This is a genomic window from Evansella vedderi (assembly GCF_030813435.1).
Classification (GTDB): Bacteria; Bacillota; Bacilli; order Bacillales; family Salisediminibacteriaceae; genus Evansella; species Evansella vedderi.
Map to the genome: position 1 here is coordinate 1 of NZ_JAUSUG010000030.1, position 57,671 is coordinate 57,671.

General features: G+C 37.1%; 48 protein-coding genes and 5 tRNA genes (1 of these 53 running past the window's edge). 41 read left to right on the plus strand and 12 right to left on the minus strand.

Going from position 1 to position 57,671, the window contains the following annotated elements:
* Positions 1-439: 439 nt before the first annotated feature.
* Positions 440-1,510, minus strand: coding sequence for an HD-GYP domain-containing protein (locus J2S74_RS24460; protein WP_307331459.1), 1,071 nt, complete (start codon positions 1,508-1,510; stop codon positions 440-442).
* A gap of 347 nt (positions 1,511-1,857) precedes the next feature.
* Between J2S74_RS24460 and J2S74_RS24465 the strand changes: the two genes are divergently transcribed.
* The gene (locus tag J2S74_RS24465) at positions 1,858-3,219 is read left to right on the plus strand and encodes an IS4 family transposase (protein WP_307331462.1); all 1,362 of its coding nucleotides are present in this window, start codon (positions 1,858-1,860) and stop codon (positions 3,217-3,219) included.
* Positions 3,220-3,342: 123 nt separating this feature from the next.
* On the opposite strand, the gene gyrA is transcribed toward J2S74_RS24465, so the two are convergent.
* The 7 genes from gyrA to dnaA form a co-directional block, all read right to left on the minus strand.
* A complete protein-coding gene (gene gyrA / locus J2S74_RS24470; protein WP_307331465.1) occupies positions 3,343-5,877 on the minus strand; it encodes a DNA gyrase subunit A in 2,535 nt (844 codons plus the stop codon).
* Positions 5,878-6,283: 406 nt separating this feature from the next.
* Positions 6,284-8,197 carry a DNA topoisomerase (ATP-hydrolyzing) subunit B gene (gyrB, locus tag J2S74_RS24475; protein WP_307331468.1) on the minus strand — a complete coding sequence of 638 codons (1,914 nt, stop codon included), beginning with the start codon at positions 8,195-8,197 and terminating at the stop codon, positions 6,284-6,286.
* 517 nt (positions 8,198-8,714) lie between these two features.
* Positions 8,715-8,981: an extracellular matrix regulator RemB gene (gene remB, locus J2S74_RS24480; RefSeq protein WP_307331471.1), complete on the minus strand. Its 267-nt coding sequence runs from the start codon at positions 8,979-8,981 to the stop codon at positions 8,715-8,717.
* A 10-nt stretch (positions 8,982-8,991) separates the two neighbouring features.
* Complete coding sequence (gene recF / locus J2S74_RS24485; RefSeq protein WP_307331473.1) at positions 8,992-10,110, minus strand: DNA replication/repair protein RecF; 1,119 nt, start codon at positions 10,108-10,110, stop codon at positions 8,992-8,994.
* 15 nt (positions 10,111-10,125) lie between these two features.
* Positions 10,126-10,356, minus strand: coding sequence for a S4 domain-containing protein YaaA (yaaA, locus tag J2S74_RS24490; protein ID WP_370876070.1), 231 nt, complete (start codon positions 10,354-10,356; stop codon positions 10,126-10,128).
* A gap of 246 nt (positions 10,357-10,602) precedes the next feature.
* Positions 10,603-11,745: a DNA polymerase III subunit beta gene (gene dnaN / locus J2S74_RS24495; protein WP_307331587.1), complete on the minus strand. Its 1,143-nt coding sequence runs from the start codon at positions 11,743-11,745 to the stop codon at positions 10,603-10,605.
* Positions 11,746-11,969: 224 nt separating this feature from the next.
* The gene (gene dnaA / locus J2S74_RS24500; protein WP_307331478.1) at positions 11,970-13,328 is read right to left on the minus strand and encodes a chromosomal replication initiator protein DnaA; all 1,359 of its coding nucleotides are present in this window, start codon (positions 13,326-13,328) and stop codon (positions 11,970-11,972) included.
* Positions 13,329-14,180: 852 nt separating this feature from the next.
* Here dnaA and rpmH point away from each other — a divergent pair.
* The 13 genes from rpmH (at position 14,181) to J2S74_RS24565 (ending at position 26,829) form a co-directional block, all read left to right on the plus strand.
* Positions 14,181-14,318, plus strand: coding sequence for a 50S ribosomal protein L34 (gene rpmH, locus J2S74_RS24505; protein ID WP_096186090.1), 138 nt, complete (start codon positions 14,181-14,183; stop codon positions 14,316-14,318).
* Between the two features lie 245 nt (positions 14,319-14,563).
* Complete coding sequence (gene rnpA / locus J2S74_RS24510) at positions 14,564-14,935, plus strand: ribonuclease P protein component (protein WP_307331484.1); 372 nt, start codon at positions 14,564-14,566, stop codon at positions 14,933-14,935.
* A complete protein-coding gene (yidD, locus tag J2S74_RS24515; RefSeq protein WP_307331486.1) occupies positions 14,932-15,177 on the plus strand; it encodes a membrane protein insertion efficiency factor YidD in 246 nt (81 codons plus the stop codon). Before rnpA ends, yidD begins: the two co-directional genes overlap by 4 nt.
* A gap of 91 nt (positions 15,178-15,268) precedes the next feature.
* Positions 15,269-16,066, plus strand: coding sequence for a YidC family membrane integrase SpoIIIJ (gene spoIIIJ, locus J2S74_RS24520; RefSeq protein ID WP_307331489.1), 798 nt, complete (start codon positions 15,269-15,271; stop codon positions 16,064-16,066).
* Entirely contained in the window at positions 16,066-16,683 is a 618-nt protein-coding gene (gene jag / locus J2S74_RS24525; RefSeq protein WP_307331492.1) for an RNA-binding cell elongation regulator Jag/EloR, read from the plus strand. Before spoIIIJ ends, jag begins: the two co-directional genes overlap by 1 nt.
* Before the next feature lie 918 nt (positions 16,684-17,601).
* Positions 17,602-18,978: a tRNA uridine-5-carboxymethylaminomethyl(34) synthesis GTPase MnmE gene (mnmE, locus tag J2S74_RS24530; RefSeq protein WP_307331494.1), complete on the plus strand. Its 1,377-nt coding sequence runs from the start codon at positions 17,602-17,604 to the stop codon at positions 18,976-18,978.
* Between the two features lie 84 nt (positions 18,979-19,062).
* A complete protein-coding gene (gene mnmG / locus J2S74_RS24535; RefSeq protein WP_307331497.1) occupies positions 19,063-20,958 on the plus strand; it encodes a tRNA uridine-5-carboxymethylaminomethyl(34) synthesis enzyme MnmG in 1,896 nt (631 codons plus the stop codon).
* 35 nt (positions 20,959-20,993) lie between these two features.
* Complete coding sequence (gene rsmG / locus J2S74_RS24540; RefSeq protein WP_307331500.1) at positions 20,994-21,707, plus strand: 16S rRNA (guanine(527)-N(7))-methyltransferase RsmG; 714 nt, start codon at positions 20,994-20,996, stop codon at positions 21,705-21,707.
* 293 nt (positions 21,708-22,000) lie between these two features.
* Complete coding sequence (noc, locus tag J2S74_RS24545; RefSeq protein WP_307331502.1) at positions 22,001-22,849, plus strand: nucleoid occlusion protein; 849 nt, start codon at positions 22,001-22,003, stop codon at positions 22,847-22,849.
* Positions 22,850-23,092: 243 nt separating this feature from the next.
* Positions 23,093-23,854, plus strand: a complete 762-nt coding sequence (locus tag J2S74_RS24550; protein ID WP_307331506.1) for a ParA family protein — start codon at positions 23,093-23,095, stop codon at positions 23,852-23,854.
* Positions 23,847-24,695, plus strand: coding sequence for a ParB/RepB/Spo0J family partition protein (locus J2S74_RS24555; protein ID WP_307331508.1), 849 nt, complete (start codon positions 23,847-23,849; stop codon positions 24,693-24,695). The genes J2S74_RS24550 and J2S74_RS24555 overlap by 8 nt, the downstream gene beginning before the upstream one ends.
* A gap of 258 nt (positions 24,696-24,953) precedes the next feature.
* Positions 24,954-26,108: an aminotransferase class V-fold PLP-dependent enzyme gene (locus tag J2S74_RS24560; RefSeq protein ID WP_307331510.1), complete on the plus strand. Its 1,155-nt coding sequence runs from the start codon at positions 24,954-24,956 to the stop codon at positions 26,106-26,108.
* Positions 26,109-26,121: 13 nt separating this feature from the next.
* On the plus strand, positions 26,122-26,829 hold the full coding sequence (locus J2S74_RS24565; RefSeq protein ID WP_307331514.1) for a DUF554 domain-containing protein: 708 nt from the start codon (positions 26,122-26,124) through the stop codon (positions 26,827-26,829).
* A 406-nt stretch (positions 26,830-27,235) separates the two neighbouring features.
* Here J2S74_RS24565 and yyaC read toward each other — a convergent pair whose 3' ends face one another.
* The gene (yyaC, locus tag J2S74_RS24570; RefSeq protein WP_307331518.1) at positions 27,236-27,856 is read right to left on the minus strand and encodes a spore protease YyaC; all 621 of its coding nucleotides are present in this window, start codon (positions 27,854-27,856) and stop codon (positions 27,236-27,238) included.
* A gap of 91 nt (positions 27,857-27,947) precedes the next feature.
* Here yyaC and J2S74_RS24575 point away from each other — a divergent pair, with 91 nt between their 5' ends.
* The 26 genes from J2S74_RS24575 to rlmH all read left to right on the plus strand — a co-directional run bounded on the left by J2S74_RS24575 (position 27,948) and on the right by rlmH (position 52,303).
* The gene (locus J2S74_RS24575) at positions 27,948-28,979 is read left to right on the plus strand and encodes a YkvI family membrane protein (RefSeq protein WP_307331520.1); all 1,032 of its coding nucleotides are present in this window, start codon (positions 27,948-27,950) and stop codon (positions 28,977-28,979) included.
* 74 nt (positions 28,980-29,053) lie between these two features.
* Positions 29,054-29,248: a DUF951 domain-containing protein gene (locus J2S74_RS24580; RefSeq protein ID WP_307331523.1), complete on the plus strand. Its 195-nt coding sequence runs from the start codon at positions 29,054-29,056 to the stop codon at positions 29,246-29,248.
* On the plus strand, positions 29,241-31,259 hold the full coding sequence (locus tag J2S74_RS24585; RefSeq protein WP_307331525.1) for a molybdopterin-dependent oxidoreductase: 2,019 nt from the start codon (positions 29,241-29,243) through the stop codon (positions 31,257-31,259). The genes J2S74_RS24580 and J2S74_RS24585 overlap by 8 nt, the downstream gene beginning before the upstream one ends.
* 320 nt (positions 31,260-31,579) lie before the next feature.
* Positions 31,580-32,680 (plus strand): redox-regulated ATPase YchF, encoded by a 1,101-nt coding sequence (gene ychF, locus J2S74_RS24590; RefSeq protein WP_307331527.1) that lies wholly within the window; start codon positions 31,580-31,582, stop codon positions 32,678-32,680.
* 436 nt (positions 32,681-33,116) lie between these two features.
* Positions 33,117-33,404, plus strand: a complete 288-nt coding sequence (gene rpsF / locus J2S74_RS24595; RefSeq protein WP_307331531.1) for a 30S ribosomal protein S6 — start codon at positions 33,117-33,119, stop codon at positions 33,402-33,404.
* Positions 33,405-33,460: 56 nt separating this feature from the next.
* Positions 33,461-34,018, plus strand: a complete 558-nt coding sequence (gene ssb, locus J2S74_RS24600) for a single-stranded DNA-binding protein (RefSeq protein ID WP_307331534.1) — start codon at positions 33,461-33,463, stop codon at positions 34,016-34,018.
* Positions 34,019-34,073: 55 nt separating this feature from the next.
* Positions 34,074-34,301 carry a 30S ribosomal protein S18 gene (rpsR, locus tag J2S74_RS24605; RefSeq protein ID WP_307331536.1) on the plus strand — a complete coding sequence of 76 codons (228 nt, stop codon included), beginning with the start codon at positions 34,074-34,076 and terminating at the stop codon, positions 34,299-34,301.
* Between the two features lie 323 nt (positions 34,302-34,624).
* Positions 34,625-35,563: a YybS family protein gene (locus J2S74_RS24610; RefSeq protein ID WP_307331538.1), complete on the plus strand. Its 939-nt coding sequence runs from the start codon at positions 34,625-34,627 to the stop codon at positions 35,561-35,563.
* Positions 35,564-35,575: 12 nt separating this feature from the next.
* Positions 35,576-37,546, plus strand: a complete 1,971-nt coding sequence (locus J2S74_RS24615; protein WP_307331540.1) for a DHH family phosphoesterase — start codon at positions 35,576-35,578, stop codon at positions 37,544-37,546.
* On the plus strand, positions 37,543-37,986 hold the full coding sequence (gene rplI, locus J2S74_RS24620; RefSeq protein ID WP_307331543.1) for a 50S ribosomal protein L9: 444 nt from the start codon (positions 37,543-37,545) through the stop codon (positions 37,984-37,986). Before J2S74_RS24615 ends, rplI begins: the two co-directional genes overlap by 4 nt.
* Positions 37,987-38,014: 28 nt before the next feature.
* Entirely contained in the window at positions 38,015-39,373 is a 1,359-nt protein-coding gene (gene dnaB, locus J2S74_RS24625) for a replicative DNA helicase (RefSeq protein ID WP_307331546.1), read from the plus strand.
* 356 nt (positions 39,374-39,729) lie between these two features.
* Positions 39,730-41,016 carry an adenylosuccinate synthase gene (locus J2S74_RS24630; RefSeq protein WP_307331549.1) on the plus strand — a complete coding sequence of 429 codons (1,287 nt, stop codon included), beginning with the start codon at positions 39,730-39,732 and terminating at the stop codon, positions 41,014-41,016.
* Between the two features lie 398 nt (positions 41,017-41,414).
* Positions 41,415-41,489 (plus strand) — tRNA-Glu (locus J2S74_RS24635).
* Between the two features lie 89 nt (positions 41,490-41,578).
* Positions 41,579-41,655, plus strand: a tRNA-Met gene (locus tag J2S74_RS24640).
* Between the two features lie 123 nt (positions 41,656-41,778).
* Positions 41,779-41,854, plus strand: a tRNA-Asp gene (locus J2S74_RS24645).
* Positions 41,855-41,872: 18 nt separating this feature from the next.
* Positions 41,873-41,948, plus strand: a tRNA-Phe gene (locus tag J2S74_RS24650).
* 14 nt (positions 41,949-41,962) lie between these two features.
* A tRNA-Thr gene (locus J2S74_RS24655) sits at positions 41,963-42,038 on the plus strand.
* A gap of 499 nt (positions 42,039-42,537) precedes the next feature.
* A complete protein-coding gene (locus tag J2S74_RS24660) occupies positions 42,538-44,025 on the plus strand; it encodes a LysM peptidoglycan-binding domain-containing M23 family metallopeptidase (RefSeq protein WP_307331552.1) in 1,488 nt (495 codons plus the stop codon).
* A gap of 154 nt (positions 44,026-44,179) precedes the next feature.
* Positions 44,180-44,887, plus strand: a complete 708-nt coding sequence (gene yycF, locus J2S74_RS24665; RefSeq protein ID WP_307331554.1) for a response regulator YycF — start codon at positions 44,180-44,182, stop codon at positions 44,885-44,887.
* A 1-nt stretch (position 44,888) separates the two neighbouring features.
* Complete coding sequence (walK, locus tag J2S74_RS24670) at positions 44,889-46,706, plus strand: cell wall metabolism sensor histidine kinase WalK (protein WP_307331556.1); 1,818 nt, start codon at positions 44,889-44,891, stop codon at positions 46,704-46,706.
* Positions 46,703-48,058: a YycH family regulatory protein gene (locus tag J2S74_RS24675; RefSeq protein ID WP_307331559.1), complete on the plus strand. Its 1,356-nt coding sequence runs from the start codon at positions 46,703-46,705 to the stop codon at positions 48,056-48,058. The genes walK and J2S74_RS24675 overlap by 4 nt, the downstream gene beginning before the upstream one ends.
* 77 nt (positions 48,059-48,135) lie before the next feature.
* Positions 48,136-48,840 (plus strand): two-component system regulatory protein YycI, encoded by a 705-nt coding sequence (yycI, locus tag J2S74_RS24680; protein ID WP_307331562.1) that lies wholly within the window; start codon positions 48,136-48,138, stop codon positions 48,838-48,840.
* Positions 48,841-48,857: 17 nt separating this feature from the next.
* Positions 48,858-49,652, plus strand: coding sequence for an MBL fold metallo-hydrolase (locus J2S74_RS24685; RefSeq protein ID WP_307331564.1), 795 nt, complete (start codon positions 48,858-48,860; stop codon positions 49,650-49,652).
* Between the two features lie 194 nt (positions 49,653-49,846).
* Complete coding sequence (locus J2S74_RS24690) at positions 49,847-51,064, plus strand: S1C family serine protease (RefSeq protein WP_307331567.1); 1,218 nt, start codon at positions 49,847-49,849, stop codon at positions 51,062-51,064.
* 533 nt (positions 51,065-51,597) lie between these two features.
* Entirely contained in the window at positions 51,598-51,756 is a 159-nt protein-coding gene (locus J2S74_RS24695; protein ID WP_307331570.1) for a CxxH/CxxC protein, read from the plus strand.
* Between the two features lie 67 nt (positions 51,757-51,823).
* On the plus strand, positions 51,824-52,303 hold the full coding sequence (gene rlmH / locus J2S74_RS24700) for a 23S rRNA (pseudouridine(1915)-N(3))-methyltransferase RlmH (protein ID WP_307331572.1): 480 nt from the start codon (positions 51,824-51,826) through the stop codon (positions 52,301-52,303).
* 246 nt (positions 52,304-52,549) lie between these two features.
* Here the strand turns inward: rlmH and J2S74_RS24705 are convergent, their stop codons facing one another.
* The 3 genes from J2S74_RS24705 to J2S74_RS24715 all read right to left on the minus strand — a co-directional run bounded on the left by J2S74_RS24705 (position 52,550) and on the right by J2S74_RS24715 (position 55,588).
* The gene (locus J2S74_RS24705; RefSeq protein ID WP_307331574.1) at positions 52,550-52,993 is read right to left on the minus strand and encodes a GNAT family N-acetyltransferase; all 444 of its coding nucleotides are present in this window, start codon (positions 52,991-52,993) and stop codon (positions 52,550-52,552) included.
* Positions 52,994-53,220: 227 nt separating this feature from the next.
* Complete coding sequence (nspC, locus tag J2S74_RS24710; protein WP_307331576.1) at positions 53,221-54,348, minus strand: carboxynorspermidine decarboxylase; 1,128 nt, start codon at positions 54,346-54,348, stop codon at positions 53,221-53,223.
* Position 54,349: 1 nt separating this feature from the next.
* On the minus strand, positions 54,350-55,588 hold the full coding sequence (locus tag J2S74_RS24715) for a saccharopine dehydrogenase family protein (protein ID WP_307331580.1): 1,239 nt from the start codon (positions 55,586-55,588) through the stop codon (positions 54,350-54,352).
* A gap of 788 nt (positions 55,589-56,376) precedes the next feature.
* Between J2S74_RS24715 and J2S74_RS24720 the strand changes: the two genes are divergently transcribed.
* On the plus strand, positions 56,377-57,671 hold the 5' portion of the coding sequence (locus J2S74_RS24720) for a site-specific DNA-methyltransferase (protein ID WP_307331582.1). It continues 628 nt past the right edge of the window; 1,295 of the gene's 1,923 nt are visible here — the first part of the coding sequence; it begins with the start codon at positions 56,377-56,379; its stop codon lies off the right edge, out of view.

Consider the following 57,671-nt stretch of genomic DNA (forward strand, 5'->3'; position numbering starts at 1 on the left):
GCCAGGATCAAACTCTCCAATAAAGTGTTGAGCTTGATGTTCTGACATCAAAACCAGTTAAACTGGCTAATTTAAAAATTCATTGACGGGATATTTGATCGGTCGTATAAATACGACTTTTATATCCCACTTCGCTTGGCTTTTTGTTTAGTTTTCAAAGGTCAAACTTCTTTTTTGCGACAACTCTTATATTATATCAAGTTTAACGATTGTTTGTCAATAACTTTTTTAACTTTCTTGAGTTGTTTTGTCGTTTTTTTTAGCGACAAGTGTTATCTTACCACCTAAGATCAATTCAGTCAACATTATTTTTTAAAAAAATAATAATTGATTTTGATCTGTTGATGGGGTCGAATTAATACTATATCATTGAAACTAATTCTTTTCTACTGTTAAAAATTTGAAATTCCATTCTTTCATTTTCTTAACTTTCCCTATCCTAAAACACTTCTTCAATAAATACCTCTGGATGACTCGTTAAATTAAACATTTTGTCGTTTTCAACATTTATCATTGGTCTTGTTGGCTCATTTTCATTTATAAAAATTACTTCCCCTACTAAGCCATTATTTAAACGTACTTTTTTCCCAATCGTTAAGTTTAGCATCATATTGATAAAGGAACTTAATACAATATGATCAATTTTTCCAAACTGATCTTTCTTTAAAGATTCGATTACCTTATACGGTGACTGCTTTGCTCTATAGTGTCTTTCGGAGGTCATAGCATGGTAGATATCGCATATTATAATTATTTTTGCAAATAGGTGCATCTTCTTCCCTTTTATCTTCATAGGATACCCGCTTCCATTTTCCCTCTCATGGTGTTGAATAACTCCTAATAAAGCACCCTTAGAAAATCCAGGAACATCCTCTAACATTTTGTAACTTAATAGTGGATGATTTTTCACCTCTTCATATTCATCAATAGATAATGGAGCTTTTTTTTCAAAAACATTAAAGGCTAATTTAGCCATACCACAATCGGCCAAAAGCCCCGATAAACCTAGTTGAATTATCTCTCCATTGGAAAGCCCTATTTTCTTGCCTAAGGATGAGCTCAATATGCTAACTGCTAAAGAATGAAAGTAAATGTAGTCATTTTTTGTGCCATAGTGATGTAATTGTAATAAATCTTCTTTACTAGGATTTGTCTCATAAAGTGGTAAAAAGATTTTTCTTACGGTATAGGCATCAACTTTGGCACCACCTTGCCAATGGGTAAATAGCTTCTTATATTGCTGTACAGCAAAAAGGAATTGATCTATGAAATTATTTTTCTTATCTATCTTATCTAGATTCTCCTCTTTCAAAGTATCCTGTGGCTTATATGCTGTTCCATCAACAAGCTTTAATTCTACTAGAACATCAGAAACAAGAAACTTCTTTAAGATATTTATATGTTCATCGCTTAATACTGTTTTCTTTTTTATAATAGGTGAAGTTGTACGAATATAGACATCATCAGATAAAATAACTCCTGGAACTAAATACTCAGTTTTCACTTTCATTTTGACCCCTCCTTTTATCACAGCCCATTTAATAGGGAGCCTATCTTGATTAATTTATAATTAGATTTTAAACTAAAATTATTTATTTTTGTCATTAATATAAAATTTATTTTGAAAAATATTGTAATACCCCTTAATTAAAGACCTGCCGATTTAAATTGGCAGGTCTTTAATAATAACTCAACTTTCGCACATAGAAAAAGTTGATAGTATTAATTGGCTCTAAAGCTAGAAGTCGTTCAAGTATGGTCATTGACAGGAAAATTATGCATGAAAAAACACCCCATCGTTTGGTATAGTTGATTTGACTAGAATCACACATACCATACAGAAGAGGTGTCTCCTATATGATAGCGAATAATGACCAAAATAAGCAACTACCAAATGAACTTAAATCGACCTTTAAAGAATTACATGTATTAAAACACCTTCGAAAAGCTGGCATTACAAAGTCCTTTGGCTTTTCTTGTTCTTACCTATTTCAATTAATTTTTTGTTTAATCTTTGAAAACAAGAACTGGTTTCGAACTTTAGAAAGTATCAAATCTACCGATTTACCAGCAAAAGATACCGTTTATCGTTTCTTGAATCAATCTACTTTTTCGTGGAGACGTTTCTTAACGTTCCTTAGTGCTCACACGATTGGAAAAGTTACAAAACTTACGGATCACAATCGCCCTAAAGTATTGGTTTTAGACGATTCTTCCTATAACCGAAATCGTAGTAAGTCAGTAGAATTACTAGCACGTTGTTTTGATCATGCTTCTCAAAAAATCTGCTTTTATAAAGGTTTTCGTATGCTTACTCTTGGATGGACAGATGGTGCAACCTTTATTCCAGTTGATTTTTCGTTATTAAGTTCTACGAAAAGTCGAATTAACGGAATATCAACGAAAGTTGATAAGCGTAGTTGCGGCTACAAACGACGAATTGAAGCTCTACAAACTGCACCTGAGCAAATACCTGATATGATCCAACGCGCTATGAATGCTGGAATAGATGCCTCCTACGTATTAATGGATACATGGTTTACCTACCAACCATTAATTAAAGACATAAAAGAACAAGGTCTTGATGTCATTGGTATGGTGAAGAATCTAAAACAACGCTACCTTGTAAATGGCAAACGAGTGAGTCTGAAAGAACTCTATTGTCTAGCTACACCTGTCGAAGGGAAGAAGGGATTACTTCGTTCCATTCATACTACTCAAGCTAATGATGTTCCTGTCAAAGTTATCTTTGTTCGTAATCGCAATAAAAAAAGCGAGTGGTTAGCCATTTTAAGTACAGATTGCACATTGAGTGATCAAGACATCATCCGTATATACGGAATGCGTTGGGACATTGAGGTTTTCTTTAAAACCACTAAGTCCTTATTAAAACTCCAGAAGGAGTTTCAAAGTCGTTCATACGACTCCTTAATTAGTCATACAACCATTGTCTTCGCACGATACATTGTGCTATCTTGGCAAAACCGCTGCAGTACGGACCAAAGAACATTAGGTGGCATGCTTTATGAGCTTTGTGATGAAATCAGTGAGCTCGATTGGGCTATTGCATTACAGCAATTAATCGAGCTTCTTGAAGATACCCTAAAAGCGACTAATAAAAAAATACAAAAGTTAATCAAAAGTCAATTACAACAATGGATCGCAGGCTTACCTAATTATATCAAGGCATACCTGCCTATTTCAGTCTGCGAAAGTTGAGTAATAATATGAATTTTATTTTAGGTTCAGCGGGTTGCCCTATCTCCTCCGTTTATTGGACTTCCCTTATTCAAAAAAAAGCTGCCTAAGTATTTTACCTAGACAGCATAAATAGTTAGGGGACTATTCCTCTTCTCCCTCTACTTCTTCAACATTATTCGTTTCTTCATTGTCAACTGCTTCTTCTGAAGATTCTTCCTCAGTGTTTTCCATATCATCCATTACTTCATCGTCCTCGTCAATATTTACCCGGGCAACCGTAGAGACCTTTTCTTCCTCAGCTACACGGATAAGACGAACACCTTGCGTATTACGGCCCGTTACGGAGATCTCATTAACATGCATTCGAATGATAACACCCGAGTTAGTAATTATCATTAAATCATGATCATCAGAGACCACCTTAAGGGACACTAAATCCCCATTTTTATCGGTAATATTACATGTTTTTATCCCTTTACCACCACGTGTTTGAATTCGATAATCCTCCACTGGCGTACGCTTACCAAAGCCTTTTTCCGTAACGATCAGCACTTGTTGATTTTCCTCAATTATATCCATCCCAACAACCTGGTCATCCTCTTGTAACGTTACACCCTTAACACCTGTTGCTGTACGTCCCATTAAGCGGACATCCGTTTCATGGAAACGAATGGACATACCTTTTCGCGTACCAGCAATGATCTCTTTAGATCCATCTGTTAAACGGACACCATGAAGCTCATCTCCCTCACGAAGATTAATAGCAAATAGTCCACCCTTACGAATATTAGAGAATGCCACTAACTGAGTACGTTTCGCTACACCATCCTTCGTCATAAAGAAGAGATAGCGATCCTCATCAAATTCTTGAATTGGGATTACGGTACTAATGTACTCATCCTTATCAATTTGCAACAGGTTAATGATTGGGATTCCCTTTGCCGTTCTGCTAAAGGAAGGAATTTCATATCCCTTTAGGCGATATACCTTTCCTTTGTTAGAGAAGAATAAGAGATGATCATGTGAGTTGGTAATAAATAGATGTTGAACAAAATCATCATCATGGGTACCCATTCCTTGAACTCCACGGCCACCACGTTTTTGACTACGGTACGTTGAAAGTGGAATTCGCTTAATGTAGCCATTATGGGATAGGGTAATAACAACGTTTTGACGTGGAATGAGATCTTCATCCTCTAAACTATCTTCTCCAAGGGTAATCGTTGTTCTTCTTTCATCGTTAAAGCGTTCTTTAATTTCTATTAATTCTTCACGAATGATTTCAAGAACCTTCTCATCGTCTGCCAAGATAGCTTTCAACTCTTTGATTTTCTCAACAAGCTCTTGATATTCCGATTCGATTTTGTCCCGCTCCAAGCCTGTTAAGCGTTGGAGACGCATATCTAAAATAGCTTGTGCTTGATCGTGACTTAGGTTAAATTGCTCCATTAACCCTTGTCTTGCGATATCTGTTGTTTCAGAGCCCCGGATCAAGGCAATAATTTCATCAATGTGGTCTAAAGCAATACGCAGACCTTCTAATATATGAGCGCGAGCTTCTGCTTTTTTCAATTCGAAAGCAGTTCTACGACGTATAACCACACGTTGATGCTCTAGGTAATGATAGAGTACTTCCTTAAGTGAAAGTATTTTAGGCTGTCCACCCACAAGGGCCAGCATATTAATACCAAAGCTCGTTTGTAGTGCCGTTTGTTTATATAAGTTGTTTAATAAGACATTGGCATTAACATCCCGTCTTAATTCAATAACGATTCGCATACCGTTTCTATCTGATTCATCGCGAAGATCTGTAATTCCATCTAGCTTCTTTTCCCTTACTAGCTCCGCAATTTTCTCGATTAATCGTGCCTTATTTACTTGGTATGGAATTTCATTAACAATAATGCGCGGTTTGCCGTTATTATCTTCAATTTCAGCTTTTGCACGGATTGTAATGGAGCCTTTCCCAGTTTCGTATGCACGTCGAATACCTGAGATACCTACAATTTCAGCACCGGTAGGGAAGTCAGGTCCGGGAATATATTCCATCAATTCTGAACTTGTTATATTAGGATTCTCACTGAGTGCTAGTACCCCATCAATAACTTCACCTAATTGATGTGGAGGTATGTTGGTAGCCATACCAACAGCAATACCAGAAGTACCATTCACTAGTAAATTAGGAAAACGTGCTGGAAGGACAATAGGTTCTGATTCTGAACCATCATAGTTTTCCTGATAATCGATCGTATCTTTATTAATATCACGGACAAGCTCCATCGATATTTTTGACATTCTAGCTTCTGTATATCGCATTGCTGCAGCTGCATCACCATCGATAGAACCAAAGTTACCATGACCGTCAACGAGCATATAACGATAACTGAAATCTTGTGCCATACGAACCATTGTTTCATATACAGCCGAGTCACCATGAGGATGATACTTACCGATAACTTCCCCAACGATACGGGCAGACTTTTTATACGCCTTATCAGAAGTCATTCCTAATTCATTCATCGCATATAAAATACGGCGGTGAACAGGCTTTAAACCATCTCTCACATCAGGAAGGGCACGACTTACGATAACACTCATAGCGTAATCCATAAAGGATGATTTCATTTCCTGACTAATATTTATTTCTTTCACTCTTGATTGGTCTTGTTCAGACATTCCTTGTACCTCCGTTCACCTAATTCAAACAGATTACTTTCTGCTAAAAAACATACTTTTTTTTTGGAACTGGAAAAGATAAAAATCATTCGAATTCGTTACAGACGTAATGTCACCATCCTGGTTCCGCGGGCAACTCTTCAGCCTTTAGTCCCGTCTCTACCTCTCCAAGCATCGCTTCGTAGCTTACTCGTAAAGTAAACGCTCATCGCTGGAGTCTCCGCCTTTCACTCCTTCGAGATATAAAAAGCAAAAAACTATTCAAAACAACAAATGAATACTTTTCAATGTTTATAGAATGATAAGCATTATTATATATTTTAACGTACATAACCATGCAGCCCTATGCTGCATGGTCCTGTGTACAATCATGAAGTAGATGTTATTTAATTGCAGTTCCGTTTTTCTATATATCTAAGTTCTTTACGTATTGGGCATTGGCCTGAATGAAATCTCGGCGTGGTTCTACTTTATCACCCATTAATGTTTCAAAGATTTCATCTGCTACCATTGCATCTGCAAGAGCTACTTGCAAAGTAGTTCTTGTTGCTGGATCCATGGTTGTCTCCCATAGCTGGGTTGGATTCATCTCTCCGAGACCTTTATATCGCTGGATTCCCGGTTTTGGATTAGCTGGGAGTTCACTCATAATACGATCCATTTCTTTATCGTTATAAGCGTAGTGAATTTGCTTCCCTTGCTGGATCTTGTATAAAGGTGGTTGTGCAATATAAACATAGCCCTCTTCAATTAATGGACGCATATAACGGTAGAAAAACGTTAATAACAATGTTCGGATATGGGCACCATCTACATCGGCATCGGTCATGATAATAATTTTATGATATCTCGCTTTAGTAATATCAAAGTCTCCACCGATTCCAGTACCTAATGCAGTTATAATAGCTCGTACCTCATTGTTACCTAAAATTTTATCTAAACGGGATTTCTCTACGTTAATAATTTTTCCACGTAAAGGTAAAATTGCTTGGAAATGACGGTCACGCCCCTGCTTCGCAGATCCACCAGCAGAGTCACCCTCTACGATATAAAGCTCGCTAATGGATGCATCTTTCGAAGAACAATCAGCTAATTTACCAGGTAATGAACTTACCTCTAATGCAGATTTACGGCGGGTTAATTCCCGTGCCTTTTTAGCTGCATCCCTTGCTCGTGAGGCCATTATACCCTTTTCCACAATTTTTCGGGCTACATTTGGATTTTCAGCCATATATTTGGCCATGTGTTCTGAAAATAACGAGTCTGTAATGGTACGTGCTTCACTATTCCCTAGCTTTGTTTTTGTTTGTCCTTCAAACTGAGGGTCTGGAATTTTAACGGAAATAATTGCTGTTAAGCCTTCTCTTACGTCATCTCCAATTAAGTTAGGATCTGTTTCTTTAAATAAATTATTTTTTCGAGCATAGTCATTAATAACCCGTGTTAAGGCTGTCTTAAACCCGGATTCATGGGTACCACCCTCGTGGGTATTAATGTTATTTGCAAAGGAATAAATATTACTGGCAAACCCATCGTTGTATTGCATAGCAATTTCAACGGAAAGTCCATCTTTTTCACTTTCAATAAAGACAGGCGGCTCATGGATTGGTTCTTTTGTACGGTTCAAATGCTCCACGAAGGAAGAGATGCCACCTTCATAATGATATTCTGCCGACTTTCCTTCTCCACGCTTATCAGTTATAAAAATGCGTAACCCACGGTTTAAGAAAGCTAATTCCCTTAATCGATTAGCTAAAGTATCATAATCATACTCAGTCGTTTCAGTAAAAATTTCAGCATCTGGCTTAAAATGAATGATGGTTCCTGTTTTGTCAGTCTCACCAACAACTGCTAAATCAGCTGCTGGGACACCTCGTTCGAATTTCTGATAATGAATTTTTCCATCTAAATGTACGTTTACCTCTAAAAAATCGGAAAGGGCGTTAACAACAGAAGCACCTACACCATGCAAACCACCAGAAACTTTGTATCCGCCGCCGCCAAATTTACCACCTGCATGGAGCACTGTCATAATAACCTCTACAGCGGGACGGCCCATTTTTTCATGAATACCAACTGGTATACCACGTCCATTATCCTCTACAGTTATGCTATTATCTTCTTCGATAGTAACGCGAATGGTATCACAATAACCGCCCATTGCTTCGTCAATACTATTATCAACTATTTCCCAAACTAAATGATGCAGTCCACGAACACTGGTTGAACCAATATACATACCAGGTCGTTTACGAACCGCTTCTAAGCCTTCTAATACTTGAATTTGACTTTCATCATAGGATTGTTGTTCGATCGTCACTTTCTTCACCTACGCTTTTCTTTGCAGCAGAACTGCAACAATTATATATATCAACAGAAAAGAAGAACATCCTTCTTCGAAATTAAATTGTCTACCCTGAAAATACAAATCTTGTTGTTCATTCGCTACAGTCCGCTCCCTTTCCGTGGGTGACCTGCCAAGCCTCCTCGCGACTTCGTCGCTGTGGGGTCTCGGCTAGGCCATTCTCCCACAGGAGTCTCGCGGACCTTCGCTCATTCCAATGCCTATAAACATTTTCATTCTCCATGGTGAAAATTTCACTTGCATGGAGGTCTACCTTGAAAATACGAATCTGGTTATCATTCGCTGCGAACTGCTCCTGCGCCACTTCGTTTGCTCGTCCATGGAACTCCGTTTATTCCAAACAGACTAACATTTTCCTGGGGCTACCAATTTTTATTTGTAAGCCCATCATAAATATGGGAAAAATGAATGAACATTTCTCCCTTATATAAAGTTTAAGGTTATAATTATAAAAAAAATGATAGGATAATTACTAAATAAATTCTTCCTCTTCAAGAACAGAAATAGTTTCTGCTCTTCTTTTTAAAGTATGGGAAGAAATAGGAGACAAAAAGACTTCTGTTTCTGTAATAATAATGGATTTAGGTTTGTCGTCAGATATATGCACAATTCTTTTGTTCTCCAGACTAACTTGAAGGAATTGTTCGTTATCCTCTGACAGTCCTTTACTTTGATAATCAAGAATGGCAACAACTTTATGGGAGCGAATAACCATGTCTCCACCTAAATGAATAAACATTTCCGCCACCTCACTTTACTTCTATTTTTCCATCATGAACTTCATACATCTGAGCTTCTTTCAGTGTTTGATGGTGAATTCCATTGACACTAGTTGTTGTTACAAACGTTTGTACCTTACCTTGGATGGTATTAAGCAAATGGGATTGACGGTAATCGTCTAGTTCAGATAAAACATCATCTAATAATAATATAGGGTATTCCCCCATCTTTTCGTATATCAATTCTATTTCCGCTAATTTAATGGACAAAGCTGTTGTTCTTTGTTGTCCCTGAGATCCGAATACTTGAATATCTTTGTTGTTAACGACAAATTGAAGATCATCTCGATGGGGACCTGCAAGAGTAGTTCCCCGTTTTAACTCTCTGTCTCTCAATCGTTGAAACTCTTCTTCCACTACTATTCTCATTGTCGACAAATCCATGTCATCTGATACGTGAATAGAGGGGATATACTTCACTTCTAAAGATTCTTTGCCCCTGCTGATTTCCTTATGAATCGGCTTTGCCCAAGTTTCAAGCTTTTTTACAAAAGCAAATCGCTTTTGAAGGACTTGGCAGGCAGATTGAATTAACTGGTCTGTAATGACATCCAGCATCGTATTGTCTTGTTTTTGCTTTTTTTGCAAAACATCCTTTAACCATTGGTTCCGTTGTTTTAAAACTCTGTGATATTGGGATAAATGGTATAAGTAAACAGAGTTTATTTGTCCCATTTCCATATCTAAGAAACGTCTTCGCAATTGAGGACTTCCTTTAACGAGATTCAAATCCTCAGGGGCAAACATAACCATATTACACGTTCCGATATATTCACTTAATCGTTTCTTTTCAAGCTTATTTAGCTTAACCTTTTTTCCTTTATGTGAAAATACCACTTCCATATCCAGTGGCCCGTTTCTATTTTCAAGATGTCCTTTCACTTTAGCAAAGGACTGATCCCAGCGAATTAATTCTTTATCTTTTGGGGTTCGGTGTGACTTAGCCATTGCAAGTACATAAATGGCTTCCATCAGATTGGTTTTCCCTTGAGCATTTTCTCCAATGATTACATTTACTTTGTTTTCAAAGTTTAAGGCGAGATGATCATAGTTTCGGTAATCACGAAGGGTTATTTGTTTAATAAACAATAGTTTCCCTCAATGCTATTGTTCCTTTTCTATTAGTACTGTACCAAAGTTTTCAATAACTAGAACATCACCAGGATACAGTTTTTTTCCTCGACGGTTTTCTTCTTCACCATTTAAGAAAACCTGATTTTCTTGCAAAAACCACTTCGCTGCTCCACCTGTACTAATCACACCGACCTCTTTTAATATCTGGCCTAATGTAATGTAATCTTCTTGAATCTTAACCTTTTGCTCCAAAGGGGTCACACTCACTTTCTATTTTGATAAGCTTTTTTCTAAAAGATTATTGCTTTTGCTTAAGATAAGTTTCGAAAAACAACACAATCTATACGAAAAGAGCCTTTTAATAACATCAAAAAATATATCACGAAAATACCTCAACCTATATTGTACTAAAATATTTACAATTACGCCAATCGCGAAAAAAGAAAGCTACCGAAGGAATAAATTCTTTCCTAAATTCGGCAGCTAAGTTACCGTTTCAAGTTGTCTTTAATACGTTCTTACTGGTGAGAATAAATGTAACATATAATCGTGTTCTTGTGGCTTTAATACAAAGGGACTCATGGCACCTGTAAAATCAATTTTTACTTCTGTTGAATCAATTACTCGTAAAGCGTCTATAATATTTTTTCCATTAAAGGAAATTCTTAGCTCTTCCCCTGTAAATTCAAGACAAGTAACATCTTCTGTTACCTTACCTACTTCTGGTGTTACAGATGTTATTTCTAAATTTCCATTTTCCATTGTTTTTAAGTTCACTACATTGTTCTTTCCATCCCTTGATAGGAGTAGGGCACGTTCAATGGCCTGTAGAAACTTTTTCGTATCCAATGTCACTCCAGTTTTTGATTGAGTAGGAATCATGTTTTTTGTAGCTGGATAGTTTCCATCCAATAAGCGTGAGAAAAACAATAAGTTCTTTGCTTTAAATAATATTTGGTTATCCGTAACGATGATATCAATCCATTCATCTTGATCATCCAGTATTTTATTCAATTCGTTTAAACTCTTCCCTGGAATTACAACATTAGAAAAAGACAGACCAGCAGTATTTGTTTCCACCTTTGCATAACGCATTGCGAGTCTATGACTGTCAGTTGCTGTGCAAGTTAGACGTCCATCTTCAATGGACCAATTAACACCAGTTAAAATTGGCCTTGTCTCCACAGTGGATACTGCAAATACAGTTTGACGAATAATATTTTTTAATAAGTCCGTTGGTAATTTAAATACATTTTCTTCTTCTATTTCAGGTAATCGAGGATATTCTTCTGGATCTAGTCCATTTAAATTAAAAACCGATGATCCTGATTTTAAAGTAGTGGTCATTTGATCAGAAACAATTACTTCAATTGTGGATTCAGGAAGCTTTTTTACAATTTCCGCAAAAACCCTAGCTGGTAGAACAATACTACCCGGAACCTCAATATCTACTAATTGCAATTCTTCGTCTTCCTTTGGAATAAAAGATTCGATAGAAATATCGGAGTCACTTCCGGTTAAGGTAACCCCATCAAAGGACGCTTCAATTTTGATCCCTGTTAAAACTGGAATAGTTGTTCTGGGTGAAATTGCTTTGGAAACATGCTGAACACTTTGTACAAATTGATCACGATGAATAGTAAACTTCATTTTCTCCGTCCCCACTTTCATTTCTTCTTCCGTTAATTGTAACAAACTTTTCTTCCAAGAAAATTTGTCATATTATAGTTATTTTTTTATAAAAATTTCGTAGTAATAGTAATAAGGCTTGTTAGTATGTGGATAAGTGTTAATAAACTCAAATAGGACAAGGTTTTCCACATGTGGATAGTGTGTGGATAAGTCTGTAACAGTTATTAACAGTTTACACAGTCTTATATTTTTAACTGTTCTTTAATCTCTTGGATTTGCCGCTGTAAATCAGTATCCGTTGTAAACAACTTAGAGATTTTTTCGTGAGCGTGAATAACTGTGGTGTGGTCTCTCCCGCCAAATTCACTACCGATTTTAGGAAGAGAGTTATCTGTGAGCTCCCTTGATAAATACATAGCAATTTGCCGCGGGTAGGCTACGTTTTTTGTCCGCTTTTTAGCCTTTAATTCTTCAACCCTTATATTAAAAGCCTCCGCAACCTTTTTTTGCACATCCTGAATCGTAATTGTTTTTGGTTTGGAATTAGGAATAATATCCTTAAGTGCAACGGCTGCTAAATCCGCATTCATATCCTGATTAATTAAGGAAGAATAGGCAACTACTCGAATAAGAGCACCTTCCAGTTCTCGTATATTCGTATCGATTTGGTTAGCAATATAAAGCATTACCTCATTAGGAATATCTAAGTTCTCTGCCTTTGCCTTTTTTCGTAGGATGGCAATTCTTGTTTCTAAATCAGGTGGGGTAATGTCTGTAATTAAGCCCCATTCAAAACGGGATCTAAGTCGGTCCTCTAGCGTAGGAATTTCCTTCGGAGGACGGTCACTTGATATGACGATTTGTTTTCTCTCTTCATGCAATGCATTGAATGTATGGAAAAATTCTTCTTGCGTTTGTTCTTTTCCAGCCAAAAATTGAATATCATCAATTAGCAGGACATCCACGTTCCGATATTTATTTCTAAAATTGACTGCTTTATTATCACGTATAGAATTAATAAATTCATTTGTGAATTTTTCAGAAGATAGATAAACTACCTTGGCTCCTGGATTATGATCAATTACATAATGACCGATGGCATGCATTAAATGGGTTTTTCCTAAACCAACGCCCCCATAAATAAATAATGGGTTATATGCTTTTGCAGGAGCTTCGGCAACAGCTAATGAAGCAGCATGGGCAAAACGGTTTCCGCTACCTATAACAAAGGTATCAAATGTGTATTTAGGGTTAAGCATATGTTTAGGAGTATCTTCCTGTGAAGCAACTTCAGCTTTAACTTGAGGTTTTACCTTTTCTAAAAGTTCAAAATCATCCTTTTTTTCTTCTTTTGGGAGTATAAAACGAGCTTCTAGTTCAGCTCCAGTTAACTCTTGTAAGGTTTCGGTAATAATTCCAAAATAGCGGTTTTCTAACCAATCCCTTGCAAATTCATTAGGTGCAATTACAGTAATGGTATTCGTACTTTGATCGATAGAATCAGCTTTAGTGAATTTAAACCATGTATCAAAACTCGGTTTACTCACCTTTTCTTCAATTTTCTTTAATGCTTGATCCCAAAGGTCGTTTAAATTTTCCAAGCTTTTTTCCCTCCCTTACACAAGATCTGTTCCATAACAGATAGACGCATTCTATTCACAGAATCCGTTTTGTACAACAAATGTATAAGCTATTTGTATAAACGTGTATAAAAATTAATAGCAAAAAATGTGGAAAAATATATAATAAAGAAGAAAAACGTTATTACACATTATGCACATAATTGTGGACAAACTTATACAGAACCCCTTTATAACTATCCACATAGTTGTTAACAGTTGTGGATAGTTATTATTTTACCACAACTTTTCCACGAGAAAAAACAAGAATATATTATCAAATTATCTCATAATTAGCAAAGGGTTGATTGAGTTATCCACATAATTCAACAGGTTGTGTTTAAAAAGTATCCACAACACAAGATCCTGTGTAAATCGTGTCGAAACGTCTGTGGGAAAATCGAAAAATTTGTAAAAAGTTGTCCACAAATGAAGTGGAAAAAAATAATGAAAATTTTGTATATGTTTTTTAAAATGCATGGTGAAGTAAAGGTGGCAACTTTAGCGACGAGCAAATGAAGTGGCGCAGGAGCACTTTTTTCCTGCGACGAGCAAATGAAATGGCGCAGGAGCACTTTTTTAGAAAACAATCTTCTTTATTAGGAGGAGAGGGGATAATTTAACTTTAGTAATCTTTTTGAACCTGGTTGATCTCTGGAGAGGGAGAAAAGTAATAAGTGAAAAACTTGACAATGAAATATGTGTCTCTTATAATTTATAAGACTCTCTTTATCATATGGATAAGAAAGTCCCAATTATTTTCAACAATGAATAATGTAGCTTGCGCCTAAGGGTGCTTCCGCTTTGTATATTTAACCGCAGGAGGTGTTATAAATGGGTAAACCAACATTTAATCCAAATAACCGTAAACGTAAAAAAGTACACGGTTTTCGTGCTAGAATGAGTACTAAAAACGGACGTAAAGTATTAGCAAACCGTCGCCGTAAAGGAAGAAAAGTACTATCTGCATAATTAAAGGCCACTGATATGATCAGTGGTCTTTTTTTAACTGGATTTCCTATTTAAACATAGCCTCCTAAAAGTTTAGTTTTAATAATGTATAAGTTAAGAAAAATAAATACATAAATGAGGTTATAAAGAATTTTAAATCATATTGTTTTTTATTGGAAGTTTATAAGAAAGGGTTGGCTTTAAGCCAGGTTTTTCTTTATAATGTAATTTGAGCTTCATAAGGACAAGTTAATGAGGTGTAATTGGTGAGGAAAGAAAACCGCCTGAAAAAAAATGAGGAGTTCCAAGTAGTTTTTCATCGGGGGAGCTCTGTGGCGAACCGTCAATTTGTTGTTTACCATTTAAAGAAGGAAGATCAAGAGCATACTCGTATTGGCTTATCAGTTAGTAAGAAGTTAGGAAATGCGGTTACTAGAAATAAGATAAAGCGTTTGATGCGGGAAGCAATAAGAGAATTTTTACCAAAACTAAAGGGAAATCAAGATATCGTTATTATTGCCCGTAAACCGGTTATAGAAATGGATTTAACTCAAATAAAATCCTCTCTAAATCATGTCATAAATAAAGCTGGTATTTTTAATAATCGGCCATTTCGACATGGGGTGAAAAATAAGTGAAAAGGTTTTTTATAGGTTGTATTCGCTTTTATCAACGATTTATTTCACGTTATACCCCTCCAACTTGCCGATTTTATCCTACTTGCTCTCAATATAGTGTGGAGGCTTTTGAGAGATTTGGCGTATTTAGGGGACTTTGGTTAACCATTAAAAGAATATTAAAATGCCAGCCATTTCATCGTGGCGGATTTGATCCTGTACCTGAAGCGGTCAAAAAGGATGTAACAGATGCAGAAAAATAGAATGCAATACGTTTTTAATGATTTGTTTTTTTGGTCATTCATAGAATGACGTTTTTATATATTAAGTGTAGGAAGGTTAGGAGGACATCAGGTGGCAAGAAAATTAGGTTTAGTATTATTATTAGTAGGTTTGATGTTATTTTTGACTGGTTGTTTTAACATAAACGAACCGATCACAGAGGGAAGTGATGGGATTTGGGATCCTTATTTCGTGTATCCATTATCCTGGTTAATGACAACCATTGCAGAAGCTCTAAATAATAGTTATGGTTTAGCGATCATTATCGTAACTATCTTACTTCGTATTTTAATTCTTCCATTAATGATTAAACAAACAAAGAGTACGAAGGCAATGCAAGCGATACAACCGGAAATGCAAGCATTAAGAGAAAAATACAGTGCGAAAGATCAACAGACTCAACAGAAGCTGCAGCAGGAAACAATGGCATTATTCCAGAAACATAATGTCAATCCATTAGCAGGCTGTTTACCGATTTTTGTACAAATGCCTATTTTGATAGGTTTCTACCATGCAATTATCCGTACACCGCAAATAAATCCAGATATTGACCCTGTACAATACGGTCACTATGAACCACAAATGTTTTTATGGTTTGAATTAGGAGCTGCAGATCCGTACTTCATTTTGCCGTTAGTTGCTGGGGCAACAACGTATATTCAACAAAAAATGATGATGGTAACGGACAATCCACAAATGAAAATGCTGCTGTACCTCATGCCTATTATGATTATGGCATTTGCAGCATTCTTCCCAGCAGCACTTGCTCTATACTGGGTAATCGGTAACTTATTTATGATTGTTCAAACGTATTTTATTACTGGACCTAATGTAGGTAATAAAAATGAGCCTAAGGGAGCGAAAAACTAGTGAGAAAAGTAACTGTATCAGGGAAAACTGTTGATGAAGCCATTGAACAAGGTTTAACCAAGCTTGATACAACTAGAGAGAAAGTAGAGATTAAGGTTTTAGAGGAACCTCAAAAAGGGTTATTCGGGATTTTAGGAGGAAAGCCAGCTGTTGTAGAAATGCTCCTTAAGCCGGATCCAATAAAAGAAGCAATTGTATTTTTACGGGATACTATTGATAAAATGGGTATCTCAGCAAGCGTAGAAAAGGAAGAAAGACAAGAAGGTATTTACCTAAATATAACTGGTGTAGACATCGGTGTTTTAATTGGTAAAAGGGGTCAAACGTTAGACTCTTTACAATATTTAGTAAATCTAGTTGCGAATCGCCAATCGGATAATTACTTACGTATTTATTTAGATGCGGAAGGTTATCGTGAACGACGTAAGGAAGCACTGGAAACGTTAGCTGCTCGTTTAAGTAATAAAGCAATACGAACAAAAAGGGAAGTTAGATTAGAACCAATGAATGCACATGAGCGAAAGATCATTCATACTGCACTTCAAAATGTTAAAGGAATAACAACCTATTCCGACGGTGAAGAACCAAACCGCCGAATAGTAGTAGCACCCAAATAAAACTCCTAGAACTGTCCCTATTTATAGGGGCAGTTTTTTTTTGAAATTAGCTCTGTTAAACTTTGATGTTGATTTTCGCTTCAAATACTTCAATTACACCTAAGAGCAGCTCACGTCCTACGTCTGCGATTATTCGAAGAAACTACTCCAGGAAGCGTCTGTGAGTTCCCGCTTGTGGGCAACGGCGTAATGTTGCCATCCTGGCTCCGCGGACAATTCTTCAAAGAGCGATGCTTCGTCGAATATACTACGATTTGTCTCGGAGCGTCATCGTTTACGATGACTCTTGGATACGCTACGAAGCTAAGCTAGCAAATGTTTTTGCGACGAGTAATCGCAGGAGCAGAGAAAGAGACAGCCACTCCTATTTCTTCAGCCGTTGCTTTTCCCACAGTAGTCTCGCATCTTCTGCTTCAATCAACTTTGTTTAAATATTAACAATTTCCTTTAACAGAGCCTTGAAATAAAAAGAGGCTGGACATAACTAAAGTGTTTAATTTGGAAATACGAACAATGTACTTAGCGAAGTGTATTTCCGAAGCGATTTTTATATGACAAACAACTATAATCGCTATTTCGTTCGGATTTCTTATTGATAAAAACACTTTTGTCCCAGCCGCTTTTTTTATTTTCAGGTCAGCAAAAATAAAAATTATCCACAAGGGATTGGAGAGAATAAAATAAAAAATTATTAGTTTTTTAATATGTTACTATCCACATGTGGATAAAATAGTTGAGGGGATAGGAAGAAATCAAACTGTGGATGAAAGTAAAATTTTTTGACTAAGATGATGAATAATAGATGTGGATATCTTTTTTCCGTAAAATTAATGTGGTATTCTAATATTTTGGGAAGGTGTTTAAATTAACCAATATCTTTGTGGAAATATAAATTTCAAAAAACAGGAGGTGAAGGAGATGGAACTGGATACAATTACCGCCATTTCAACACCAATGGGTGAAGGAGCAATAGCGATTGTTCGTATAAGTGGAGACGAAGCTATTACGATAGCTGATAGAATATATAAGGGTAAGAAACCATTAAAAGAGGTTGAAAGCCATACCATTAATTATGGATATATTTTCGATCCAGAGACGGAAAAAAAGATTGAAGAAGTAATGGTTTCTGTTTTATTAGCCCCTAGAACGTTTACTAGAGAAAATATGGTAGAAGTAAATTGCCATGGGGGGATCGTTTCTGTAAATCGAATTCTTCAATTAATATTAAAACAAGGGGCACGTTTAGCAGAACCTGGTGAATTTACAAAACGGGCTTTTTTGAACGGACGAATTGACTTGTCACAGGCTGAGGCAGTAATGGATTTAATTAAAGCTAAAACAGATCGGGCAATGAATATAGCCATGTCTCAAGTGGAGGGAAAGCTGTCGAAACGTATTCAGAGACTCCGTCAGGCTCTTTTAGAGACGGTGGCCCATGTGGAAGTAAATATTGATTATCCTGAATATGATGCAGAAGAAATGACCTTAGGAATATTAAAGGAAAAAGCTACCTTTGTAAAAAATGATATTAAAAAGCTTTTACAAACGGCGCAGCAAGGGAAAATATTACGTGATGGTTTATCTACAGTTATTATTGGACGGCCAAACGTAGGGAAATCTTCTTTACTTAATAATTTAGTTCATGATAATAAAGCAATCGTTACGGATATTCCTGGAACTACGAGAGATGTTATAGAAGAATATGTGAATGTAAGGGGAGTCCCTTTACGTCTTTTAGATACTGCGGGGATAAGAGAAACGGAAGATATCGTGGAAAAAATAGGGGTAGAACGATCAAGGAAGGTAGTAGAGGAAGCAGAATTAGTTCTCCTTGTATTGAATTATAATGAGGAGCTTTCGAATGCTGATGAAGAATTGTTTAAAATTAGCGAAGGAAGAGACCGTATTGTTATAATAAATAAAACGGATTTACCTGAAAATATTGATATGGTAAAGGTAAAGTATCTGGCAGGGGAGGATCCAATAGTAACAACTTCTCTATTGCTAGATGAAGGGGTAAATGAATTAGAAGAAGCAATTAAAACATTGTTTTTTGAAGGGGAATTGGAAGCAAGTGATTTAACCTACGTATCTAATTCGAGGCATATTGCTTTATTAAACCAAGCTTATGATTCCGTTTCAGATGCATTACAAGCAATTGAAGCAGGTATGCCTGTAGACATGGTTCAAATTGATATTACAAAAACCTGGGAGATCCTAGGTGAAGTTATTGGGGACAGTGTCCATGAAAGTTTAATTGATCAGTTATTTTCCCAATTTTGCTTAGGAAAATAATCGTTGGAAGGAATTGCTCAATAAGTAAGATAGTTACTACTTGATTATTGAACAAGCATCCTTTTCTAAAAAGGAGGTCTTTGTATGAGTTACTATGGTGGAGATTTTGATGTCATTGTTATTGGTGCTGGACATGCAGGAGTAGAAGCAGGTCTGGCTTCTGCTAGAATGGGCGCTAATACATTAATGTTAACGTTAAATTTAGATGCAGTTGCTTATATGCCTTGTAACCCATCTGTAGGGGGTCCTGCAAAAGGAATTGTTGTACGAGAAATTGACGCCCTTGGTGGTGAAATGGCAAAAAATATAGATAAAACACATATCCAAATGAGAATGCTTAATACTGGTAAAGGACCGGCCGTAAGAGCATTGCGAGCACAGGCGGATAAGTATCTGTATCAGCATGAAATGAAAAAGACAATAGAAGAAACGGGCAATTTATTACTTCGTCAAGGAATGGTAGAGAAATTAATTATTGAAGAGGATGAAGTAAAAGGGGTAATTACCCAAACAGGAGCTGAATACAGAGCGAAGGCAGTGGTTGTTACCACAGGAACATATTTACGTGGAAAGGTCATTATTGGAGATTTAGCCTATGAAAGCGGACCAAACAATCAACAGCCTTCCATTAATCTTTCGTATCATTTGCAGGAATTAGGTTTTGAAATGGTTCGATTCAAAACAGGAACACCTCCAAGGGTAAATAGTCAATCTATTGACTATTCTAAAACGGAAATTCAACCGGGGGATAATGTACCACGCGCTTTTTCGTACGAAACGACAAAGTATATTACGGATCAGCTTCCATGCTGGTTAACATACACTGGAGAAAAAACACATGAAATTATTAATAATAATTTACATCGATCTCCAATGTATTCCGGAGTTATTGAGGGAACTGGACCACGGTATTGCCCATCTATTGAAGATAAAATTGTTCGTTTTAGTGATAAACCAAGACATCAAATATTTTTAGAACCAGAAGGAAGAAATACGCAGGAAGTTTATGTTCAAGGATTATCTACAAGCCTTCCAGAAGATGTTCAACGGAGTATTTTAGAAACCGTTCCTGGTTTAGAAAATGTAAGAATGATGCGTCCTGGTTATGCCATTGAATATGATGCTATAGTTCCAACACAGCTTTGGCCATCTTTAGAAACCAAAAAAATTAAAGGACTATTTACTGCAGGACAAATAAATGGTACAAGTGGGTATGAAGAAGCAGCTGGTCAAGGTTTAATGGCGGGAATTAATGCTGCCTTGAAAATTCAAGAGAAGGATCCCCTAATTTTAAACCGCTCACAAGCTTATATTGGTGTATTAATTGATGATCTAGTAACAAAAGGTACTAATGAACCTTATCGTTTATTAACTTCAAGGGCTGAGTATCGATTGCTTCTTCGCCATGATAATGCCGATCTAAGATTAACGGAAATCGGTCATAATATCGGATTAATTAAGGAAGATCGATATAACAAATATTTAGAGAAAAAAGAGCAAATTCACGAGGAAATAGAACGTTTAAAAAATGCAATGATAAAGGTTACAAAGGAAGGGAATCAATTATTAAAGTCAGTTGGTTCAACCCCTTTGAAAGAAGCGATTTACGCTATAGGATTATTAAAGAGACCAGAAATAACCTATGATATCATCGCTCAGTTAGCACCACCTGATGATACTTTAGATAGTGATGTTGCAGAGCAAGTGGAAATTCAGGTTAAGTATGAAGGATATATTTCAAAACAAATGGATCAGGTAGAAAAATTAAAGAAGATGGAGAATAAGAAAATTCCCGAAGATATTGATTATAATGCAATAAACGGGTTAGCTACAGAAGCAAGGCAGAAGCTTTCTCAAGTAAGACCCCTTTCTATGGCACAAGCTTCCCGTGTTTCAGGTGTGAATCCTTCTGATATTTCTATTCTCCTTGTATATTTAGAGCAAGGGAAGTTAAAAAGAGTAGCTTCCACTAATGAATAAGCTGTAAGCTCGTCATAAAGGTGGGGACAAAAAGTATGAATGAAGAACAATTTAAAGAAGCCCTTTTAGAAAAAGGGATAGAATTATCAGAGGATCAAATGAAGCAATTTCAGGATTATTTTTCTTTATTGGTGGACTGGAATGAAAGAATGAATCTTACCGCTATAACAGATAAGGAAGAGGTATATCTTAAACACTTTTATGATTCTATTTCAGCAGCATTCTACCATGACTTTTCCGAGCCAATGACAGTGTTAGATGTTGGAGCGGGGGCAGGGTTTCCAAGTATTCCTTTGAAAATTTGTTTTCCTCATATAAACGTTACGATTGTAGATTCATTAAATAAGCGTATTACCTTTTTAAATGCTTTAGCAGAGAGATTAAAGTTGTATGGTGTTTCCTTTTTTCATGCGAGAGCTGAGGAGTTTGGAAGGAAAAGTGAGCATCGTGAGAGCTATGACCTTGTTTTAGCACGTGCAGTAGCAAGGCTACCTGTTTTATCTGAATTATGTTTACCGATGGTTAAAATAGATGGCGCCTTTATTGCAATGAAAGGATCAGGTGCTAATGATGAGCTAAAGGATTCCAAAAACGCAATAACTTTATTAGGTGGAGAAGTAGGCTCACAAAATACTTTCCGTCTACCTGCCGAGGAAAGTGAAAGATGGATTGTTGAGATAAAAAAAATAAAGGCAACACCGAAGAAATTCCCTAGAAAACCAGGCACTCCAAATAAGCAACCATTATAATCAATAAGGAAGTTAGGAAGAAATGTTTCACGTGAAACATTTCTTTTGTTTTTGTGTTCATCATGCTTTATCCATGCTAAAATTATACTTGGTCTTTCATTCTATTTTTTCTGTAAAAATATCTTATATGAAGCTGTTAAGATTATGTATAATAGAGTTGAAAAATATAAACTGTTTCTATTTTTTGTAGAAAGGTTATATAATAGAATGGTACATATTTATATTTCATGAAGGATTTATTTGACCTCTATCGAATATTATTTAAGAGGTAGTTTTCTGAAGGTGGTGTCGCCATGAAGCAATCATTTACTAGATTTTTTGGATTAAATGAAAAGAATCAAGAAAATGAAGAAAATGAAATAATTAGTGGAGATGAAAAGGTTCATCAAATACCTGTAGATGATATAAAACCTAACCGTTATCAACCAAGAACGGTTTTTCAAGATGAGCGAATTGATGAACTGGCACAAACGATCAAAACCCACGGTATCATTCAACCTATTGTTGTAAGAGTTAGGGATGATCAGTTTGAAATTATAGCTGGGGAACGACGTTGGCGTGCCGTGAAAAAGCTTGGATGGGAAACAATCCCTGCTGTTATCAAGGAATTTAATGATTCTCAAACAGCATCTGTTGCCCTTATTGAAAACCTTCAAAGAGAAGGACTTACTGCCATTGAAGAGGCAGTAGCCTATGCTAAGCTATTAGAAATCCATAATTTAACTCAAGAAAGTTTAGCGCAAAGGTTAGGTAAAGGTCAGTCTACTATAGCTAATAAACTACGTTTACTTCATTTACCTGATTCTGTTCAAGAAGCTTTGCTAAACCGCCAAATTTCAGAACGACATGCACGGGCTTTAATAGGTTTAAAAGAAGTAGAACAACAAGAAAAGGTACTTGAACGTATTTTGAATGATGACCTTAATGTAAAACAAACGGAAGAAATTGTGAAAAGGTTAAAAGAAGGAACTCCTCAAAAGAAAAGAAAACCAATTCGTAAGGGAGTTTCAAGGGATATGCGCCTTGCAATGAATACAATTAGAAAATCTGTTGATATGGTAGTGCAAACAGGCTTGAATGTAGATACTTCTGAGGAAGAACATGAGGATTATTATCAGTTTACTATCAAGATACCTAAATAAAAAATAAATATATCTCATAACACCACATTCTCATCAGTCGGAATGGGGTGTTTTTTTCAGGGTGTAGAAAATTTAGGATTTTTGACGAAAAAAATTATTATTTTTTATTTTTTATGTTTCAATTCAATTCAAAATTACCATTTCATGATAAAATAAAAAACAGTCAGTTATTCAAATAGAATCTTAATAGGATTTATTTTAGTGATACAGTAAATAATTTAGTAGAGTCAGGTAGGTGACAAGATGGGAAAAGTTATAGCCATTGCAAATCAGAAGGGTGGTGTTGGGAAGACGACAACTGCCGTTAATTTAAGTGCGTGCCTTGCTTATATCGGGCAAAAAACATTGTTAATTGATATAGATCCCCAAGGAAATACCACCAGTGGTGTTGGTATTGATAAAGGAGATGTAGATCAATGTATATATACCGTTCTTGTAGAAGATAAAAAAGCGAAGGATGTTATTATTCCAACAGGAGTGGAGAATTTAGATATTCTTCCATCTACCATTCAATTGGCAGGGGCTGAAATAGAACTAGTACCGACTATATCTCGAGAAGTCCGTTTAAAACGTGCTATTGAACAAATAAAGGAAGAGTATGATTTCATTATAATTGATTGTCCTCCATCATTGGGACTGCTGACAATTAACTCCTTAACCGCTTCTGATTCTGTGCTGATACCAGTGCAGTGTGAATATTACGCATTAGAGGGTCTCAGTCAATTACTTAATACAGTTAGACTAGTGCAAAAACACCTCAATCACGATTTAGAAATTGAGGGTGTACTCCTGACTATGTTAGATGCAAGAACAAATTTAGGTATTCAAGTAATAGAAGAAGTGAAAAAATATTTCAGGGAAAAAGTATTTCAAACGATTATTCCTAGGAATGTACGCCTTGGTGAAGCGCCTAGTCACGGTGAGCCTATCATTACATACGACCCGAAATCACGAGGGGCAGAAGTGTACATTGATTTAGCGAAGGAAGTGATGACTCATGGCTAGAGGATTAGGGAAAGGTATTAATGCTTTTTTTCCAGATGCCGTAGATGAAAAGAAAGAAAAGGTTGAAGAAATATCCACTTCAGAACTAAGACCTAACCCTTATCAACCGAGAAAGGTTTTTGAACCTGAAGCAATTGAGGAATTAAAGACATCCATTGAACAGCATGGTATCCTTCAGCCAATTATCGTGAGAAAAAGTATTAAAGGCTATGAAATCGTTGTGGGGGAAAGACGATTTCGTGCAGCTAAAGAAGCTGGGTTAAAATCTATACCAGCGGTGGTTAGAGATTTAACAGAAGATCAAATGATGGAAATCGCCCTCATTGAGAATCTTCAAAGGGAAGATTTAAATCCATTAGAAGAGGCAAAAGCTTACCAAAAATTAATGGAGCACCTCCAAGTAACGCAAGAAGAGCTCTCTAAAAAATTAGGGAAAAGCAGACCTCACATCGCTAATCATGTAAGGCTATTACAACTTCCGCAATTGGCTCAGGAATTTATTTCTGAAGGAAAGCTATCTATGGGACATGGACGAGCTTTGTTAGGATTAAAAAGGAAAGAAAAATTAACAGCAGTTATTCAAAAAGTAATGAACGAAAAACTCAGTGTCCGTCAACTAGAAGAGCTAATTCAAAATTTAAATAAAAATGTTTCACGTGAAACAATTTCAAAAAAACCACAATCTCCTTTTATTAGAGAAAAAGAATCTCTCCTAAAAGAATACTTCGGCACAAATGTTCACATTAAGAAAGGGAAGAAAAAAGGGAAAATAGAAATAGAATTCTTTTCTGATGATGATTTAAATAGGATCCTTCACTTAATCAATGAGGAAGAGGAGTAGTTAAGGCCACTTTTATAAGTGGTCACTTTTTTATCTGAGACTATTTCCTAAAAGTTTGCTCTTGCGATGACTCATCGTAAGAAGAGCATTTGTTGTTTTTATGATGATATAAGTTGGCTTGGATATACTACTTCGTATGTTCGTCGCTAGGGGCGCCGCCTTTCGCTTCTCCAAATTTTAAAAAAACAACAAGTTTACGAAAACAGCTTTATCTAAAGATGAAAGTGTGAATAAACCTTTAACAATGGGGGGAGTGTAATGATTTATTTAGATCAAGCCGCTTCTAGTTTTCCAAAGCCTACATTAGTGATGGATAGTTTGGTTAAGGCTGTTCGGGAATTTGGAGCTAACCCAGGTCGAAGTGGCCACAAGCTAGCGAGACGTGCAGCATTAGCAATAGAAGAAACTAGGGTGGAGCTTGCTGATTTATTCCAAGCTGAAAATCATAACAGAGTTATTTTTACCCAAAATGCAACTACTGCAATTAATCAGGGTATTAATGGTTTAGGTTTAAGGAAAGGGGATCATGCTATAACTACTACATTAGAGCACAACTCGATTCGTCGGCCGTTAGAAAGGTTAGTGAAAGAAAAGGGGATTTCCCTTACTTATCTATCTCCTAATAAAGACGGTGAAATTACGATTGATCAACTTCAGGGAGTGTTGAAGGATCAAACGAAATTAGTGGCAGTAACTCATGGATCCAACGTAACTGGAGAACTACTCCCCATAAAGGAATGGGGGGAAGTTTTATCTACTCATCATGCAAAATTTTTAGTAGATGCCTCTCAAACTGCCGGTTCCATTCCTATTAGTATGAAGGATTTTAATATAGATTTGCTGGCGTTTCCCGGACACAAAGGGTTATTAGGTCCGCAAGGTGTAGGAGTTTTGATAGCGTCAACTAATGTTCAATTAACACCTCTGACAGTTGGAGGGACTGGGTTCCATTCTGAAAGCCCAGAACAACCATTAGACTGGCCGTTTTATTTGGAAAGTGGCACTTTAAATACTCCTGGAATTTCTGGTCTATTAGAAGGGATACGCGAAATTAAGCGTATGGATTTAGGCGAAATCTATGATCATGAAAGGAAATTAGTCGAAAGGTGTATAGAAGAGTTTAGTTCCATTAATGGGCTAGAATGGTTTGCACCAAAATTAGGAGAGAAAAGATTAGGAGTAATCTCCTTTCGAATCATTGGGATTGACGTACATGAAATGGCGGCAATATTAGATGAGCATTATGATATTGCCGTTCGCGCTGGTTTACATTGCGCCCCCCTTATGCATCAATATTTAAATACAATCGACACAGGATTAATTAGAGCTAGTTTTGGAATTTATAATACCTTAGATGATGTAGATCATTTTATCACGGCAGTAAAAGAGATAAGAGAAGGTTTACTTAGTTAGGAGAGAAAGCAGTATGGTTTTACTAGGTACGATAGTAAATGGCCTAGCAATAATTATTGGTGCTTGGCTAGGAATGAGTTTGAAACGTTTCCCAGATGACATGAAAGAGACGGTTATGAAGGCAATAGGTTTAGCTGTACTTGTATTGGGTTTTTCCATGGCACTCAAGGGAGAGAATATATTAATTGTCATCTTTAGCTTAGCAATAGGTGGTGTTTTAGGGGAACGATGGAATATAGAAGGAAAATTAAATGAATTAGGAAAATGGATAGAAAGAAGGATGAAACAAAGGACAGAAGGTAAAATAGCGGAAGGATTTGTTGCAGCTACTCTTTTGTATGTTGTAGGAGCAATGGCAATTATCGGGGCATTAGACAGTGGTCTCCGACTTGATCATTCCGTATTATATACAAAATCTGTTCTAGATGGATTTTCAGCAATTGTATTTGCTGCTACAATGGGGGTTGGGGTAATGTTTTCCGCTATTCCGGTTGTCCTGTATCAAGGGGCTCTAGCAATAGGAGCGACATTTATAGTCAATTTTGTACCTCAACAATATTTAGATTCCTTTATTAACGAAATTACAGCAGTTGGTGGAGTGATGATTATTGGAATTGGTTTAAATCTATTAGGTGTTCCAAGAGTAAGGATAGCTAATCTATTACCTGCTATTATCATTTGCTGCATACTCGTAATAATTATTCATGATCTACCACTTTAAAAAATAATAGAGGAAATCTATTAAATATAAAAAGGTAAAGTCAAAAGGTAGTAGAATACCAAGGACTTTACCTTTTTTTATTTGTCTCTTTTCACATAAATTGTTCCTGCGAATACTCGTCGCAAACTATTCGATGAAGCATTTCAGGCACCGCTTGTGGGCAATGGCGTAATGTCACCGTCCTAGTTCCGCGGCCAACGCTTCAGACTCCTCGGGAAAAACTCTGTCTCTTTCTCTACTAGCTTCACTTTGGATCTACATCCGTCGAGACAACTCGTATTTAACCTATAAGTAATACTCATGCGCCACTCCGTTTCTCCAAGCTTTTAAAAAAAGCAACAAAGTTTACAAAAACAGCTTTTTGTTTTATACCTTTGTTCTGTTAAAACATTAACCAAACTGAATGTTAATCTAGCAAAGATTCTTTGTTTAAAGCAGACCTTAACCATCCTGGATTGGTTTCATACCACCGTGCAGAACGGGAAATCGCTCTGGATATAATGTCTGCCATTTCCATGACGATAGATAAGCGGGTATTTTGCAAAACCATCATTTCCATAAAACCATTTACATTTACGATTCCTGTAATATGTATATTTCCTACAGATGGAAGTTGCTTTTTAACAGCTGTACCAGGACGTACAGGACCTTCGGCAACGGTCATATACCCAACACTTGATGCTCTACCTAAACAAGCATCTATTCCAATAATGAAGGGATTATCATAGTTTGATTGAATCATAGCTATTGTTTCCTCTAAATTTTTTGCATGTACAGGCTCGTGAAGGGTTCCAAAAACAGAAAATTGGTTAAATCCACGTTCTAACAACTTTGAACCTACCAGTGGACCTAAACTATCTCCTGTTGATCTATCCGTTCCAATACAAACAATGACAATAGGTTGCTCCCTGTTATTAGGTAATAGAGAATATATTTGTTTTGCCATATCGCTGATCACAATGGGGTGTTTCATATGAACACGAAATGAGTTATTTTTCTTTTGTGGAAAAAGTTGTCCAGAATCCATCATACAAACCTCATTTCTAAAATAATAGTAACAGTATACGGATACTTTAAAGAATCTATACATCAAATACGGAAAAAAAGAGGGGAAAAATATGTGGCTATCAGGGTTGAAGTGGATGTTTTTAATTATAGGGACAATGATTGGTGCAGGGTATGCTTCAGGAAGGGAGTTATGGGAATTTTTCGGGAATGAAAGTACATTTGCTATCTTCCTTTTTGCAATCTTATTTTTCATTTGTACCTATGTGATTATGAAAATAAGTTATGAAAAAAAATCAGAAAGCTATATTCCTGTATTAAGGGAATTAATGGGGAATAGACTTACCAAGTTATACGATGGAATGATTATCTTATATTTATTTTCCACGACAGTGATTATGATTGCTGGGGGAGGGGCAACCTTACAAGCCGTACATATTCCTTATTGGTACGGAGTCATTATTATTAGCAGCTTGCTCGTTCTATTGTTTGTCTGGGGAATTAATGGGATGACTTCCATGAATGCCATGATTATTCCTGTACTCATCACTTTCCTAGTAGGGACATTATTTGTTTTTCAATGGACAAGTGGTTTCTCCATTCAATTGGATTTTGGAAAGCAGCATAATTGGCCTTCCGCTTTCACATTTACCGCTTTAAATATATTACCTTTAGTAGCTGTATTATCGGCTATCGGTAATAAAATTCAACATAAAGGTGAAATGTTTATAGCCAGTTTAGGAAGTGCTATAATATTAGGGTTTATTTCTTTACTTTATAATGAGTCATTGTTAAAGGTAGCCCATGATGTCATGCTGTATGAAATACCTTTGTTTGCCATTTTAAAAAACTATCCGTATTTCATGGTACTAGTCATGTCCGGATTGCTTTGGGCTGCCATTTATACAACAGCTGCCTCCGGCATTCTGGGATTATGTACAAGAGTTTATCAATATATAAAACTTCCATTCTGGTTATTAGCAATGTGCTTGCTACTATTGATGATTCCCTTAACAACGATAGGTTTCTCTAAGTTAATATCTATTTTGTATCCTTTGTACGGTGTTTTGAATTTATATATACTGGCATCTATCCTTCTCTATCCAATTGCGCACCGATTTGATGGACAATCACTACCTAAGTAGTTTAAACGTAGCATAAAACGAACAAAATGTAGTATAATTTCATTTATATGTTAGGTAGGTTAGGAGTGACTTTTATGGGAGAACAAGTTTTTCAATTACATGATATTGTAGAAATGAAAAAGGCTCATCCTTGTGGTGAAAATCGCTGGGAAATTATTCGTATGGGTATGGATATTCGTATTAAGTGCTGCGGCTGTAACCATAGTGTTATGCTCCCTCGAAAGGAATTCACTAAGAAAATAAAAAAGGTTATTGTGAGTCATGAATAGAAACATCGTTCAGAAGAATGTATCTGCATGTCCATTAAATTGCTGGGATGCATGCAGTTTTCATGTTACTGTAACAAACGGGAAGATAATAAAGGTTGAAGGTAATAAAGAGCATCCCGTTACAGATGGGAAAATTTGTGGAAGAGGGAGAATGCTCGCTGAAAAGACAGCTGATCCGAATCGTATAACAAGACCAATGAAAAAAACAACAAAAGGAAAATGGGAATCGATAAGTTGGGATAAAGCTCTTATGGAGATTTCAACGAAGTTAAGGGAAGTAAAAAGAGAGTACGGACCCACTTCTGTATTGCATAGTCATGACTACTCAAGTAATGGCTTGTTAAAGTCTGTAGACGAACGCTTTTTTCGTGCCTTCGGTGGTTGGACAAAGGTAGAGGGTAGTCTCTGTTGGGGTGCTGGAATTGAAGCGCAAATAAGGGATTTTGGTAATAGTGCGGCTCATGCTCCAGAGGATGTACTATCCAGCCGCCATGTTGTTATTTGGGGGAGAAATGTCTCCCGAACAAATATGCATTTGTTTCGTTATTTAAAAGAAGCGAGAAAGAAGGGTATTTCAATAACAGTAATTGACCCTATGAAAAATCAGACTGCAAAACTAGCAGATAATTATATATCTATTCAACCGGGATCGGACGGACTATTAGCAGCGGGGGTAATAAAAGTAATCCTTGCAAACCACTGGGAAGATTCTTATTTTCTTGACAACCACACATATGGCTTTGAAACATTGAAAAAGACATTAGACTCTATTTCACTTGAAGAAGTAGTTTTGAAGACTGGTGTAACTCACAAGACGTTAGAGTTGTTAGCTGAACAATATTCAAATGGACCCACCTCCACATTTTTAGGATTAGGTATGCAACGTTATCAAAACGGTGGGAATACCATTCGGATTATTGATGCACTTGGTGCTGTGTCTGGAAACATTGGGAAGGCTGGAGGAGGGGTAAATTATGGGCATCTTCCAGTAGGTCAGTCTTTTGATGTAGATGTCCTTGCATTAAGGGAAAAAGAAGCGGATATTCGTACATTTACTAGAATGAATCAAGCTGAAAAGACCTTAGAGGTAGCAGATCCTCCAATAAAATTTATTTTTGTAAGTAGAGGAAATCCAGTTACTCAGCTGCCAAATTCAAATCTTACAATAAAAGCCTTTAATAAGGCTGAAACAGTAGTGGTAATAGATCAATATTTTACAGATACGGCTGAACTCGCAGATTATGTACTTCCATCCACAACAGTCTTTGAGGAAGAGGATATATACTATGCCTCTATGTATCATAGCTACGTTAATTATGGTCCAAAGCTTGTTAACCCTCCTGGCGAAGCGAAGTCAGATCTTTGGATCTGGACAGAATTAGCAAAACAATTAGACTTTGGTAGGTACTTCGATTACACCATTGATGAGTGGTTGGAAATGGGTACAAAATCTTTACGAGAAAAAGGTTGGTCTTTGGAAGAGTGTAAAAGGAAAGGATATTTAAAGCTTCCAATAGAGGATATTCCTTGGAACAATTATCAATTTCAAACACCATCAGGGAAGTATGAGTTCTATTCTCTGAAAGCAAAAGGGGAAGGAGATGTCCCTCAAATTCAACTTATTCCTCCATTGGAAGGGGAAGAAAGAACCCCAGGAATTAAAGGGAAATTTCCATATAGACTTTTGTCCCTTCACCCGCTAAGATCAAACCATTCTCAGCATTATCCCATTGTAGCAGCAGGCGACACAAATGTAGTTGATGTTTCCGAGGAAATTGCGAGTGACCTTAACTTAGATGATGGTGACTATGTAGTTGTGAAAAATGATCGGGGCCAGATAAAGGCAGTTGTCCGTATAGAACAAGGACTACAAAAGGACACAATTAATATAGATGAAGGAAGATGGAATAGATTTGGTGGCAGCGTCAATATATTAACCCCTTCTGGGGAGTCGGATATGGGTAAGGGAAGTATCCTTTACGATTGTTTAGTTACGATAGAAAAAATTTAATACGTAATCCGAATAGAAGGGTGTCTCGAAAGATAAAAACTAAATTTTGAGACACCCTTTCCTTACTTAGAATAAACTGTTTTGCAAACTCTGTTACCTTTTTAAAAAGCATAGAGAAGCGGAAGGCGTACACCTGTAGCAGATCCACGCAATCTTTTTAGAAAACAGCCCTTGGATAAGAAAACTTGCATGCATAAATAGTGTTAAGTGGTGAATGGCTCCTTGCGCTTTTCCCATACAATAACTATAATTGTTAAGGATGAAAAGATATTGAACGAAATTGAAATGATTATAGTTTAATTATAAAGGAGTAATTTAACATGGCTTTAACCACTGGAATTGTTGGTCTTCCTAACGTAGGTAAATCAACATTATTTAATGCAATTACACAAGCTGGTGCGGAATCGGCTAACTATCCATTTTGTACGATTGATCCAAATGTTGGAATTGTTGAAGTGCCGGACCATCGTCTTGATAAATTAACAGAGATGGTGGAACCGCATAAAACAGTGCCAACTGCATTTGAATTTACAGATATTGCTGGTATTGTGGAAGGGGCGAGTAAAGGGGAAGGGTTAGGTAATAAATTTTTATCCCATATCCGTCAAGTAGATGCTATCTCCCACGTTGTTCGTTGTTTCCAAGATGATAATATTACCCATGTATCCGGAAGCGTTGACCCTATTAGGGATATTCAAGTAATCAATCTTGAATTAATTCTTGCTGACCTTGAAACCGTAGAAAAACGAATAGGCAGAGTAGAGAAAATGGCAAGACAAAAGGATAAAGAAGCAATGGCCGAATTTGAAGTATTGGACAAGCTTCGCACCGCCTTTGAGGAAGAGATGCCTGCACGTAGTGTAGAATTAACAAAGGAACAAATGAAAATTGCCAAAGGTCTTCATTTATTAACAATGAAGCCAGTTCTTTATGTTGCAAACGTAAGTGAAGACGAATTACTAGATGTAAGTGGTAACGAATATGTTCAAAAGGTAAGAGAGTTTGCTGCTGGAGAAGGTTCTGAAGTAATTGTCGTTTGTGCAAAAATTGAATCGGAAATTGCTGAATTAGATGGGGAAGAAAGGGAAGAGTTCTTAAATGAACTAGGGATTGAAGAATCTGGTCTTGATCAGCTCATCAAAGCAGCTTACAAGCTGTTAGGTTTAGAAACATACTTCACTGCTGGAAAACAAGAGGTAAGAGCTTGGACTATTCACAGCGGGACGAAGGCGCCACAAGCTGCAGGAGTCATCCATACGGACTTTGAAAGGGGCTTTATTAGAGCAGAGGTTGTAGCATACGATGATCTAATTGCTGCAGGTTCCATGAGCGCAGCGAAAGACAACGGAAAGGTTCGCCTCGAAGGAAAAGAATATATCGTACAAGACGGAGATATTATCCATTTCCGATTTAATGTTTAACTTAGACTTTACCTGTTGACAAAGGAATTTTTATGGAAGAATGAAAAATTTAGTCTGTTTAGAATGAGCGAAGGTTCATAACACTCCTGCGGAAGAACGAGCAAGCCAAGACCACACAGGGCAAAGCTCGTGGGGGCTTGACAGGTCGTCCGCGGAAAGGGAGTGGACCGTAGTGAATGACAACCTGATTTGTATTTTCAGGGTAGACCCTCCATGTTAATGAAATATAAAAATGAAACCAAGGAAATACAGCTTGAAAAATTATTCAGGCTGTATTTTTAATTATATATAAACTGGAAATAATATAAATTTGATTAAACCTTGTATATCTCGGCAGGTTCTGCTATAATTTTCAATTGCGAGCAATAACAGATCTATTTTTGCTCCTTGCTCCTCCTACCGAGGGGAGCCTTAGTCCAAAAGGAGGTGACGAATCATGCGCAAATACGAAATCATGTACATTGTACGTCCGAATCTTGAAGAAACAGCTACAAAGGAAGTTGTAGAACGTTTCAACAAAGTATTAACGGATAATGGCGCAGAGGTAGAAAACGTTGAGGAAAAAGGTAAGCGTCGTTTAGCTTACGAAATCAATGACTTCAGAGAAGGCTACTACGTTCTTTTAAACGTAAATGCTCCATCTGCAGCAATTGATGAATTCAATCGTTTGATCAAGATCAACGAGAACGTTTTACGTACTCTAGTTGTAAAAGACGAAGAATAGAAATTAACATAGATAGAAGTAGTGAGTATTAGTTTAAATTCCGGGGAGGAGTTCGGATGCTTAACCGAGTTGTTTTAGTCGGTCGTTTAACCAAAGATCCAGAATTACGTTATACAGCTAATGGGATTGCAGTAGCAACATTTACACTAGCAGTTAACAGACCTTTTTCCAATCAGCAAGGAGAACGTGAAGCGGACTTCATTAACTGTGTTATATGGAGAAAACAAGCTGAAAACGTAGCAAACTATTTGAAAAAGGGTAGTCTTGCAGGTGTAGACGGTAGAATCCAAACACGTAACTATGATAATAATGAAGGGCGTCGAGTCTTTGTAACAGAAGTGCTTGCTGAAAGTGTTCAATTCTTGGAACCTCGTGGTGCATCTGGTGGTGGAAACCGCGAGCAATTTGGCGGCGGCTATAACCAAGGCCAAGGTATGGGTCAAGGTCAAGGCAACAGTGGTTATCAAAATCCTCCAAACCAGGGATATGGGCAAGGTGGTTTTGGACAAGGACAAGGTCAAGGCAACCAAAACCAGAGTAGACCTCAGAATGACGATCCATTTGCCAATGATGGTAAGCCGATCGACATTAATGATGATGACTTGCCATTCTAGTATTGAAATTTAACGGTGATTATTATAAAAAATTTAAAAAGAAGGAGGGGTTCTCATGGCACGTCGTGGTCGTCCAAAACGCCGTAAAGTATGTTACTTTACAGTAAACAAGATCGAAAAAATTGACTATAAGGACACTGACTTATTGAAGAAGTTTATTTCTGAGCGTGGAAAAATTCTTCCTCGCCGTGTAACTGGTACTTCCGCTAAGTATCAGCGTCAACTAACTCGCGCAATTAAGCGTTCACGTACAATGGCATTGCTTCCATATGTAAGTGAGTAATAAAGTTAAGAGAAAAACCACAGTAGTGACTGCTGTGGTTTTTTCTTATTCCCTGTATCGTTAAATGGTACATTTATAAGTAAATCTGTTTTACAAAACGATTATGGAGGAAACAATGAAACATATACTCCATAAAAATTTATGCTTCCAAAAAGCTTTAAAAAATCTTGGGAAATCTAAGATGAATAAGGGATGACTCAGGTTGCATAAACTTACGAGTCATCCTTTCTTAAGTCTTATTATGGTACCTTTTGTCCTTTACAAGGGACTCATGCTACAATAATGTTCGACACTTGATTTTACAAAAGAAACGAGGGAGAGGTATGGAACGCTCCGATTTAATAAAAGAGGGATCGAAGTTTTTAGCTGTTTATTTATTGTTAGTATTTTTGACTCTTTTTGTACCTTTAGTTAGTTTATTCACGATATTTTTATTGCCAATACCTTTTATTGTATTTACATACAAGCATGGATTAAAGCCAGGAATATTATTAGGGCTCATCTCTTTTTTCCTTATCTTTATTATCACACCATTATCATTACCTATAACGGTGAGCTTTGCAGCTGGTGGAATTGTAATGGGAGAACTATATAGAAGGAATAAAAATGCTTTTGGTGTCCTGTTAGGAGGCTCCTTAGCCTTTATTGCTGCCCTAATTCTAAATTATATTGGTACGATTGTTCTTTTAAATACAAATCCTATAGAGGTCATACAAGACCTGTTTAGGGAGTCATTAGAGCTTTCTGAACAAATGCTAGGGACAATTGGTCAACAGGACCAACAAACCCTAGAGGTTGCTAGTACATTTATAGATCAATTGGTTTATACGGCCCCGTCCATTTTTATTATTTTAGGGATAGGCTATGCTTTTATTATTCAATTGCTAGCATCATTCATTATGAGGAAGTTAAAGTATAATATAAACCGATTCCCTCCATTTAGAGAATGGTCATTTCCCAGAGCTTTTATATGGTATTATTTGATTACCTATATTATTTTGATCATTGGGGTAGAAGAAGGGACAGCATTATTTATTGTAGTATCTAATCTTACTCCGATATTAGAAGTTGTCATGGTGATTCAAGGTTTAGCCTTTATCTTTTTCTTTTTCCATTTGAAGAAAAGATCAAAGGTAATCCCTATAGTGATTACAATAATAAGCTTTCTTTTTCCATTTATGCTTCATCTTATCCGTATCTTAGGTATAATTGATTTAGGTTTTGAGTTAAGAAAGCGGTTGAAATCGAACTCAGAGAAGTAGGAGCTGTGAATAATGCCTAAATACCTGTTAAGACGATGGCATGGCTATCACGTTGTTGCACTGCTGGTAATTGCCTTAATTTTCATGGGGATTCTCTCCATTTATAACTGGAAAATAGGTCTCTTTGGATTTGCAGCCTTAGCTTTTGTCTTAATTTTAATGTTTATGGCTAAAGGGAAATTTGAAGAGGAATTAGTGGATTATATTTCTACCTTGTCCTATCGTATAAATAAGGCAGGGGAAGAAGCAGTCACAAATCTACCTATTGGTATAGTGTTGTATAATGAAAATGGCACCATCCAATGGGTTAACCCTTATATAAACGACCTATTAGATGAGGAGTATATTGGTAAACCACTGGAAGTACTCAATGCAACATTGGCCAAACAAGCTAGTGAGGAAGAAAAGGAATTTTTAATAACCCTTGCTGAAAAAAATTATCGTATACTCCATGAACCAAACGAAAGGCTTCTGTACTTTTTTAACGTAACAGAGGAACAAGAAATAAAAGAGCTTTTTGAACGGGATAAAACTGTAATAGGATTTATATTTCTCGATAATTACGATGAAGTAACCCAAGGCATGGAGGATCAGCTTCGAAGTAAGTTATTGACACGTGTGACAGAAGCTTTAAACCGCTGGTCGCAAAACTATGATATTTTATTAAGAAGGACGGCTTCTGACAGATTTATCGCCATTTTTAATGAAGAGGCACTAGAAGCACTAGAAGAAAATCGTTTTACCATTCTTGATGAAGTAAGAGAGGCTACGGCAAAGGAAAAGGTTGCTCTTACAATAAGCTTTGGTATTGGCAGTGGTGAATCATCCTTAAGAGAATTAGGAGGCCTCGCACAATCCAGCCTAGATTTAGCATTAGGACGTGGGGGAGATCAAGTCGCTATTAAGCAAAAAAATGGCAAGGTCCGCTTTTATGGGGGGAAATCTAATGCAGTTGAAAAACGGACAAGGGTCCGCGCAAGAGTCATTTCCCACGCAATAAGGGATTTTATCTTTGAAAGTGATAAAGTCCTCATTATGGGGCATAAGAACCCTGATATGGACTCCATAGGAGCATCCATTGGAATGCTCAAAATAGCAGAAGCTAATGGAAAAACCGGTTTTATCGTTTTAGACCCTACGGATATGAACTCCAGTGTGACTAAACTAGTAGAGGAAATACAAAATAATGATCAATTGTGGGCAAATTTTATTACGCCGGAAGAAGCTCTGGAGGAATCAACAGATGATACACTTCTAGTGGTAGTGGATACCCATAAACCATCCCTTGTTGTAGAACCTAAATTATTAAATAAGGTAGAAAGAATCATTGTGATTGATCATCATCGTCGGGGAGAAGAGTTCATACAGGAAGCAGTGCTTGTATATATGGAACCGTATGCATCCTCTACAGCGGAGCTGGTTACAGAACTATTGGAATACCAGCCAAATCATCCCAAATTAAATGTTTTAGAGTCAACGGCGCTATTATCTGGTATTATAGTGGATACGAAAAGCTTTGCTCTTCGAACAGGTTCACGTACGTTTGATGCTGCTTCTTACTTAAAAAGTAAAGGTGCAGATACGATTCTCGTGCAACAGTTTTTGAAAGAAGACCTTAATCAATATATAAAAAGGGCTAAGCTAGTGGAAAGTGCCTATATTTACGATGGGGGCATTGCTATAGCTAACGGTGGATCTAATGAAACATACGGGCAGATACTTATTGCCCAAGCAGCAGATACTCTTTTAAATATGAACGGTGTAGTTGCTTCCTTCGTTATTTCCATGCTAGAAGACGGGCGAATTAGTATAAGTGCTAGGTCGTTAGGGGAAGTCAACGTACAAGTAATTATGGAAAAATTAGGTGGCGGAGGCCATTTAACCAATGCAGCTACACAATTAGAAGACATAGAGCTTGACGATGCTGAGGAATTTTTGAAAGAAAAGATAGATGAATATTTCAAAGGGGGAAACTCGTCATGAAAGTCATCTTTTTGCAAGATGTAAAAGGAAAAGGTAAAAAAGGTGAAGTAAAGAATGTGGCGGAAGGCTATGCTCGTAACTATTTGCTAAAGAACAATCTAGCAATTGAAGCAAACACAGGTAACATGAAATCTCTTGAGAAAAAGCAGGAAAGTGAACAAAAGAAAGCCGACGAAGAGAAAGAGCGTGCAGAGCAGTTAAAGGAAAATTTAGAAAAAACTACAATTGAGCTAAAGGCCAAAGCTGGTGAAAATGGTAGACTCTTCGGGGCTGTAACCAATAAGCAAATTGCCGAACAGTTAAAGAAAATGAAAATTAAGATTGATAAGCGTAAAATTGAAATGGATGAACCAATTCGTTCATTAGGCTATACGAATGTAAATGTAAAGCTGCATCCTAAGGTAACAGGGACATTAAGGGTCCATGTTACAGAAGAATAATTTGTAGAGGAAATGAGGGAAGTGGGTAATGAGTGATTTATTTGCTGATCGCACACCACCCCAAAGTATTGAAGCAGAGCAAGCGGTGTTGGGGGCTATTTTTATTGATGATCAAGCTCTCGTCACCGCTTCTGAGCGTTTAGTTCCTGAAGACTTTTACCGAGCAGCCCACCAACGGATTTATAATGTTATGCTTATTCTTGCCCAAAAAGGGGAGCCGGTTGATTTAATTACTGTAACAGAAGAACTAAACACGCAGAATTGGCTCGAAGAAATTGGGGGAGTATCCTATTTAAGTGATTTGGCTAATGCTGTACCGACAGCTGCCAATGTGGATTACTATAGTCAAATCGTTGAAGAAAAATCTCTTCTCCGCAGACTCATTCGAGTTGCTACTAATATCGCTTCCGAAGGCTTAGCAGCGGATGAAGATATAGATGCTATCTTAAACGAAGCGGAAAAATCTATTTTAGAAGTTTCCCAAAAGAAAAGCTCTAAAGCCTTTATATCCATTAAGGATGTATTAGTAGAGGCATTTGATAAAATCGAAATGCTTCAGCACACAGCTGGTGAAGTAACAGGTATCCCTACAGGTTTCCATGAATTAGATCGTATGACAGCAGGTTTCCAACGAAATGACTTAATTATTGTTGCTGCCCGTCCATCAGTAGGTAAAACAGCCTTCTCCCTTAATATTGCCCAAAGTGTTGCTACGAAAACAGATGAGAACGTAGCAATCTTTAGTTTGGAGATGGGTGCCGATCAGCTGGTTATGCGTATGATTTGTGCGGAAGGAAACATTGATGCACAAAGGCTTCGTACTGGTAAGCTAGAAGAAGAAGATTGGCAAAAGCTAACGATGGCAATGGGAAGTCTATCGAAGGCTGGTATTTATATAGATGATACACCTGGTATTAAGGTTAATGAAATTCGCGCTAAGTGTAGGCGTTTGAAACAAGAACGGGGTCTTGGAATGATTCTAATCGATTATCTACAGTTGATTCAAGGAGATGCGAGAAGCGGGGAGGGAAGGCAGCAAGAGGTATCCGAAATTTCCCGATCCTTAAAAGGTCTTGCCCGTGAACTGGAAGTCCCAGTTATCGCCCTGTCCCAGTTATCCCGTGGTGTAGAATCAAGACAGGATAAACGACCAATGATGTCTGATATTCGTGAATCGGGAAGTATTGAGCAGGATGCCGATATTGTAGCCTTCCTGTACCGTGACGATTATTATGATAAAGAGACAGAGAATAAGGATATTATCGAAATTATTATTGCTAAACAACGTAACGGCCCAGTAGGTACCGTTGAATTAGCCTTCGTGAAAGAATATAATAAGTTCGTTAACTTAGAACGACGCTATGATGAACAAAGTATTCCATCATAATAGAGTAGAGGGTGCCTCAAAAGGAATTTTAACCTTTGAGGCACCCTTTAATTGTTTGTGGGGATACGGAGAGTGGTACAACTTCCATTATTGAATTTATGGAACACTGGTTTATTAGAAAATAAAACATCCCTAATTAGGAATAGAAAAAGTGGCAAAAAATTGACATAAAAACGAACATATAATTAAATTTTGTGTGGAATGTTCGGAATTTTATTGACTAGTTCTTCTATTCTTGATAAACTAACGGTGGTTTTAATGTTTATTAGGAAGATGGTTACAATAAATAGGAATAGAATTGTTTACGTGAAAAAAGTAATCATTTAATTACATATATTATTTGGAGGTGCTCACACATGCCATCAGTAGTAGTAGTTGGAACACAGTGGGGAGACGAAGGAAAAGGGAAAATTACAGATTATTTATCTGAGCAAGCAGAGTTAGTAGCAAGGTATCAAGGTGGAAATAATGCTGGACATACGATTGTTTTTAATGGTAAAAAATACAAGTTGCATTTAATTCCATCGGGAATTTTTAATGAAAACAAAATTTGCGTCATCGGTAACGGAATGGTTATAGACCCAAAGGCATTAGTTACAGAGCTGCAATACTTACACGATCATGGAATAGACACAAGTAACCTTCGCATTAGTAATCGAGCACACGTCATTTTACCTTACCACTTGAAGCAGGATGCAGTGGAAGAGGAGAGCAAAGGTGCTAATAAAATTGGTACTACAAGAAAAGGAATTGGCCCTGCGTACATGGACAAGGCGGCCCGTGTAGGAATTCGAATTGCAGATCTTCTAGATAAAGAAACATTTGAAGAGAAGCTTGAATTCAATTTAAGAGAGAAGAACCGTATGTTTGAAAAGTTCTACGAAGTAGAAGGGTTTACTAAAGAAGAAATTTTAGATGAGTATTACGAGTATGGGCAACAATTTGCCAAATATGTTATTGATACATCTGTTGTTTTAAATGACGCTTTAGATGCGGGTAAACGTGTTCTATTTGAAGGTGCCCAAGGGGTTATGTTGGACATTGACCAAGGGACGTATCCATTTGTAACTTCTTCTAACCCAATTGCAGGGGGAGTAACAATCGGATCAGGTGTTGGTCCATCTAAAATTAATCATGTTGTTGGAGTTTCTAAAGCATACACAACTCGTGTAGGGGATGGCCCATTCCCAACCGAACTTATGAATGAAATTGGTGACCAAATTCGTGAAGTTGGTAATGAGTACGGTACTACTACAGGGCGTCCGCGCCGAGTAGGATGGTTTGACAGTGTCGTTGTTCGTCACGCTCGTCGGGTAAGCGGAATTACTGATTTATCTTTAAACTCCATTGATGTTCTTACTGGTATTAAGACGTTAAAGATCTGTGTTGCGTATAAGTATCGTGGGGAAATTATTGAGGAGTTCCCAGCAAGCTTAAAGGTTCTTGCTGAATGTGAACCGGTTTATGAAGAGCTTCCAGGTTGGGATGAGGATATTACTGGTGTACGCTCCTTACACGACTTACCGAAGAATGCATTGTATTATGTGGAGAGAATTTCTCAACTTACAGGTATTCCTTTAACAATATTCTCTGTAGGACCAGACCGTAACCAAACAAACCTTGTAAGAGGCGTATTTGGATAAAGTAAGTTTATTTGATGGCTACAAGGGTGAAATATCCCATGTAGCCATTTTTTTTGAAGGGGGATCGGGTAGGAGTGAACAGTGTTTGTTTTTTTGTGTAGACGGCGCAGGTAAATGAAAATTGGTTCTAAAGAGGATGTCTTGCTTATTGAAATTAACAAAGATGAACCGTTTGGGGGAAAAGTGAAAGCTACTTGATATGTCCTCCTCAGTAAGTGTTCATGAGGACAAGAATATAAATTTTCCAATAGTCATGTCCTTTATATGTAAAAATGTAGGTTGTTAATCAGTAAATGCGAATAATTATCAGAATTTATTTACTTTATTTTTTACTATTGCAATATTATTTATCAGATGGTAAGATAGTTCTTGTCGCTGTTATTAAAGCAAAACAGTTTGGCCCGTTGGTCAAGTGGTTAAGACACCGCCCTTTCACGGCGGTAACACGGGTTCGAATCCCGTACGGGTCACCACTATTTACTTTTAAATATATTAATGGTATAATATCTCTTGTGGCACCATATAATAATAAGGTAATCCAAAAACTAAACTTTTATATCGTCGCGGGGTGGAGCAGTCTGGTAGCTCGTCGGGCTCATAACCCGAAGGTCGGTGGTTCAAATCCGCCCCCCGCAACCAAAAAACGTAAACATCCTCGAAGTAACTTTATTGTAGTTTTTTGCGACTAGCAAACGAAGTGGCGCAGGAGCAAATCAAAGCTAGTAGAGAAAGAAATAAATAAAATCTTTAAAATATGGACAAGGTCCCGTGGTGTAGCGGTTAACATGCCTGCCTGTCACGCAGGAGATCGCGGGTTCGATTCCCGTCGGGACCGCCATTTTTTTTTGTTTAATAAGGCTCGGTAGCTCAGTCGGTAGAGCAATGGACTGAAAATCCATGTGTCGGCGGTTCGATTCCGTCCCGAGCCACCATTTTCAAATAGTTTGCTGGCCTAGCTCAATTGGTAGAGCAACTGACTTGTAATCAGTAGGTTGGGGGTTCAAGTCCTCTGGCCAGCACCATACATAAAAAATTAACTATCCTTACAAAGGATAGTTTTTTGCTTTAAGGAAATAAATATGGCTTTGATCTGTTACAGGCCAACCAATTACGCTCGGCCCTTCGGTGGTTGTTTCATTTCCAATTTTACATTTACCACCATATCATCCCAAAATATTCTACTATTATTACAAAGTGTTACAAAATATAATTATTATACTTAATAAACTACAAGCTGGCTTTTTTAGGTAGAATGTCACAGTAAATCTTTAAGATTCCCCCTGTAAACCCCATTATAAAAGGTTTTTAAACAACTCTAAATCTTCCATTATCCATAAAATAATATTAAAACCTTTGTCGGAAATAAGCAGGTTTTTGTTGTAATGTAACACAAATAATACAATTTATTTACGTTTTAGTTCAAAACGCCTATTTCTATCAATATATGATAAAATAACTATGCTATATTGTAATCTATTAATTAAATAGGATAAATTATTGACGTTTTTTAGGAGGAAACCCATGAGTTTATTTAAATCTACTATACTCTTTCATAGGAGTGGTGATGAAAAACTCGCAAGAAGGAATCTATATTTAATTGTTGCTCTATTATTAATTGCCGCTATTATCTTTTCAACGAACAGTGCTCTAGCCAACAGCGATGAGGAAGAGGGAGACTACAGGATTTCCATTAGTACCGTGTATCATGTTTACTATGGCAGTGATAGACTTGGAGTAGTGGATGATAAAGATTTAGTAAAAGACTATGAAACAAAATTAATAAAAGAGCTTTCGGAAAAATACGATGACCTTGATTTTAAATTAAGTAAAAGTATTACTGTTATTCCAGAAATAGTTTTTAATACAAGAGTAAATAATGACTCTACCTTGAGCCTTTTAGGTGAGAAAGTAGATGTTCTTGCAAGTACATATAAAGTATTAATTGATGATCAAGAAATTGGTCATGTAAGTAGAGATGAAGATTACGACGAGTTTGTAAAGGCATTTGTACTCGAATATGTTAGCGAAAGCGAGTTAGAGGCTTTTGAAGAAGGCATACCAATGGAAGAGGAGCTTTCAAAGCTTGATATTGGAGATTCTATCATTACAAATATAGAATTATCTGAGGAAATTGAGTGGGTGCAATCTTCTGCTGATGCTGATGAAGTCTTATCCGTTAGTGATATACTGAAAATAATGCATCAAGGGACTCTGGAGCAGGAAGTGTATACGGTTGATGCAGGAGATGTATTAGGAACTATTGCCAATTCCCATGGTCTTACTTTAAGCGAGATTAAGGATATTAATCCGGGGATTACAGAAGACTCACTCCTTCAAATTGGCGATGAACTAAATGTGACTGTATTAAAACCGATGGTATCCCTTAGAGTCGAAAAAGTATCCAAAAGGGAAGAAACCATCTCATACGAAACGGAAACAAAAGATGACAGTGATATGTGGCGCGGGGAAACAAGAGTTTCTCAAGAAGGTATAGACGGGAAAAAAGTAGTAGAATATGCGGTTACCTATGAAAATGGGAGACCAATTAGTACTGAAGTAATTAACGAGGAAATTACCCGAGAAGCGACAAATAAAATTGTATTAAGGGGAACAAAAACTTCCCCATCTAGAGGGTCAGGGCAGTTAGCATGGCCAGCTGTAGGTGGACATATTTCAAGTCAATTTGGCATGAGGTGGGGACGTCAGCATAACGGAATTGATATTGCGCGCCCTTCCAACTATAATATTTTAGCAGCAGACAATGGAACAATTAGTTCTGCCGGTTGGGAAAATGGTTATGGTAATACAATACGAATTAACCATAACAATGGAATAGAAACGCTCTATGCCCACTTAGCAAGCATCGATGTGAGCGCTGGACAAACCGTAGCGAAAGGGCAAACAATCGGCCGAATGGGTTCCACTGGTAACTCAACTGGTGTCCACCTTCATTTTGAAGTTCACGAAAACGGACAAGTAAGAAACCCGATGAATTATTTAAGAAGATAAAAAATACCAATTCCCCCTTAACTGTACAAGTTAAGGGGGACCCTTTTTTATTTCAAGAAATTTCCTAATCATTCTATAGAGAGGTTATTTTCATGTGTGATAAAATAAGACTAGGAAACATTAGTCGTGTTAAATGACAGGAGCTGGTGAAACGATGGAAAAACAAAAAATTCTTGTAGTGGATGATGAGCAACCGATTGCGGATATTTTAAAGTTTGGACTAGAAAAGGAAGGTTTTGATGTTATTTGTGCCTATGACGGTAATGCTGCGATTGAAATGGCAACAAAACATGAACCAGATCTTATTTTGTTAGATATTATGCTACCTTATAAAGATGGAATGGAAGTTTGCCGTGAAGTTAGAAAAACCCATGACATGCCCATAATCATGTTGACGGCAAAGGATTCAGAGATAGATAAAGTACTCGGTCTAGAGTTAGGGGCAGATGATTATGTTACGAAGCCTTTTAGTACAAGAGAGCTAGTGGCTCGAGTAAAGGCTAACCTTCGCCGAAATCAAAAAACAAAGGAGCCGGAACAGGAAAAGAAAAACATTGAGGTTGGAGGACTTCTTATTCAACCTGATGCATACCTAGTTTCCAAGCGCGGTGAACCGATTGAACTAACCCATAGAGAATTTGAACTGATATATTATTTAGCTAGACATATTGGACAGGTTATGACAAGAGAGCATTTACTTCAAGCTGTTTGGGGATATGATTACTTTGGTGATGTACGTACGGTTGACGTTACGGTTCGTCGTCTTCGGGAAAAAGTAGAGGACAATCCAAGCCACCCAACCTGGATTATTACTCGTAGAGGAGTAGGGTATTATTTGAGGAATGTAGACCAGGAGATCTAGCATGAAGAAAATACGTTTTCACAAATCAATTCATGTAAAAATAGTAATCATTTACGTTTTACTAATATTGATAGCAATGCAAGTGATAGGTGTTTACTTTACCCGTCAATTGGAGGATCAACTAGTTGCCAATTTCAATGCAACTCTGGATGAAAGGGTAAATTTATTAAGATATAACGTTGAACAGGAAATGAAACGGAATGAAGAGGATGAAGAGCGAAGTCTCACTAGTAGAATAAATGAAATCCTCTTAGAATTGTTTAATATTGATAACACTGATGTACAGGTTGTGGACAAAAACAGTACCGTAATCAGTGTTTCTAATCCTAGTCAACGTGCTAACATTGGCCAGAAAACAACTAATGTCCGTGTAAAACGTGCCCTCCTTGGTGTGGAAGATGATGTTCCACTCCTTAATGAAGCAAACAATCATCGAACACGTGTGTTAGCAATATCTGTTTATTCAGAGGAAGAAATTATTGGAGCTATCTATATTGAAGCCTCCATTGAAGAAATCTATGATCAGATGCGGGACATTAATCAAATATTAATGTCCGGTACGATTATTGCTTTAGCCATAACCGCTATCCTCGGGGTTTTGTTGGCGAGAACAATCACCAGGCCGATCATAGATATGAAAAGACAAGCTGTTGTCTTAGGACGGGGTGACTTTTCAAGAAGTGTAAAGGTCTACGGAAATGATGAAATTGGTCAACTTGCCTCTGCCTTTAATGAGCTCACTAACCGATTGCAAGATGCACGTGCCACAACGGAAGGGGAGAAAAGAAAGCTCTCTTCTGTCTTAACCCATATGACCGATGGGGTAATTGCAACAGATAAGTCTGGAAAAATCATTTTAATGAATAAACGGGCAGAGCATATGCTCGATAAAAAGCAAGAAGATGTGTTAGATACGGAGATAACGAAGGTATTAAATTTAGATAAGTTCATGAAGTTAGAGGATCTATTTAAATTTACAGACCCTATCTTACTTGACTTTGATAATGATGATGAAGAAATTATTTTGGAAGCTCACTTTTCTGTTATTGAGAAAGAAAACGGTGAACAAAACGGATTAATTGCTGTTTTACACGATGTTACGGAGCAGGAGAAAATTGAAGAGGAACGTAGAGAATTTGTGGCTAACGTATCCCATGAGCTCCGTACCCCATTGACGTCTATGAAAAGTTATTTAGAGGCCCTTGCAGATGGAGCGATTGAAGATCCCGAAGTTGCCCCTAGATTTATTCATGTTACACAAACGGAAACGGAAAGAATGATTCGACTTGTGAACGATTTACTGCAGTTATCTAAAATGGACAGTAAGGATTATCACATGAATTTTGCTTCCATTAATCTACCGCAGTTTGTGGATCAAATCATGGAACGATTTGAAATGTCAACGAAAAACGAATCCATTACTTTTAAGCATAAAATACCAGATAGAGATATGTTTGTTTACGGGGACAGGGATAAACTAACACAGTTAATGGATAATATTTTGTCCAATGCAGTTAAATACTCCCCTGAAGGAGGAACGATTACTTGTGCTTTAAAAGCCGAGAAGGATCGTGTTCTTGTAAGTATAAAGGATGAAGGTGTAGGAATACCAAAGGAGAACATTCCTTTTGTATTTGATCGCTTTTACCGCGTAGATAAAGCACGGACTAGAAACTTGGGTGGAACAGGTCTAGGTCTTGCCATTGCCAAGGAAATTGTAACAGCTCACGGAGGCTCTATATGGGTCAGCAGTGACTGGGGGAAAGGAACGACTATTTCATTCGCACTTCCTTTAGATGAGGAGGCTGAACAGTTATGATAGAGCATATAAAGACAGCCACCTTATGGCTTTTAATATGTACAAGTATTATACTAACTTGGATGATTTGGACCTACCAGCCCGAATATCGTATTTTAGGGGAATCCGATTATATTGAAAGGGAAATTATCGGAGAAGAAAGATCTCTATTGGATGTCATACATCCCGAGAAGGTAATTATTCATGAGGATGACCAAAGCTTTTGGCTCCACCCATTTGAGGGAGCTTATGAGAATATTTTAAATCAGCTAAGGAGAATTCGGCTGGATTACTTTTACTCAGGATCAGATGTCTATGGCTCCTCTATGAGCGGTATACAAGGATTAGAGATAATTTTTCCGGATCAGCTTCAACGGGATTGGATTTATATGTTATTTGATATGGAGGATAGTGAACAAGTTCTTCCTATGGAATCCGTTGACAGAATACTTTTGTTTATGAATAACCAGTCTAGTCAAACAGAGGTTTCCGTTAGATTTGTATCCAGTCATAACAATGAATTTTATCAAGCCAATACAGGTCTTTCCGTAAATCAATTTAAAGCCTTTTATAACGAATATGTAGATAATAGAACGGAAGTAAATGTTTATCCTCTACAGACAAATACACGTAATATATTTTCTAAAAGAAATTATGTTCCAATAGAGACGATGGATTTAAAAAGGTATACCTTTTTAATTAATTCTGTAGAGGATGCCCAAGAAGCTTTCTTGCAAGCGTTATTTAATGACCCAGAATTAGTAAGGAATTATTTCCAAGGGAATCAAGAGGTTTATACCGATGGAAACCGAATGATGAATGTGGTTGAAAACGGTAATGTTTTACAATATGTACATTCGACTTCGTTAACACAATCGGAAAGAAGTGAAAGGTCTATTGTAGAAGCAAGTATTGACTTTATAAATGGACATGCTGGCTGGACCGATCAATATAAGCTTGCTAGTTGGTCGGAAACGACATTTAATGATCGAGCAACCTTCCGAATGCATGTGGATGGATTACCGATTATGGGAACGAATGTAAATCGAACGGAATTTTATACGATGGAATTAGCTAGACAAGGAAGTCGAATTTCAGAATACATTAGACCCATTTTTCATTTAGAGGAGGAGCTGCACGGACTGGAACGGACTTCTTTGCCAAGTTTCCAAGTTGTTTTAAATGTAATTGATGAAAATGAGGCTATTGAAAAGGAGTTAATTGAAGACGTGGCAGTTGGCTATTATATGAGGAAGCAAACTTCTTTAATTATTTTTGAACCTGCATGGTTTATACAAGAAAGAGGTATTTGGAGAAGAGTAGACATTCGGGATGACCTACTGCAAGGATCCTTAGGTGGAGGGACTGAGTAATTATGGATTGGGGTAATACGAAGACAATATTTATTGTGACTTTCCTCTGTTTGAATATTTTCTTGGGTTACCAGCTGATGGAGAAAAGAACAGAAGGAAATATCAACATAATGACTCAATCAACCTTACAGGATTATATAGAGGCAAATGTGGAAATTGCCATTACAAATGCAGAAGAAATCTATACTGGTTCCCCCATTATTGGTTCCATGATGAGGTTTACAGATGAGATGTTAGCAGAGCAAATGGAAAGTCAGGTCATTAGGATATTTAATGACGTAATGATTTACTCCGAGTTGATTACTCCCTATAAACTTTCGGAAAACAGTTTGGAAGCGGGAGTGGAGGCATTTTTGGAAGAACATGTTTTCCTCGGGGAGCATTATCGTTTTTCCAGTTTTAACGAGGATACAATTGGCTTAGTACAAACCTTTGATGGGATGCCAATTGAAAACTATGAGGATGATCGATTCTATCTCGTCCTACATTTAAATGAAAACCTAGAAATTGAAGCATACCATCAGTATTACATTCAATTTAACGAAGATAATCAGGAGAATCGAGAGCAGGAGCTCCTATCTCCTCTAAAAGCTATTGAGAATTTGTACAATAATCAACGGATTCCTGCCGATTCCGTTGTTGAACATGCAGAGTTAGGTTATTATAGTCTGCTTCCTGCAAGTGGAGAATATCAAGTTTTTGCTCCTATGTGGAAAATAACCATAAATGGTTACTATCACTACGTGGATGCAATTAACGGTCAAATTCAAACGATTAATTAATGGAGTGAATAATTAGTATGAGTTTACGATTCAGCGTCCTTGCCAGCGGAAGCACAGGGAATGCTATATATGTAGAAACAAACGGGCAGAAATTGCTAATAGATGCGGGGCTTAGTGGAAAAAAAATAGAACAGTGCTTCCAACATATTTATATCTCTCCAAGGGAATTAAATGGGATACTAGTCACCCATGAGCATAGTGACCATATAAAAGGTGTGGGTATCTTAGCCCGCAGATATAATCTACCAATCTATGCAAATGCGAAAACATGGAATGCTATGGAGCACCTAATTGGTGAAATCCCTGTAGAGCAGCGCTTCCATTTTGAAGTAGGAGAAACGAAGACCTTTGGTGATTTAGATGTAGAGTCATTTGGTGTTTCACACGATGCCGCTGAACCAATGTTTTTTACCTTCCAGCACGGGGGACGAAAGCTGGCAGTTATGACAGACACTGGCTATGTTAGTGAGCGAATGAAGGGAATCACAAAGGAAGCCAATACCTTTGTCTTTGAATCAAATCATGATATGGATATGCTCCGCATGGGGAAATATCCATGGAATATTAAACGACGCATATTAGGAGACGAAGGACATGTTTCCAATGTGGATGCTGGGTTGGCATTAGCTGATATTTTAACTGACAAGCCTGCCAATATATATTTAGCCCATTTAAGCTTAGATAATAATATGAAAGAGCTAGCTCGAATGACTGTACACCAGACATTAGAAGAGAAGGGCTATGAGGTTGGAAAGCAAGTTAAATTATTCGATACGGACCCAGCAACCCCAACAGCATTGGCTGTCGTTTAATGGAGAAAAAATCCACAAAAGTTCGGTTTAATGTTACGCTCTTCGGGAAATATTAAAGTTGTGTGAAAAATTAACGAAAACGGACCATAATAATAGACGATGAATTAATAGTTTTATAAAATAAATACAGTAAATGAACAAATTTTACTGGGACTTTTCTCAAAAATATAAATAAATTTAGAGGAGGGTTTTAAATGGGCTATTATGACGGACATTATCAATCAAGAAGATCAGACAAGAAGGACTCTAAACGACCAATATTATATTCCTTTCTTAGTGCTGTAATAGGAGGTCTCCTAGTGGTGTTTTCCTTCCCTATATTAGCTAATAATGGTTTATTACCATACGATGTGGCTCCAAAGGGGTCTGTTGCAGTTAATGAGCCGGAAGCGGAAGAGGTCCTCGGAGAAATCCCTACAGAAATGGTGAACATATCCATGACTTCTGAAGTAATCGATGCTGTGGAGCGAGTTTCTGATGCTGTAGTTGGTGTTATCAATAATAGAGTTTCGCAAGGATTCTTCGGTCCAACGAACAGAGAAGGAACAGGGTCTGGAGTTGTTTATAAAATAGAAGGGGACAAAGCTTATATCGTCACTAATCAGCATGTAATTGAGCGTGCCAATGAAATAGATGTAACCTTAAGTAATGGTGCCAGAGTCCCGGCTGAGTTAGTTGGAGAAGACCGTATTACGGATCTTGCCGTGCTTACCATTGATGCTGATGAGGTGGACACGGTAGCGGAATTTGGTAACTCCGATCTTTTACGGGCAGGGGAACCGGCTATAGCGATTGGAAATCCATTATCCTTTGAGGGATCAGTGACATTAGGGATTATCAGTGCTGTGGAAAGAAGTATCCCTGTAGATGTATTTGGAGATGGGCAAATAGATTGGAATGCAGAAGTAATTCAGACGGATGCTGCCATTAACCCAGGAAACAGTGGTGGAGCACTCCTAAACATTAAAGGTGAAGTTATCGGAATCAATTCCATGAAAATAGCACAGTCAGCAGTAGAGGGTATCGGCTTTGCAATTCCAACAGCAATTGCCATACCTGTCATTGAAGACTTAGAGCGATATGGTGAAGTGCAAAGACCTCAAATGGGTGTTGTCATACACTCTCTGCAAGAAATTCCAAGTGTATACTGGCAAGGTGCCCTTGGTCTTCCAGAGGATGTAAAAGGTGGCGTTTATGTTCATGACGTTACACCTAATTCCCCTGCAGAAAGAGCAGGATTAGAAGAAGGGGATGTCATCATCAAACTAGATGATCAGGAAATTAAAGATACTCATGATCTGAGAAGATTCCTCTATACGGAAAAAAGAATTGGTGACTCTATGAAAGTTACGTTCTACCGAAATGGAGAACAGCAGGAAGTAGAATTAACACTGGATCGAGGATTATTTTAAAAGATAAATGGTAAGAGAGCTACAAGTGGTTGTGGCTCTCTTTTAATTTGGCTCTTTTCGCATAGATTGCTCCTGGGATTATTCGTTGCAACATAAAATTGCCCTGATTAGCTCACAAAACCTTCACCAACAACCTTTAAGGAAATAATTAAAATATGTAAAAATAATGATAAGAACTAGGGTACAGTGGCAGTGCATAAGAGGGTAGATGAAGTGGTAAAATATTACTGGACCAAATATTGTCGTACTTAAAAAGGGGGATAGTAGGGTCATATAAAAAAGGGAGTGGTTTAAATGCTTACAGAAAAGTCGTCCATTATGATGGTTATATTTCTTGGGCAAGCAACTATTTGTGCTCTTGTTTTGTACCTTATCTCTATTTTTACTAATTAAGAAGAAGAATGTAGAAGAAAGTACACTTTGAATAAATAATTTGAAGTGTACTTTTTTCGTATACAGCATGTGGATAACTTTAAAGATTTGGGTATGATATAATACCAAAGGATATCTTGATTATAGGAGACGTGAAGACCATGTATTATAGCTGTATTGAGCATATAGAGGTTGCTATGGAAGAGGTTATTGATGAGTCTGGAATGCCTCCTGAATTAACCTTTATTGATGAAAAATTGAAGTCATCCACAACCTGTTCCTTCTGTAATGAGCAGGCAAAATACAAAATCAGTGGATAATCAACAGGTGCTTTGTGGATATGTGGATAACTTCTGTGGATAATGTGTGAGGAAAGGGTTAGATGAAGTGAATATAACGTTAATAAATGTTGGTAAATTAAAAGAAAAGTATTTAAAGCAAGGGATCGAAGAGTATACAAAGCGGTTGAACGCTTACGCAAACATACAAATTATCGAGGTTGCAGATGAAAAAGCACCAGAAAACATGAGTGAATTGGAAATGCTGCAAGTGAAGGAAAAGGAAGGGGAACGTATTTTAAGTAAGTTATCCACAGATACATATGTGATTGCCTTGGCCATCAAGGGAAAAAAGTGGAGCTCCGAGCGGTTAGCAAAAGAATTAGATAACTTAGCAACTTACGGAAAAAGTAAAATTGCATTCGTCATTGGTGGATCAGTAGGACTAAGTGATGCTGTATTACAGCGGGCAGACGAACACCTATCCTTTTCCGATATGACCTTCCCACATCAGTTAATTCGGCTAATATTAGTGGAGCAGATATACAGGGCATTCAGGATAAACAGAAATGAACCTTACCACAAATAAACAAGGTTTCTATAGTTATTCTTAATATACAAGAGGCTGGGACAAAAGTGTTTTATCAATGAGAAATGCGAACGAAATAGAAACAATCATAATTGGAGCATATAAATTGATTCGGAAATATACTTTAATTTCCGCAGGAGTCTACATATATTTCCTCCGCTTTGGTAATGAATTGTTCGTAATTTTATTTAAAAACTTTAGTTATGTCCCAGCCTCTTTTCACCTAGCTTATTGGAATTATAAGAACTAGAGAGGTCTTTCGAAAACAGTCAGTACTTCTTTAAAACCAAATTGGTCGCAAAGGGCTTTTGAGTGATTTCCAGAAAAAATACTACATTTAACTTTTTTGTAATGAGCTTGTTTCAATCGATCTAGAGCTTCATGCATAAGTTTTTTTGCTACTCCGGACTTCCTGTATTCAGGAAAAACATAGATATCAAGTAAACATCCAACTTCTTCATGTGAATAAGGATCGATATTAACCCCCACTAAGATCCATCCTAATAATGTATTTTTTTTCTCGGCTAACAGATAATAAGCCGCCCCGCTTTCAAGGTGAGGTCCAAACATCTCTTTTGAAATATTTCGAAGACTAGGTTTTACATACCCCATTGAACTTTCTCCCACAAATTTTTGTGACAAATCTAAAATAGTATCTGTCTCTTCCTTAGTTGCTTTTCTTATAAACATAATAAGCCACCTCATTGAAAAATCAAATTCGAAATAAAAGCTCAACTCTGACTACTTGATTTTTATAATATGGGTCAATACCCGTTATTGCTACATATTTGAATTTAAAACCTGATTCAGCAAGTATGTTAACGAAGGAACACTGTATGGGAGAGTTACGAGACTAATTAGATAATCAAAACAAAAAAGGTATCAAAAAGTTTTCCTCCTTTTGATACCTTTTTTTATTAAGCTAACCTTATTTTAAAGTCCTCATAACCAAATTTCTGAACGACACGGCAATCCCCGTCTTTGTCTTTAACCGCAATGGCTGGTAGTGCCATGCCATTAAAGGTAGTATTCTTCACCATAGAGTAGATGGCCATATCACCAAATACAAGCCGGTCTCCACTTTTTAGAGGCTCATCAAAGGAGTAATCTCCAATGACATCCCCTGCAAGACAAGTTTGCCCACCAAGTCGGTACGTAAAGGGCTTTTCTCCCGATTCACCTGAACCAAAGAGAGGAGGACGATATGGCATTTCCAACACGTCTGGCATATGACAGGATGCAGAAGTATCAAGGATGGCAATATCCATACTGTTCTGCAATGTATCAAGGACAGTGGTGATTAAATATCCTGCATTAAGGGCAACAGCTTCTCCGGGCTCAAGATATACTTCTAATCCATATTTCTCTTGCATTCTTTTAATACAAGCCTCTAATAAAGGTATATCGTAATCTGTCCTTGTAATATGATGACCTCCACCGAAATTAATCCATTCCATCTGTGGCAGCCATTCACCAAATTTTTCTTCCACTGCATTTAAAGTAGTTTCCAAATCATCCGAGTTTTGCTGGCAAAGGGTATGGAAGTGTAGTCCCGATACACCGTCAAGCAAATCTCCACGGAAATGCTCCTTCGTTACACCGAATCGGGAACCAGGTGAACAAGGATCATAAATTTCATGCCCAACCTGAGTGGAACATTCTGGGTTAATACGTAAGCCTACTTTTTTTCCAGCTGTAAGGGCTTTATCCTTAAACTTTTCTAGCTGGGAAAAGGAATTAAAGATAATATGATCACAGATGGATATAATCTCATCGATCTCGTCATCCCGGTAGGCAGGGGCAAAGACGTGATTTTCTTTGCCCATTTCTTCGTAACCTAGGCGAGCTTCAAACAAACCACTCGCTGTCGTTCCACTTAAATATTCTCCAATAAGGGGATATAGGCTCGACATGGAAAATGCCTTTTGAGCCAGAACAATCTTACATCCTGTCCGTTCCATGACCCCGTTCAGGATTTTTAGATTTTTTTCCACAAGCGCTTCGTCTACTACGTAGCACGGTGTTGGCAGTTCTTCAAATCTCATTTTATCGAACGTAACCTGTCTCTTTCTCTTTAATCGGCTCAGCATCCACAAGTGTAGGGTTGAAGTCTTCTTGCCATGGTAGACCCCACTTGTTTAATTCTTCCATAAATGGATCAGGATCAAACTCTTCGATATTATACACGCCAGCTTTATTCCACTTACCAGTCATGATCATCATCGCACCGATCATTGCAGGAACGCCTGTAGTATAGGATATTGCCTGTGAACCTACTTCTTCGTAGCACTCTTGGTGGTCACACACATTGTATACATAATACGTTTTCTCTTTTCCGTCCTTTTTCCCTTTGAAAATACAACCAATATTCGTTTTTCCAACCGTACGTGGTCCAAGGGAAGCCGGATCTGGTAATACAGCTTTCAAGAATTGAAGGGGAATGATTTGTTTCCCTTCGAATTCAATTGGCTCAATAGAAGTCATACCTACATTCTCTAGACACTTTAAGTGAGTAAGGTAGCTTTGGCCGAATGTCATAAAGAAGCGGATACGTTTGATTCCTGGAATGTTCACAGCAAGAGATTCCAATTCTTCATGGTATAATAAGTACATATCCTTCTCCCCTACTTCTGGGAAGTTGTATACTCGCTTAATTTCCATTGGCTCTGTCTCAATCCACTCACCGTTTTCCCAATAACGTCCGTTAGCAGACACCTCACGGATATTGATTTCAGGGTTGAAGTTTGTAGCAAATGGATAGCCGTGATCTCCACCGTTGCAGTCAAGAATATCGATGTACTCAATTTCATCGAAATGATGCTTAAGGGCATAAGCGGAGAATACGCCTGTAACACCTGGGTCAAAACCGCTTCCTAATAGGGCTGTAATTCCAGCTTTTTCAAAGCGCTCCCGGTAATCCCACTGCCATTTGTATTCAAACTTCGCAGTATCCTCTGGCTCATAGTTAGCAGTATCCATATAGTGTGTCTTTGTTGCAAGACAAGCATCCATTATTGTTAAATCTTGATAAGGTAGAGCTAAGTTCATGACGATATCCGGTTTAACTTCTTCAATTAAAGCGATTAATTCATCAACATTATTCGCATCAACTTGTGCAGTTGTAATTTTCGTTTTACTACCGTCTAATTTTGCTTTAAGGTCATCACATTTTGATTTTGTACGACTTGCGATACAAATCTCTTCGAAGACCTCACTATTTTGTACACATTTGTGGATGGCTACAGATGCCACTCCACCACAACCGATAATAAGCGCTTTTCCCATTCTAATCTCTCCTTACTAAAATAGATTTTGTAAATTCTAAGAGGTAGAACTTAACAGCCTAACTAGCGGTGTGTATTACTACTTAGGATATTATTGCTGTACCCCTTTAAAACAACAAAAAAACAAGTGTAAAACGCATCCTTGCGCACAACACTTGTTTAGATATCATCGTCATATATAAAAAGCATAGTATAACCATGACAAAGTCATGAGTATGCGTCTATCATAATAGTGACTATTTAATTATGATAGGAAGCTCTTTAATATTCAATAAATATCATAATGGGATCAGAGTCTATATAGCAAATAATTACTAAGTACTCTTATTGACCGTTTCACAAGTTGATGTGCGAATGCACTGGTTATAAAGTAACCAACTTATAAAATTTGAGCTTTTAACTCAATCAATAAGGCAACTAAGTTGCCAGTCGGCATTTGACCCGGCTGTCCGTATGGCCTTAACTTCTTTAAGGAAGTGGTCAAAATTATCTGCTTGGAAAGACCTGATGTATTGTAATGAATATTAACTTTCCAATTAACGCTCCTTTAGATTAACACATATCATAAAAATAGCAATAGGAAAAATAAAAATAATGCCGAACTCGTAAAATAATTTATTTAGAAACTACAAACAGCCTATTATATTGCTCATATGTTATATTTATTGAAGGAAATATCTTGCCGTTTACCTTATTAAGTATGTTGTTTAGTAATAATTATACGTGTATTTTTTCTTAAAAAATGGAACTGAATGTAGTACAAGAATTCAAGTAGAGGTGGTACTACTAATGAAAGATAATAAATATAAACGTTTAGACAAGAAAGCCCTAGTTAATATAATAGAAAAATTAGAGAAGCAAAGAGGCTATGGAATCGTTTGGGAACAGGAAATGAAGCCAGAGGACTCAATTGAAAAATATGCGGACTATTATCCTTTTCTAAAATGTTTTACAGAAAGAAATATTATAAAAGAAGTAGATGCACCGAATCATATTCTTATCGAAGGGGATAATTACCACGCATTAACTTGCTTGAATATTACCCACGAAAATGCAGTAGATTTAATATACATAGATCCTCCTTACAACATTGGAAATAAATATTTTGTCTATAAAGATGATTATGTAGATAAAACGGACACCTATAGGCATAGTAAGTGGCTTTCTTTTATGGAAAAAAGATTAAAGCTAGCAAGGAGATTATTGAAGGACGATGGTTGTATTTTCATTTCAATAAATGAGGAAGAGGCATCACAGTTAAAACTATTATGTGATTCTATTTTTGGACAAAAGAACTATTTGACTATGTTTACAATAAAGGTTCGTCATGAGGAGAGGATTCTTACCGGAGATAAGGATTTTCAGGAGGTAGTGGAATATCTCCTCATGTATAGAAAGACGGATCGATTTAAGCCTGTAAAAATTAAAAAAGATAATACCTCCCTTGACGAGTATATTTATGATATTGAAATTTTAGATGACACTCCAAGTGAAATAGTGGAATGGGATGGGAAAGAAGTAAAAATATTTACAAATGACCAATATAAAATAAACAAATCAACCCCTTCCAGCAGTTTGCTAAAGAGATATAATATTCGAGGAGCATTAAGAAAAAGTAATACTAGTGGTCGCTTTTATGTGAAACATATTGAACCTAAATATAAAGATTCGCCTGGTTATCTCTTCAAAGTAGAAAATATGGGAGCGGACGGTCTAGGTTATAGATATTTTCTTTCCCCACCTGAAGGTAGAGTTAATGGAGACTATTTTCAAGGGATTCCTTTAAAAAGGAGTATCCATAGGGAAATTCCCCATCCGAATTATCTCGATTTCGAAAAAGACTTTAATAACGTAGGGTATGAGGGCGGCGTGGAATTTAAAAATGGAAAAAAACCAATTAATTTCCTCATGAAAATTTTTGAACTAGGGAAATTAATTGAAAAGAAAAATGCTGTAGTTCTGGATTTTTTTGGTGGGTCTGGTTCCACAGCACACGCATTAATGGCCTTTAATGAAATTCATAGTGGCAATAGACAAGCAATACTATGCCAAAAAAATGAAGAAGATAAAATCAAAGTAATGGA

Excerpts from the sequence above, each read along its gene's own strand:
- J2S74_RS24610 (WP_307331538.1), top strand. The coding sequence starts at position 34,625 with ATGGAACGCTCCGATTTAATAAAAGAGGGATCGAAGTTTTTAGCTGTT.
- yyaC (WP_307331518.1), bottom strand. The coding sequence starts at position 27,856 with ATGGATTCTGGACAACTTTTTCCACAAAAGAAAAATAACTCATTTCGT.
- yycF (WP_307331554.1), top strand. The coding sequence starts at position 44,180 with ATGGAAAAACAAAAAATTCTTGTAGTGGATGATGAGCAACCGATTGCG.
- gyrA (WP_307331465.1), bottom strand. The coding sequence starts at position 5,877 with ATGTCTGAACAAGACCAATCAAGAGTGAAAGAAATAAATATTAGTCAG.
- ssb (WP_307331534.1), top strand. The coding sequence starts at position 33,461 with ATGCTTAACCGAGTTGTTTTAGTCGGTCGTTTAACCAAAGATCCAGAA.
- J2S74_RS24565 (WP_307331514.1), top strand. The coding sequence starts at position 26,122 with ATGGTTTTACTAGGTACGATAGTAAATGGCCTAGCAATAATTATTGGT.
- J2S74_RS24630 (WP_307331549.1), top strand. The coding sequence starts at position 39,730 with ATGCCATCAGTAGTAGTAGTTGGAACACAGTGGGGAGACGAAGGAAAA.
- remB (WP_307331471.1), bottom strand. The coding sequence starts at position 8,981 with ATGTTTATTCATTTAGGTGGAGACATGGTTATTCGCTCCCATAAAGTT.
- J2S74_RS24575 (WP_307331520.1), top strand. The coding sequence starts at position 27,948 with ATGTGGCTATCAGGGTTGAAGTGGATGTTTTTAATTATAGGGACAATG.
- rpsF (WP_307331531.1), top strand. The coding sequence starts at position 33,117 with ATGCGCAAATACGAAATCATGTACATTGTACGTCCGAATCTTGAAGAA.
- mnmG (WP_307331497.1), top strand. The coding sequence starts at position 19,063 with ATGAGTTACTATGGTGGAGATTTTGATGTCATTGTTATTGGTGCTGGA.
- J2S74_RS24695 (WP_307331570.1), top strand. The coding sequence starts at position 51,598 with ATGTATTATAGCTGTATTGAGCATATAGAGGTTGCTATGGAAGAGGTT.
- J2S74_RS24660 (WP_307331552.1), top strand. The coding sequence starts at position 42,538 with ATGAGTTTATTTAAATCTACTATACTCTTTCATAGGAGTGGTGATGAA.
- J2S74_RS24675 (WP_307331559.1), top strand. The coding sequence starts at position 46,703 with ATGATAGAGCATATAAAGACAGCCACCTTATGGCTTTTAATATGTACA.
- ychF (WP_307331527.1), top strand. The coding sequence starts at position 31,580 with ATGGCTTTAACCACTGGAATTGTTGGTCTTCCTAACGTAGGTAAATCA.
- J2S74_RS24550 (WP_307331506.1), top strand. The coding sequence starts at position 23,093 with ATGGGAAAAGTTATAGCCATTGCAAATCAGAAGGGTGGTGTTGGGAAG.
- J2S74_RS24705 (WP_307331574.1), bottom strand. The coding sequence starts at position 52,993 with ATGTTTATAAGAAAAGCAACTAAGGAAGAGACAGATACTATTTTAGAT.
- dnaB (WP_307331546.1), top strand. The coding sequence starts at position 38,015 with ATGAGTGATTTATTTGCTGATCGCACACCACCCCAAAGTATTGAAGCA.
- nspC (WP_307331576.1), bottom strand. The coding sequence starts at position 54,348 with ATGAGATTTGAAGAACTGCCAACACCGTGCTACGTAGTAGACGAAGCG.
- J2S74_RS24580 (WP_307331523.1), top strand. The coding sequence starts at position 29,054 with ATGGGAGAACAAGTTTTTCAATTACATGATATTGTAGAAATGAAAAAG.
- rpsR (WP_307331536.1), top strand. The coding sequence starts at position 34,074 with ATGGCACGTCGTGGTCGTCCAAAACGCCGTAAAGTATGTTACTTTACA.
- yycI (WP_307331562.1), top strand. The coding sequence starts at position 48,136 with ATGGAGAAAAGAACAGAAGGAAATATCAACATAATGACTCAATCAACC.
- J2S74_RS24560 (WP_307331510.1), top strand. The coding sequence starts at position 24,954 with ATGATTTATTTAGATCAAGCCGCTTCTAGTTTTCCAAAGCCTACATTA.
- dnaN (WP_307331587.1), bottom strand. The coding sequence starts at position 11,745 with ATGAAGTTTACTATTCATCGTGATCAATTTGTACAAAGTGTTCAGCAT.
- rsmG (WP_307331500.1), top strand. The coding sequence starts at position 20,994 with ATGAATGAAGAACAATTTAAAGAAGCCCTTTTAGAAAAAGGGATAGAA.
- J2S74_RS24555 (WP_307331508.1), top strand. The coding sequence starts at position 23,847 with ATGGCTAGAGGATTAGGGAAAGGTATTAATGCTTTTTTTCCAGATGCC.
- rplI (WP_307331543.1), top strand. The coding sequence starts at position 37,543 with ATGAAAGTCATCTTTTTGCAAGATGTAAAAGGAAAAGGTAAAAAAGGT.
- J2S74_RS24460 (WP_307331459.1), bottom strand. The coding sequence starts at position 1,510 with ATGAAAGTGAAAACTGAGTATTTAGTTCCAGGAGTTATTTTATCTGAT.
- J2S74_RS24715 (WP_307331580.1), bottom strand. The coding sequence starts at position 55,588 with ATGGGAAAAGCGCTTATTATCGGTTGTGGTGGAGTGGCATCTGTAGCC.
- J2S74_RS24465 (WP_307331462.1), top strand. The coding sequence starts at position 1,858 with ATGATAGCGAATAATGACCAAAATAAGCAACTACCAAATGAACTTAAA.
- J2S74_RS24585 (WP_307331525.1), top strand. The coding sequence starts at position 29,241 with ATGAATAGAAACATCGTTCAGAAGAATGTATCTGCATGTCCATTAAAT.
- mnmE (WP_307331494.1), top strand. The coding sequence starts at position 17,602 with ATGGAACTGGATACAATTACCGCCATTTCAACACCAATGGGTGAAGGA.
- rpmH (WP_096186090.1), top strand. The coding sequence starts at position 14,181 with ATGGGTAAACCAACATTTAATCCAAATAACCGTAAACGTAAAAAAGTA.
- J2S74_RS24685 (WP_307331564.1), top strand. The coding sequence starts at position 48,858 with ATGAGTTTACGATTCAGCGTCCTTGCCAGCGGAAGCACAGGGAATGCT.
- J2S74_RS24690 (WP_307331567.1), top strand. The coding sequence starts at position 49,847 with ATGGGCTATTATGACGGACATTATCAATCAAGAAGATCAGACAAGAAG.
- J2S74_RS24615 (WP_307331540.1), top strand. The coding sequence starts at position 35,576 with ATGCCTAAATACCTGTTAAGACGATGGCATGGCTATCACGTTGTTGCA.
- noc (WP_307331502.1), top strand. The coding sequence starts at position 22,001 with ATGAAGCAATCATTTACTAGATTTTTTGGATTAAATGAAAAGAATCAA.
- walK (WP_307331556.1), top strand. The coding sequence starts at position 44,889 with ATGAAGAAAATACGTTTTCACAAATCAATTCATGTAAAAATAGTAATC.